Origin of the sequence: Klebsiella terrigena, from assembly GCF_006539725.1 — a bacterium.
GTDB classification, from domain to species: Bacteria; Pseudomonadota; Gammaproteobacteria; order Enterobacterales; family Enterobacteriaceae; genus Klebsiella; species Klebsiella terrigena.
The window spans coordinates 1-55,935 of sequence record NZ_BJNO01000023.1; the positions used below are offsets into that span (position 1 = coordinate 1).

The following is a 55,935-nucleotide window of genomic DNA, read 5'->3' on the forward strand; positions in this document are numbered from 1 at the left end:
GTTCTGCGAAATCATCGCCAGCACCATCTTCTCCAAAATAACAGCGATACAGTAACTTCACGGTCTGTGAAATAGCCCCGCGTTCGCAAACCTTGTCGCCAAATTTCCCCGTCAGGCACCGTTGTTTTGCCATTTCCGTACGCTCTTCTGTACTTTTTATATTGGCAAGTTGCTCTTTCCACTATAATTTACCCCTGTATATCGACCTGATTCGGGTGAGATGAGTGCAAGGAGAGAAATCCATGAAATGGTTCAAAGCAATACCTGCCTTTTGCGCGACGCTTCTGGTAGCCGTATCTCTGGCTGGCTGTGCCGGATCGTCCACTAAGGAAAGTACCGGTGGCTATATCGACGACACCGTCGTGACCACCAAAGTCAAAACCGCGCTGTTTAACGAAAAAGAGATTAAATCCTCTGAAATTAGCGTGCAGACCTTCAAAGGACGCGTTCAGCTGAGCGGCTTTGTTTCGTCGCAGACCGATGCGAATCGCGCCGTAGAGGTGACCCGCAGAGTGCAGGGCGTTCGTTTGGTTGAGAATGATTTGAAAATCAAATAAGCCGGTGCACCGCTATGATAAAGGCGCCCTGTGGCGCCTTTGCTGCTTCTGCCCCCGCCTCCGCCCGCGACAATATGCGCCTTTTGCGATAAAGTAATCGTTCCTTAACCGGTTTGTGAGAACACGATGTACGAACGTTACGCAGGACTTATCTTTGATATGGATGGCACAATCCTTGATACCGAGCCGACGCATCGTAAGGCCTGGCGCGAGGTTCTGGGTCGTTACGGAATGCGTTTCGACGAGCAGGCGATGGTCGCACTCAACGGTTCTCCGACCTGGCGTATTGCCCAGGTCATTATCGAGCTGAACAAGGCGGATGTCGATCCCCATCGCCTGGCTTTGGAAAAAACCAACGCCGTCAAGGCGATGCTGCTGGATAGCGTGCGTCCCTTACCGCTGATTGAGGTGGTCAAAGAGTGGCACGGCCGCCGCCCGATGTCGGTTGGCACCGGCAGCGAAAGCGCCGTTGCGGAGGCTCTGCTGGCCCATCTCGGCCTGCGTCACTACTTCTCAGCGGTGATTGCCGCCGATCACGTCACCAACCACAAGCCTGCTCCTGATACCTTCCTGCTGTGCGCCGAGCGCATGGGTGTTGCGCCGGAAAAATGCGTGGTGTTTGAAGACGCGGACTTCGGTCTGCAGGCCGCACGGCGCGCGGGGATGGATGCTGTCGACGTTCGGCTGCTGTGAGCGACGCGCTATCGCTGATATCGCTGTTTGCCAGTAGCTTTCTCAGCGCCACGCTGCTTCCCGGTAACTCGGAAGTTGTGCTGGTTGCTATGCTACTAACGGGAGCGAGTCAACCGTGGGCGCTGGTATTAATAGCAACAATCGGCAATAGCCTTGGAGGGGTAACTAACGTTATTCTGGGGCGCCTGTTTCCGCTGCGCAAAACGTCGCGCTGGCAGGAGAGGGCATCCGGCTGGCTAAAGCGCTACGGCGCGGTCACATTATTATTAAGCTGGACGCCGGTGATCGGCGATTTGCTGTGTTTACTGGCGGGATGGATGCGCATTTCCTGGGGACCAGTGCTCTTTTTTTTATGCCTTGGTAAAGCGCTACGCTATATCGTCATTGCGCTGGTCACGCTTCAGGGCATGACATGGTGGCACTAATTGTGGAGCTGAGGCACTCCCGGCAGGCGGTAACAATAACCTTTGCTGGAATAACCTGGATGGTCACCATTACAATTATGCTTATTCAAATGATTTCGACAGGCGGGAGGTCAAATTGATCCCGGACGTATCACAGGCGCTGGCCTGGCTGGAAAAAAATCCGCAGGCGCTAAAGGGCATTCATCGCGGCCTTGAGCGCGAAACGCTGCGCGTTAACGCCGACGGCTCGCTGGCCACTACCGGCCATCCTCAGGCATTGGGTTCGGCGCTGACCCACAAATGGATTACCACCGATTTTGCCGAAGCTTTGCTGGAGTTTATTACGCCGGTTGATGGCGATATTCAGCACATGCTCACCTTTATGCGCGATGTTCATCGCTATACCGCCCGCCATCTCGGCGATGAGCGGATGTGGCCGCTGAGCATGCCTTGCTATATTGCCCCGGGCCAGGATATCGAGCTGGCGCAGTACGGCACCTCGAACATCGGCCGTCTGAAAACGCTGTATCGCGAAGGGCTGAAAAACCGCTATGGCGCCCTGATGCAAACCATCTCCGGCGTGCACTACAACTTCTCCCTGCCGATGGCGTTCTGGCAGGCGAAGTGCGGCGTTGAGGATGAAGAGAGTGGGAAAGAGGCGATTTCGGCGGGCTATTTCCGCTCGATCCGCAACTATTATCGCTTTGGCTGGGTGATCCCGTACCTGTTCGGCGCATCTCCGGCAATCTGCTCCTCTTTCCTGCAGGGGAAACCGACCACGCTGCCGTTTGAGAAAGCGGAAAACGGCATGTACTACCTGCCGTACGCGACCTCCCTGCGTCTGAGCGACCTCGGCTATACCAATAAGTCGCAAAGCAATCTCGGAATTACGTTTAACGATCTGCAGGAGTATGTGGCAGGATTGAAGCGGGCGATTAAAACGCCGTCGCAAGAGTATGCGGAAATTGGCCTCGAGAAAGACGGTAAGCACCTGCAAATTAACAGCAACATCCTGCAGATTGAAAACGAACTCTATGCGCCCATTCGCCCGAAACGCGTGACCCGCAGCGGCGAGACGCCGTCTGACGCGCTGCTGCGCGGCGGTATCGAATATATCGAAGTGCGTTCACTGGATATCAACCCGTTCTCGCCGATTGGCGTTGACGAGCAGCAGGTGCGCTTCCTCGATCTGTTTATGGTCTGGTGCGTGCTGGCCGATGCGCCGGAAATGAGCAGCGACGAGCTGCTGTGTACGCGCACAAACTGGAACCGGGTGATCCTTGAAGGGCGTAAGCCGGGCCTGACGCTGGGAATTGGCTGCGAAAGCGCGCAGTTCCCGCTGGCTAAGGTGGGTAAAGACCTGTTCCGCGATTTGCGCCGCGTTGCGCAGATTCTGGACGGCATTCACGGCGGCGACGCCTATCAGCAGGTGTGCGACGAGCTGGTTGCCAGCTTCGACAATCCGGAATTAACTTTCTCAGCGCGCATTCTGCGTTCTATGCTTGAAGAAGGGATTGGCGGCACCGGTAGGGAGCTGGCCGATCGATATCGTACGATGCTGCGCGAAGAGCCGCTGGAGATTTTACGCGAAGAGGATTTCATTACCGAGCGTGAAGCGTCAGTCGTGCGTCAGCAGAAGATAGAAGCGGAAGATAGCGAACCGTTTGCCGCTCTGTTAGCGAGACATGCGTAGCTAAAAGCGGTACAAAAGAAAAAGGCCACATCAATGTGGCCAAACTTTCATCTCTGATTCAGGGATGATGATGATAATAAATGCGCGTCTTTCACATACTCAGACTAGCGGGTGTAAAAAGAGTTCATTTTATTTTAAAAAAAATCACTATCGGAGGTGAAGAATGCCGTTGTTAGATAGTTTCACAGTCGACCATACCCGAATGGAAGCCCCTGCGGTGCGCGTCGCGAAGAAAATGAACACGCCGCACGGCGACGAAATTACCGTTTTCGATCTGCGTTTTTGCATACCGAATCAGGAAGTGATGCCGGAAAGAGGCATTCACACGCTTGAGCACCTGTTCGCCGGTTTTATGCGCGACCACCTCAACGGTAAGGGTGTGGAAATTATCGACATCTCTCCGATGGGCTGCCGCACGGGCTTCTATATGAGCCTGATCGGTACGCCGGACGAGCAGCGCGTAGCGGATGCCTGGAAAGCGGCGATGGCCGACGTGCTGAAGGTCAAAGAGCAGAACCAGATCCCCGAGCTCAACGTTTACCAGTGCGGCACCTACACCATGCACTCGCTGGAAGAAGCTCAGGACATCGCGCGTCATATCCTTGAGCGCGACGTGCGCATCAACAGCAATGACGAGCTGGCGCTGCCGAAAGAAACGCTGCAAGAACTGCACATCTAGTGCTTCTGCCACGGCCCGGCGCTTGCGTCGGGCCGATATCCTCACGCCGCGATGACGACGACCTCCCGCTTCTCCTTTCAGCATCGTTCCCTGGTGCCCTTTGCCCATGATTACGCCCATGGCGATAGCGAGCCGTGGCATCAGCACGACTGCGTCCAGCTGCTGCATATCCTGAGCGGCGTGGTGCGGGTAGAGACGCCGGTGGGCTACTGGGTGGTCCCGCCGGGGCGCGGGGTGTGGCTGCCAGCGGGGACGCCCCACGCGCTGCGAATCACCGGCAAAGTCGCGGCGCGCACGCTGTTTATCGATCCTCTTGCCCGCGCCGATCTGCCGTCATCGTGCCAGATCGTGCAGATCTCCCCGCTGCTGCGCGAACTGATCGTCACCTCGCTGACGCTGGCGGAACGCTACGATCCCGGCAGCCGCGACGAGCGCGTCTATGAATTAATTCTTGATGAGATCCGCGGCATGACCGTACTGCCGTTTGGCCTGATCGAACCGCAAAGCGAGGCGCTGCGCCGGCTGTGCCAAAAGGTTCGCGAAACGCCGGGCGACGCCTGGAGCAGCCTCCAGGCGGCAAAAGAGAGCAATATGAGCGAGCGGACGCTCAGCCGCCACTTCCAGCAGCAAACCACGCTGACCTGGAGCGAATGGGTGCGCCGGGCGAAGCTGATGGAAGCGCTGGTGCGCCTGGCGCAGGGACAGTCGGTCCTGCGGGTGGCGCTGGACCTTGGCTACGGCAGCCACAGCGCCTTCAGCGCCATGTTCCGCCGGGTGATGGGGATGGCTCCCAGCGATTACTTCCGCTCGCCGGAGTGATGGCCGCCGCTGAGCGCATTGCACAGCGCCTGCAGCGAGGCGCGGGCGACATCGTTATCGACTCCGACCCCCCAGCGGCTGTCGCCATTCGGGAAGACGCAGCGGATATAGGCCACCGAACGGCTGTCGCTGCGCTCGCCGAGGGTATGCTCGTGATAATCTTTAATCACAAACTGTTGCTTAAGCAGCGCGCTCAGCCCGTTTGCCGCGGCAGAGAGCAGCCCGTTGCCGTGCCCCTGCAGCCTGCGGGTCTCACCGTAGGCCCTGAGCGTCGCCTGCAGCGAGAGCTGGCCGTCCTGCTGGCTGTCGCTTTTATAATCCAGCAGCGTCAGCGGCGGTACCGCCACCAGGCCGTAGCGCTCGCGGAACAGCTGCCACAGGGCGTTTTGCGTCATCTCCTTGCCGTGACTATCGGTTTCGCGCTGCACGTGCAGGCTGAAATCCTGCTGCAGCATGCGCGGCAGCTTTAAGCCGTGATTCTGCTCAATCAACCACGCGCTGCCGCTCTTACCCGACTGACTGTTGACGCGAATAACCGCCTCATAGCTGCAGCCGATATCCTGCGGGTCGACGGGCAGGTAGGGCATCTGCCAAACTTCGCCGGGCCGACGCGCGTCGAAGCCTTTCTTAATCGCATCCTGATGCGAGCCGGAAAAGGCGGTGTAGGCGAGGCTTCCGGCCCACGGATGACGCGGGTGAACCGGCAGCTGGTTGCAGTTCTCGACGATCTCAACGACCCGCTTCATCTCCGGGAAGGTGAGCTGAGGGTCGACGCCCTGGCTGTAGAGATTCATGGCGAGGGTGACCAGACAGACGTTGCCGGTGCGTTCGCCGTTACCAAACAGGCAGCCTTCAACGCGATCGGCGCCGGCCATCACCGCCAGCTCGGCGCTGGCAACGCCGGTCCCGCGGTCATTATGCGGGTGGACGCTGATGCAGACGTCGGCGCGTCGTGAGAAGTGACGGCAAAAATACTCGATTTGATCGGCATAGACGTTGGGGGTGTTGACCTCCACGGTAGCGGGCAGGTTGATAATCATCGGGCGTTCGGCGCAGGGCTGCCAGATTTCCGCCACCGCTTCGCAGATCTCCAGCGCAAACTCCGGTTCGGTAAAGCAGAAGGTTTCCGGCGAGTACTCGTACTGCCAGCGCGTTTGCGGCTGCCGTTCGCACTGCTCGCGGATCAGCCGGGTGGCGCGGGTCGCCAGCTCAACCACCTGCGCTTTTTCCATGCCGAAGACCAGCCGGCGGAAAAGCGGCGCGGTGGCGTTATACAGGTGCACGGTGGCGCTGTGGGCGTCGCGCAGCGCTTCGAAGGTGCGCAGAATTAAATCCTCCCGCGCCTGGGTCAGCACCTGAATGGTGACGTCCTCGGGGATACGCTGCTCCTCAATCAGCTGGCGAACGAAGTTGAAATCGGTCTGCGATGCGGACGGAAACGCGACTTCAATCTCTTTGAATCCGCACTCCAGCAGCAGGTTCCAGAACTGCAGCTTGCGCGCGCCGTCCATCGGCTCCGCCAGCGCCTGGTTGCCGTCGCGCAGGTCGGTAGAGAGCCAGCGCGGCGCGTGGGCGATCTGCCGGTCCGGCCAGCGGCGGTCGGGCAGGGATATGACCGGCGAGGGGCGATACTTTTGGTGAGGATTTTTCAGCATGATGAGCTCCTTGGGTTGGATCTTTATCCTGCACGACAAGGGGAGCGGGGCGCTTTAGCGAAGTGGACAGAAACTAGCGCAAAGTGGACAGGCGGGCGTATTTCTCCGCCAATAAAAAAGGGATCCGCAGATCCCTTAGTATTAACGCTAGTGAGCCCCACCGCCGCCGCCGCCCGCGCTGAACGGAGGTTTGGCAAACCACACCAGGCTTAGCAGAAGGATAAAGATACCCGCCGAGACCCAGAATATTTCGTTGGCGGAAATAATCAGCCCCTGGTTGGTTATCTGCTGGGCTATCCAGCCGGACGCCTGCTGCTGGGTCATCCCCAGGCCCTGCAGCTGGTCATACATCTGCTGAGCGTTAGGGTTGTAGGGCGTGACCGACTCGGTGAGCTGCGCATGGTGCAGCGCCTCGCGGTTGGTCCACATGGTGGTGGTTATCGAGGTACCGATAGAGCCCGCCAGCGTACGGGTAAAGTTCGACAGGCTCGAAGCCGCCGCCAGCCTGTCCGGCGACAGGCCGGAAAGGGTGATGGTGGTCAGCGGCATAAAGAAGCAGGCCACCGCGAAGCCCTGGATAAACTGCGGCCAGGCCGAGGCGCCGAAGTCCATCCCCGGTTCGAAGGTCCATGCGCGCCAGTAGAAGCACACCGCATACATAATGAAGCTGAAGGTCACCAGCCGACGCATATCGAGCTTATGGGCAAAGCGGCCGATAATTGGCGAGAGGATAACCGGGATCACCCCCACCGGCGCCGACGCCAGACCCGCCCAGGTCGCGGTGTAGCCGTAGACCTCCTGCAGCAGCTGCGGCAGCAGAACGATAGCGCCGAAGTAGAGCATATAGGCGAGGCTGATGCACAGACAGCCGATGGTGAAGTTTCGCGACTTAAATAGCGAAAGGTCGACTATCGGGTTGTCATCGGTAAGCTCCCAGACGATAAGGAAGCTGATGGCCACCACCGCTACCACCGTCAGGACGACAATCTCCGTGGAGGCGAACCAGTCCAGCTCCTTGCCGCGATCGAGCATCACCTGCAGGCTGCCGATACCAATCACCAGCAGCGCCAGCCCGACGCCGTCAATGCGCCGCTGCTCGGTGCGGGTTTCCCGACTGCGCAGGGTTTGCAGCGTCATGACCACCACGGCAATACCGATCGGGACGTTGATAAAGAATATCCAGCCCCAGTGGTAGTTGTCGCTGATATAGCCGCCGAGGATCGGCCCGCAGATTGGCGCCACGATAACCGTCATCGACCACAGCGCCAGGGCGATGGAGCGTTTTGCCGGCGGGTAGTTGCTGAGCAGCAGGCTCTGCGATAGCGGGATCAGCGGACCGGCGACGATCCCCTGAATCACGCGGAAGAAAATCAGCATCGTCAGGCTGTTGGACATGCCGCAGGCCCAGGAGGCGATAGCAAACGCCACCGTCGACCACAGGAACAGCTTCACTTCCCCCACGCGTTTTGCCAGCCAACCGGTTATCGGAATGGAGATGGCGTTGGCCACCCCAAACGAGGTAATCACCCAGGTGCCCTGGCTCAGGGATGAGCCAAGGTTACCGGCGATGGTTGGGATAGCCACGTTGGCGATAGTGGAGTCCAGCACCTGCATGAAGGTCGCAAGCGACAGCGCGATGGTCATGATGACCAGCTGCGCGCCCTCCAGCGGTTTTTGCTGTTGCATTACGCTCACCCCGAATTATCCGGCGTTAGCCTGGATGATGCCGTTGATCAGTTTGTTTACCGGGTCGAGCGCGATTTCACGGGCATTGCTTTCATACACCGGAGACTTGCGCGTCTCGTTCGCCAGCATCTCACCGTCGCGGTTGGTGGTATCCACCTCAACCAGCGTAGAGAGGCCAATACGCAGCGGGTGCGCCGCCAGCTGCTTCTCATCGAGCTCGATACGTACCGGCAGACGCTGGACGACTTTAATCCAGTTCCCGGTGGCGTTCTGCGCCGGCAGCAGGGAGAAGGCGCTGCCGGTCCCCATATCCAGCCCCACGACCTTACCGGTGTATTTCACCTCGTCGCCGTAAATATCGCTGATGACGGTAGCCGGCTGGCCGATGCGCATATGCGCCAGCTGGGTCTCTTTAAAGTTGGCGTCGACCCACAGATTAGTTGCTGGCACGACCGCCATCAGCGGAGTGGTCTGGCTTATCTGCGCGCCGGGCTGCACCGAACGGCGGGAAACGTAGCCGCTAATCGGGCTGACGATCTGCGTACGCTGCAGGGCCAGCCAGGCGTTACGGACGTCGGTGGCCGCCTGCAGAACGGCAGGCTGCTGCTCGAGAGGTGTCCCCAGAACGATGGCCTGGTTAGCGTTAAACTGCTGCACCGCCACGTCGAGCTCGGCCTGGGCGCTGGCGACGGTATCGCGAGCGTGCTGGAGCTCCTCGCGGCCAATCAGGTTAGCGGCGCCCAGAGGGATACGGCGGTTGAGGTCGGTTTGCGCCTGCGAGAGCGCAGTTTTTTTGACGTCGATGTTGGCCTGCAGCTGCTTACTGTTGATCATCGACTGGCGGGTTTGCCGCACGCTGGCGGCCAGCTGGGTTTGCGCTTTCTCAAACGCCTGCTGGGCATCGGTCTGATCGAGGGTAACTAGCGTATCGCCTTGCTGCACAAAATCGGTGTTGTCGGCCCAGACTTTCGTCACGCTGCCGGACACCTGGGCCATAATCTGCACCTGATTCCCTGCCACATACGCGTCATCGGTCTCTTCATAATGACGCAGTACCAAAAACCAATAAATCCCATATGCCACGGCAACAATAATAAAGAGCAATGTCAGCAGCAGAAGGGCGCCCTTGCGCTTCCCTTTCTTGCTGCCCGGTTGCTGCGGGATTTGGCTCTCCGCATTTGCGCTCATGTTATTCTCCACGATCTTATTATTTTACATCGGCTGGGCCGACCTGTTTATCAGAAAGGCCAGCAGAAGATCTGCTGGCCTGGTCTGTTTTTCCTTGTCAATTCAGAAAGATTTCGAGCGGTTCCGCGCCTAGCGCAGTGACTCCGCAAGCACACCGTCTTCTTCCATCTGGTCAAGACGACCAAGCAGTTTACGGGTGATGTGCTCGAGCTGATCTTTTTCGCTGGTGCTTAAAGAAGACCAGAGCTGATGCAGGCAGTTGTGCTGCGGAGGCAGAACCTCGCGCAAAAACTGATGACCTTTGTCGGTAAGCTGCAGATGCAGACAGCGGCGATCGTTATCGCTTTCACGGCGTTCAATCCAGCCGCGTTTTTCCAGCTCGTCGGCAATGCGCGTGGCGTTGGTGCGTGATGACCCCAGGGCGCAGCTCAGCTCAGAGGGCTGAATGCTGTGGTTTTCCTGAGATTCCAGGGTTATCAACGCCATAAATAATGTCTCGTTAATTCCCTGCGCTTTCAGCATTTTATTGCGATTTTCCAGTAGCTTACCTTGCATGTGCATGCAGAGGCGAGTTAACAGAATCTCCTGGAAAGGGAAATCTTCGTGACGGCTGGCGCGGAATTTGAGCATTTGCTCAATGGGAGTAAACGAACTATCCATTTGGGTATGACCTCATTAATTACAGCCGATATAATAACTATTGTGACAAATAAATCAAATGAATTATTGACTAAAATTGATACGTTAAACCTATAGCCAGAAGAGAAATCTCTTTGCCCGTTCGTAGGTTAGCGCACATGGGTGACGGGAGATAGGGAGTCGGCGGGAGCGAAGAAGATTTGCTGGAACAACAACACAGGAGGCGGTACCCGGGCAGGGCGCAGAAGGCACAACCCGGGAACCTCCGGCGGCATGATGCGCGCCGGAGCTGCATGGCAATATGACGAGGGCAGATTATTTCTGCGCCGCCAGCGCCTCTTTCAGCCAGCCGTCAAACTGCTGCTGGTGGGCTTTGATCCAGCCGTCAACGTGGCCCTGGATATCCGCTTCTGAAGCGTGACCTTCGTGCATCATCGCGTTCTCGGCGTTAATGTCGGCAATCGGCAGCTTCATGATGCTGAACAGCTTCGCCGCCGCCGGGTTTTTCTCGGCCCAGGCTTTGTTCGCCACAATGTGCATGGTGCTCACCGGGAAGCCGTAGTTGGCGCCGTTAGCCAGTTTGGTATCGATGTTCTTCTGCACGCCCGGCAGGGAGGAGAACGGCACCTGCAGCCAGACCACATCTTTACCCGGCTTCAGCACGTCGCTGACCCAGTACGGCGTCCAGGTGTAATAAATCACCGGCTTGCCTTCTTTATAGCGGGCGATGGTATCGGCCATCATCGCGGCATAGTTACCCTGGTTGTGCACCACGGTGTTGCTCAGGCCATAGGCATCAATCTGATGGTTAATCACCGCTTCACAGCCCCAGCCCGGCGTACAGCCGGTGAGATCGGCCTTGCCATCGCCGTTGGTATCAAACAGTTTGGCGATTTTCGGGTCTTTCAGCTGATCGATGGATTTAATGTGATACTGCTCGGCGGTTTTCTTATCAATCAGGTAGCCCTGCGCCGCGCCGTTCACAAAAACGCCTTCGCGGTAGAAGCTCTTGTCACCGCCTGCCGCGGCGTACATATCGTCATGCAGCGGCTGCCAGTTAACGGCGGTAAAGGTGGCGTCGCCGGAGGCGAGCGAGGTGTAGCCGACGTTATAGTCAACTTCGCTCGGCTTATCGACGGTGTAGCCCAGCTTCTCCAGCGCGCGGCTGACCAGCAGGGTCTGGAAAGTCTCTTCGGTGATGGTGCTCTGAATCGGTTTGACGGTGATGCCTTTACCCGGCAGGTCGGCGGCAACGGCGCCGGTAGAAATGAGAGCGGTGAACGCTGTGGCAAGAATCGCTGTATGTCGCATCGTTGTTCCTCATAAATAAGAAAGGATGACTGCTGGCCCGGCAGGCGCAATGCCGCCGGGCAATGAGATGATTATTTACTGAAGGGACGGGTGATTAGCCCCAGCGGGCCGGTGGTGTACCAGCGGCGGCTGCCGCGGCTGCGCGAGTCGCGCCCAACGGCCTGGGTCAGGCGGTCAAGAATGATGGCGAGGATAACAATCCCGACGCCGCCCACGCTTGCGAGGCCCATATCAAGGCGGCCGATCCCGCGCAGTACCATCTGGCCGAGACCGCCGACGGCGATCATCGAGGCGATTACCACCATCGACAGCGCCAGCATCAGCGTCTGGTTGACCCCGGCCATAATGGTCGGCATCGCCAGCGGCAGCTGAACTTTAAACAGCAGCTGGCGCGGGCTGGCGCCGAAGGAGCGCGAGGCTTCAATCAGATCCGCCGGCACCTGGTTAATCCCCAGAATGGTCAGACGCACGATGGGCGGCAGGGCAAAGATAATGGTCACCACCACGCCTGGAACGTTACCGATCCCGAACAGCATAACGATGGGCACCAGGTAGACGAACGCCGGCGTGGTCTGCATGGCATCAAGCAGCGGACGAATAATTTTGGCCGCGCGCGGGCTCCGCGCCAGCCAGATCCCAAGCGGCAGGCCGATCAGCATACAGAACAGCAGGGCGGTCAGCACCAGCGCCAGGGTGACCATCGCCTGCGACCAGGCGCCGATAGCGCCGATAGCCACCAGCGAGATCAGCGTGGCGACGCCCATGCCGACGCTGGAGATCTGCCAGGCGATCAGGGCGAATATCACAATCGCCACCGGCGCGGGCATCCCTAACAGCAGCTGCTGGAAGGCGCTGAGTATATAGTCAACCGGCACGCGGATCCCCTGGAACAGCGGACGGAAGTGCATCACTATCCAGTCGATACCGTGCGTCACCCAGCTGTCCAGCGGGATCAGCGTTTTATGGAACGGGTCCATAATGTTGAAATGTTCCGGCTGCGGCGCCGGGGCGCTGGTCAGCCAGTCTGCACCGCCGCCGTCGGCAGGTGCGGCGGCCGGAGTGCCCCAGGCATCGGCAGATTGTGCGGCGCTATCCGCCGCCGGTGCGGTATCCCACGGGTTAGATTGATCAGCCATTGTTTGCCCCCTCGCGATCTAAAGCCTGCAGCAGCATTCGTTTAGAAATGATGCCGATATACTGTTGCCCTTCATCCACAACCGGCACCGCGCACGGTGCCTGGCCTACGTGGGAGAGCAGGTCGCTAAGCGACGTTTGCGCATCCACCGCCAGCGGGGAGTCGAGTAACGCCGCGTCAATTCCCTGACCTTCGCTCAGCGCGGATTTCAGCGAATCAATGGAGACAATGCCGACAAACTTATTACCGCGCTCAATTACATAACCATATTCGCGGTCTTCATCCTGGAGTAATTTCAGCGCCGAACGGGGGCCAAAGCCCGGCGTTTTACGAATTAAGCCAACCGGGCTACGGCGGGCAATATCTTTGGCGCTGAATACCTGGCTAATATCGACGCCGCGGAAGAAGGTTTTCACATAATCATTGGCCGGATTATTGAGGATTTCATCGGGAGTCCCGACCTGAATAACCTCGCCATTTTGCATGATGGCAATCCGGTCGCCGATGCGCATAGCTTCATCAAGATCGTGGGAAATAAAGACCACGGTGCGCTGATGTTTGGCCTGTAATTTGGTCAGCTCATCCTGCATTTCGGTGCGAATTAAGGGATCGAGGGCCGAGAAGGCTTCATCCATTAACAGGATATCGGGGTTAATCGCCAGCGCGCGGGCAAGCCCGACGCGTTGACGCATCCCGCCGGAGAGTTCATCCGGATAAGCGTGTGCGTAGTTTTCCAGACCGACCTGGCGCAGCGCCTCCAGCGCTTTCTCCTGGCGCTGCTGGGTGGAAAGACCCGCCAGCTCCATGCCAAAGGCGGCATTGTCCAGCACGGTCATGTGCGGCATGAGCGCAAACGATTGAAAAACCATTGCGATCTTTTTTCTGCGCACCTCGCGCAGCTCGGATTCTGAGATTTTGGCGATATCCACGCCGTCAATCAGCACCTGTCCGCGGGTGGGTTCAATCAGGCGATTGAGAAGGCGAACCATGGTGGATTTTCCCGAACCGGAAAGCCCCATGATGACGAATATCTCGCCTTCTTCAATGGTCAGACTGGCATCTTTGACGCCAAGTGAAAGCCCCGTTTTTTCCAGCAGTTGTTCTTTGGTAAATCCTTTTTCAATATATTTGAACGCTCGCTGTGGATGCTCGCCAAATATCTTATAGAGATTCTTAATTTCTAATTTAATTGCCATGCAATAGAAAGTTTCCCGTTATTTGTATTATGTCGATATGGTACCTGGTGGAGATAATTACCTTTTTACACCCTAACATACTCAGATTCTGTGACAACCCTCAATGTCCACGAATGGCCGATATGGCGCGGGGCCAATGCCGGCGCACTCCCCGTGATATAAGGGCTGAGCGTTGATTGCGCAGCGGTAATATTTTTAACATTCACCGGGTAATTATTGCCAAAACTGTGGGGTTTGGGATGAATATGACAGGCAGATTTCGCGAGAATAGCAGAACGGATAATGGTGTGATGAATAGAAATAATGTGAAATAGATCACCAGGAATTGAGTGAATATATTCCTGGTGAAAGTAAGGTTAAAAGTCCCAGTCGGCGTCGGCGGTCTCTTCCGTTTTACCCATCACGTAGGACGATCCTGAGCCGGAGAAAAAGTCGTGGTTTTCATCGGCGTTCGGCGAGAGCGCGGCGAGGATCGCCGGATTGACCGCGGCCATGTCCGCCGGGAACAGCGCCTCATAGCCCAGGTTCATCAGCGCCTTGTTGGCGTTGTAGCACAGGAAGGCCGTGACCTCCTCAGCCCAGCCGCTGTCGGCGTACAGCTGCTGGGTATAGGCCAGCTCGTTATCGTAGAGATCCATCAGCAGGTCGAGGGCGAAATTCTTCAGCTCCTCCCGCTTTTCGGCGCTGACTTTTTCCAGCCCCTTTTGATATTTGTAGCCGATGTAATAGCCGTGCACCGCCTCGTCGCGGATGATCAGGCGAATCAGGTCGGCGGTGTTGGTCAGCTTGCCGCGGCTGGAGAAGTACATCGGCAGCCAGAATCCGGAATAGAAGAGGAAGGATTCGAGGAAGACGCTGGCGATTTTCTTCTTCAGCGGCTCGTCCGCCCGGTAATACTCCAGCATCAGCTTGGCTTTGCGCTGAAGCGGGGCGTTCTCTTCACTCCAGGCGTAGGCGGCGTCGACGTCTTTGGTCTGGCACAGGGTGGAGAAAATCGAGCTGTAGGAGCGGGCGTGCACCGCCTCCATAAAGCTGATATTCGACATCACCGCCTCCTCATGCGGGGTGAGGGCGTCGTTCATCAGCGCCGGCGCGCCGGCGGTGTTCTGAATGGTATCGAGCAGCGTCAGGCCGGTGAAAACGCGGATGGTCAGCTGCTGCTCCATCGGGCTGAGGGCCTGCCACGCGGGGATATCGTTGGACAGCGGCACCTTCTCCGGCAGCCAGAAGTTGCTGGTCAGGCGGTTCCACACCTCCAGGTCCTTGTCGTCCTGAATCTTATTCCAGTTAATGGCGCTAATGCGCGATAGATGGGTCATCGGGTTCTCCTTACAGCGCGCAGGACACGCAGCCCTCAATTTCGGTACCTTCCAGCGCCAGCTGGCGCAGGCGGATGTAGTAGAGCGTCTTAATGCCTTTTTTCCACGCGTAAATCTGCGCCCGGTTGATATCGCGGGTGGTGGCGGTATCGGGGAAAAAGAGCGTTAAAGAGAGCCCCTGATCGACATGTCGTGTGGCCTCGGCGTAGGTGTCGATAATTTTTTGTGGGCCAATCTCATAGGCGTCCTGGTACAGGGCCAGGTTGTCGTTGGTCATAAACGGCGCCGGATAGTAAACCCGCCCGGTCTTGCCCTCTTTGCGGATCTCTATCTTCGAGACGATCGGATGGATGCTCGACGTCGCGTGGTTGATATAGGAGATCGAGCCGGTGGGCGGCACCGCCTGCAGGTTGCGGTTATAGATCCCGTAACGCATCACGTCCTCGCGCAGCTGCTGCCACATTTGGCGGTCGGGCAGGGCGATACCGGCGCGGGCGAACAGCTCGCGGACCTTCGCCGTTTTCGGCTGCCAGTCGCCCTGCAGATACTGCTGGAAATAGTCGCCGCTGGCGTAGCGCGAGCGGGAGAAGCCGGCGAAACGCTCGCCGCGCTCGCGCGCCATCAGCATCGAGGTGTGCAGCGCATGCCAGGTCACGGTGTAAAAATAGAGGTTGGTGAAATCCAGCCCCTCCGGGCTGCCGTAGGCGATGCCCTCCCGCGCCAGATAGCCGTGCAGATTCATCTGCCCCAGCCCGATGGCGTGAGAAGCCGCGTTACCCGCCGCCACCGAAGGCACCGAGCGAATGTCGCTCATATCGGACACCGCCGTCAGGCCGCGAATGGCGACTTCAACCGTGCGCGCAAAGTCGGGCGAATCCATGGTATGGGCAATATTTAACGAGCCGAGATTGCAGGAGATATCCTGGCCGACGCTGGCGTAATCGAGGTTTTCGTCAAAGGTCGAGGGGGTGTTGACCTGCAAAATTTCCGAGCACAGGTTGCTCATGTTGACCCGCCCGGCAATCGGGTTGGCGCGGTTGACGGTGTCTTCAAACATGATGTACGGGTAGCCGGATTCAAACTGAATCTCCGCCAGCCGCTGGAACAGATCGCGGGCGCGGATCCAGCGCTTGCTGACCCGCTCGTCGGCGACCAGCTGCGGGTACATCTCGCTGACGGCGATATCGCCAAACGCCTTACCGTACAGTCGCTCGACGTCGTAGGGCGAGAACAGCGCCATCTGCGCGTCGTCTTTCGCCAGCTGGAAGGTGACGTCCGGGATAACGACGCCGAGCGACAGGGTTTTGATGCGGATTTTCTCATCGGCGTTTTCGCGCTTGGTGTCGAGGAAGCGCAGGATATCCGGATGATGCGCGTGCAGATAGACCGCCCCGGCTCCCTGGCGTGCGCCGAGCTGGTTGGCGTAGGAGAAGGCGTCTTCCAGCATTTTCATCACCGGGATCACCCCCGAGGACTGGTTCTCGATGCGCTTAATCGGCGCGCCGGCCTCGCGAAGGTTCGACAGCAGGAACGCCACGCCGCCGCCGCGTTTGGAGAGCTGCAGCGCCGAGTTAACCGCCCGGCCAATCGACTCCATGTTGTCTTCGATGCGCAGCAGGAAGCAGGAAACCAGCTCCCCGCGCTGCTGCTTGCCGGCGTTAAGGAAGGTCGGGGTCGCTGGCTGAAAGCGTCCGCTCAGGATCTCATCGGCCAGCTGGCGGGCCAGGGTTTCGTCGCCCTGCGCCAGGCTTAGGGCCACCATGCAGGTACGATCGGCGAAGTGCTCAAGGTAGCGTTTGCCGTCAAAGGTTTTCAGCGCATAGCTGGTGTAGAACTTCCAGGCGCCGAGAAAGGTCTGGAAGCGGAAACGGTAGCCGTGGGCCTGCTCAAACAGCGCGAGGACGAAACGGTGGTCGTAGCGGGCCAGCACGTCGGCGTCGTAATAGCCTTCGGCAACCAGCCACGCCAGCCTGTCGCTCTGCGTGGCGAAGCCGACGGTGTTGGCCTCGACGTGGGTCGCCATAAAGGCGTCCACCGCCTGGCGGTCCTTTTCAAACGGGATCCGCCCGCTGCTGTCGTACAGATTCAGCATGGCGTTGAGGGCGTGGAAATCCGGCGCCTCTGCGGTTAGACGTTCTGCGGTTGTTGTTGCCAAAATTCGCTTACTCCTTTGCGTACGTTAGCGACATCGTGTGGGGTACCCATCAGCTCAAAGCGATAGAGGTACGGCACGCTGCATTTCTGCGCGACAACGTCGCCGGCCCGGCCGTAGGCGTCACCGAAGTTGCGGTTGCCTGCGGCGATGACGCCACGAATGAACTGACGATTGTGGGGATCGTTTAAAAAGCGGATCGCCTGGCGCGGCACGGCGCCTGCGGTACCGCCGCCGCCGTAGCTGGGGACGATGAGAATATAGGGTTCGTCTACCTGGATCCGCTCCCGCTCGTTAAGCGGAATGCGCACCGCGGGCAGCCCCAGACGCTGGACGAACCGATGCGTATTTTCGGAGCTGCTGGAGAAGTAGACGATGAGGCTCATGCGCTGGCCGCCGCGACGGGACGCAGGCGATTAATCATATCCGGACGGAAGCCGGACCAGCGGGTCTCGCCGGCAATCACCACCGGCAGCTGGCGAAATCCCTGCTCGCGCAGCATCTCTGCGGCGTCGGGATGCTGCTCGATGTTGACCATCTCGAAGGCAAACCCGCGGCTCTCCATGGCGCGCTTTGTCGCATGGCACTGAACGCAGTCATTTTTAGTGTAAATAGTAATGCGCATGATTCGTATTTCCATTTAAGATAACAGAACGGCGCCAAAAAGCGCAGCGGTTGGTATCGGTTAACTGTTCAGGAAATACTAGATGTAGTTGTCAAAAAGTTCAACCACGCAATATATAGCGTTTTTAAATAAGGATGACCCCCGCGGAGCGATCCTGCGAGGGCGGGGGAGGGCGGGCGTAAACCTACAGGCGCATGCTGACGGCAAGACGGTTAAAGGCGTTCATCAGGCTGATGGCGAAGGTTAAATCGCTTATCTGACGCGGGCTAAAATGATCCAGCAGCGGCAGATAAACGTCATCTTCAGCATGGCTGCTGGCGATGTGGGTTACCGACTCCGCCCACGCCAGCGCCGCGCGCTCTGCGGCATCAAAGTGGGCGCTTACCCGCCAGCCGGCCAGCGCGTCGAGGCGGCCCTGGGCGACGCCGGATTTTCTCAGCGCTTTACTGTGCATCTCGAGGCAGAAGGCGCAGCCGTTAATCTGCGAAACGCGAAGGTAAACCAGCTCCAGCAGCGTGCCGTCGAGCTCGCTTTTTTCCAGCGCAACTTTCGCCTGTACCAGCGCGTTATAGACTTCCGGACTCAGTTCGTTATAGGGCTGACGCAGTGTGTTCATTTTTCTCTCCACATGAAGAGCTATCCCTTAGGCTGCACGGGGTCCCGGGCGGACGTCAACGGCGACGTCGGGTGAGATAGTCTCTAAGACGGCAGCCAAAATAGCACTATAATGGACTGCAAAAGATAGCCATATTTTAATGGAAAAAGCAGACCATGATGGAAGCCAAAAAAGCGCCGCACTATCAGCGTATCGCCCGGCAGCTGAAATCCGCCATTGAGCGCGGCGAGCTGCCTCCAGGCAGCCGCCTGCCCGCCAGCCGGGTCTACGCTCAGGAGCTCGGCGTATCGCGGGCGACGGTGGAAAACGCCTGGGGTGAGCTGGTGGCTCAGGGATGGCTTGAGCGGCGCGGCCAGGCGGGAACCTTCGTCAGCGAGCGTCTCAGCCCGCAGCAGGCGGCGCCGACGCGCCTGGCGGCCGGCAGCGAGCCGGCCGTGCCCCTGCCGTTTAAAATGGGCCTGCCGGCGCTGGATCTTTTCCCGCGCGGCCTGTGGGCGCGGGTGATGGGCCGACGCCTGCGCACGCAAACCCGTTTCGATCTGGCGCCGGGAGAGCCCTGCGGTGAACCGATCCTTCGCCGGGCGATTGTCGATTATCTCCGCCTCTCGCGCAGCATTGAGTGCCAGCCGGAGCAGGTGCTGGTAACCGGCAGCTATGCCGCATCGATGACGCTGATCCTGCGCACTCTGGCACGGCCCGGGCAGACCATGTGGATGGAAGACCCCGGCTTTCCGCTGATCCGTCCGGTGGTCACAGGGCAAGGCGTGGCCATTAATCCGGTCCCGGTCGATGATGAAGGAATGGATGTGGTGCACGCGCTGCGCTGCTTTCCAAAGGCGCACTTCGCGCTGCTGACGCCCGCTCACCAAAGCCCGACCGGCGTTGCGCTCTCGCTTGAGAGGCGCAGGCAGCTGCTGGCCTGGGCGGCGCAAAACGACGGCTGGATTATCGAAGATGATTACGATAGCGAATTTCGCTATCGGGGCAAGCCGCTGCCGCCGCTGAAAAGCCTCGATGCCCCGCAGCGCGTGATCTACTGCGGAACGTTCAGCAAATCACTCTTTCCCGCGCTGCGCGCCGCCTGGCTGGTGGTTCCCCCGCCGCAGGTTGACGCATTTCGTCGCCAGGCGGAGCTGATGAGCTGCAGCGTTCCGACGCTGTGGCAGCAGACGCTGGCCGATTTTATTCAGGAAGGTCATTTCTGGCGCCATCTGAAAAAAATGCGCGCCAGCTACGCCCTGCGCCGTCAGTGGCTGGAGTCGGCGCTGGCGGCCGCCGGCTTTGCGGTGGTTCCGCAGCTGGGCGGCATTCAGCTGGTTATTGCGACGCGCGATGACGACCGGCTGCTGGCGCGGCGGGCAAGAGAGGCGGGGCTGGACGTTCAGGCGCTGAGCGACTGGCGGATGCAGAGCCGCGGTGAGGGAGGGTTGTTGGTGAGTTTTACCAATCTGACCTCCCCGGAGATGGCCGCTGACCTCGTGCGTCAGCTCAGGCAGGCTATCGGCGGGAAATAAAAAACCCCTGCATACCGACGGCATACAGGGGTTGACGCGTATTTGTTATCTTCGTCTTACGTTTATATTATCGACGTAAATTCAGCAATACGCCAATAAATAGCCCAACGGCGGCGGCGGCGCCGACGCTCTGCCAGGGTTTGTCACGCACGTAGGTATCGGCGCAGCCGGCGGCGTCACGGGCGGCCTGCTGTACGCGGTTGTTACCGTTAATGCGCGCGCGGGTCTCTTTCAGCAATGCCTGCGCCTTTTTGCGCGCAGCGTCCGCTTCGTCTTTTGCATCGCTGCCCCACGATTTCAGCACTTCTTCCAGCGTATCCGCTAATTGGCTGACATCGTTATGAATATCCTCAGCGCTTTCATCTACATTGTTGCGATTCACACGGTTGGCCATTGATTTCTCCCTTAATATCATCGATACCCGCCATACTTAAGGTTGTGCCTACGCTGCTGTCGTATTGCAACCAGAATTATTTAGGGTAGAGCCATTAAGTGTAGGACAAGATTTTGAATTATGCTTTAAATCGTGGTTTCTGGAATTTTCCGAAAGCCCTGCCAATCAAGAATAAGGTAAGGTAAATGTGCGGTAAAAGATAACGAGGAATGAGTATGTATTTAAGACCCGATGAGGTGGCGCGTGTTCTTGAAAAAGCCGGCTTCACCATGGATGTTGTGACGCAAAAAGCGTACGGCTATCGCCGTGGCGATAATTATGTTTATGTGAACCGCGAAGCGCGCATGGGGCGTACCGCTTTAATTATTCATCCGGCGCTGAAAGAGCGCAGCAATACGCTGGCGGACCCCGCTTCGGATATCAAGACCTGCGATCATTACGAGCAGTTCCCGCTCTATTTAGCCGGTGATGCGCAGCAGCATTATGGTATTCCACACGGATTCAGCTCTCGTATTGCGCTTGAGCGCTTTCTGAGTGGCTTATTTGGCGAAGCGCAGCCGACGATGTCCCATAGTTAACCGGCGGATTTCCGCATTAACGTGCGGGCAAATTACCGCTGAGAGATGATAACAAGGAAGTGGATACAGTGAGCGACTGGCGCGGGCCAGTCGCTGGTTGGTCACCGGCTCAGGCCTTGGCCTGGCGGTAGGCGCTGACGCGGAACAGACGGCGGCAGTAATCAAGAAAGTAGCCATACGCCGCACCCATCAGCATTGAAACGACGATATTCGAACTCACCGCCGCGGCAATCTGATGCCAGTCGGCACCCACGACAAACAGAATCGCGACGTACACCGGCGACTGGAAGGTCACATAGGCGACAACGTCGGCAACATTCTTCATCCAGCCTGAAGGGCTGATATGGCGCGCCAGGCGCATCGCGCGGTCGCGGTAAAAACCGTAGGGCACCGCAATAATAATGTTTACCGGAATCGCCACCAGACGTGAAGATAACGACTGCTCAAAAGTCATTCCGGAGAGGAAAATCTCGATCATCATGTTTACGACGGTGCAGTACACGACCATCGCAAAGGTGTCTGCTACCGCATGACGCAAGCGGGACTGCGCAGAGAACATCGGTACGCTCCTCGAAAATAAAGTCTGTTACGCCAAAAAATGCGCGCTGTTATAGCGTTTTTGGGCTGCCTGTAATGATGCGAGTAGGTTATATCTCTGGCTTGAAGGTGGCAACTAGCTGCAAATTTTTATTTAATGGCTTTTTGTCTATAAAATACTCTGTGGAAGGCTGTTCGCTGAGCGTTTCGTTAGTTTTATGCTGGTCATCGTTTTTATTGTTAATTATCAATAGGTTAATATTGTTATGGTTGTGTTGCGAAAAAGATAATGCCGATGGGGTAGCCCTTAGTTAGCGCGATCTTCGCAGAGAAGCGTGATGCTCATCACTTTTAGATTTATTTGGCTATTTCTGACGCGTAACTCAGCATAAGATGCTGTTATGGACGTTTTTTTTCATTCGTCATTAATGAATGCTTATGCAGGCCCCGGCCGACGTCGCGCGCTTCGCCCATGGCGATATTATGCTAAGGCTTTGCGCATCCCCACTATATACGCATGACGGAGCAGGCGCGCGGCTCAGGGATATTCCTGTTGCGCATCGCCGCACCCTGAAGAGTAATTTCTGCGGGCGGTTTGCCGTTACGCTAATCTGAATAACTCGCAGCGGCTGGTGCTATATTGAACCCAGCCCGTAAAAGCCTGCCGCCTGGGTCGTGTATAAATGAATTCACAACGGGATTATCTTTCTATATTTATACGGGGATATTAAAGGTGGTAATAAATAATCTCAGCTATTAAGATGGTCACGTAATTTTGTTTTATTTGTTATCCGGAGTTTTTTGAAAATTTATGTCTTTAATGTTACAGAAACTGAATAATATCCGCTCGTTGCGGACCATCACGCGTGAATTCTCCATTGACGCTCTTGACGATATGCTGGAAAAACTCAGGATCGTCACTGAAGAAAAACGTACCCAGCAGCAGGCTGAGCATGCGCAGAAAGCTGAATATCAGGAAAAAATTAGCACCTGGCTGGAGCTGATGATGGCCGATGGCATTACGCCTGATGAGCTGCTGGGCCAGAAGACATCGCCGGGAACGAAAGCGCGGCGGCCGCGTCCGGCAAAATATCGTTTTATCGATTTTAACGGTCTGGAAAAAACCTGGACGGGCCAGGGCCGCATGCCGAAGCCGATCGCCCGGGCCCTCTCTGCGGGTAAAACCCTCGAGAGCTTCCTGATTTAATATTTATCCCCGCAGCGACAGGCTCTCTGCGCCAGGGGAAATAACGGTGGGGTGACCCACCGTAAATATCAGCAAACGCCGAAATCGCCGTCTTCGGTATAGGGCGTAACGTCGATCGCTTTGAGGGTAAATTTCTCGCCCTGCTCGTTGCTGGCCTGCACGGCGACAATTTGATCGTCGTTGACGGCCACCACTTTAAGCTTTGGACCGCCCGTTCGCGGCTGTACCAGATCGCCAGGTGAATACATTATCTCTCTCCTCTGCATGAATAATCCGACGCCTCATCCTGCTACCTGCCGTGACCCTGCGTCGCGATTGCGGATATTAACCATAGCTCAGCCGAACGGCAGGAGACAACTGACCTGAGGGAGTAGATATCAGCGTCGGTTCCACGGCATCACCGCCAGCAGCCGCGCCATACCGCAAAAGCCGGTGATCCCGGCGAAGGTCAGCCCGGCACCGACCAACGCGCTCAGCAGGAAAAAGCCGCTGCTGAAGCCGTATCCCAGCACCACGCCGAGAAGTATTAGCCCGCCGGCTGCGATCTGCACCTGACGCATCAGCGGCAGCGGCTGCGATTTATCTTCTGTGACCGGCAGGCCCGCCGCTTTCCAGGCCTGAATGCCGCCGGCCAGCAGCCTGACCTGCGCCGGAGCGGCCGCCGCCAGCAGGCGAATGGCGTTGTTTTGCGTCCGCGAGCCGGCCTGGCAGTGGAAAATAATCGTCTCATCGGCGGTGGTGTGCAGCGTCGCGCCGCCGTTCAGGGCGCTGAGCGGGACCAGCTCGGCGTTGGCAATGTGCTCGCGGGCATACTCATCGGCGTCGCGGATATCAATTAATCTGGCGCCCCGGGCGATTTGCGTCCGGGCTTCTTCGGGAGAAAGGGCGGTGATAGTCATGACGGCTCCTTAAGGGCAATAGATGGCCTTCAGCGTGGCGATAATCTGCTGGACGGCGGGATCGGTGATGAAGTAATGGATGCGCTGCGCCTCGCGCCTGCTGTCGATGAGGCCTTCGTCGCGCATACGCGCCAGATGCTGTGAGGTGGCGGAGGGGCTCAGGCCGGTGATCCGCGCCAGCTCGCCGGCGCTGGCGTGCGGTGCGTCGCAAAGCATGCACAGAATCATCAGCCTGTTGGGGTTGCTCATTGCTTTTAACAGGGCCGCGGCTTCCCCGGCGCTGACCTGCAGCTGCTGTGGTGTGTTCATCTCTTTACTTTAGCATATTCTAAGTTTAGGTAATGCTAAAGTATATGCCCGCGATGCGCCAGCAAAATCAGAATAATTTCCCGACGGTGGTTAAGCGTAACTTAAGCCCCGGTGGTGATAATGACGACAATATTACCGTGATGAGCTATCCCCATGAACTTTTTGGAAATCGTAAACCAGCGTATCTTTTTAGCGCTCAATGCTGCGCCGGGAACCTCGGCCAGCATTTTGTCGCTGGCAGACTTCTTAGCCAACGGGGTTATTTTTGTCGTCCCGGTCATTCTGCTGTGTCAGTGGTTTCTCGGTGGCCGCGGCGGCGGCCACAGGCAGGCGCTGTTTTGCACGCTGAGCATTGTGGCAGCGCTGACGATCGGCGCGCTCTGCGGCTCGCTGTGGTTCCACCCGCGACCGTTTATGATCCCGCTTGGCCATACCTGGATCGATCATCCGGCGGATAACTCCTTCCCAAGCGATCACGGCAGCGTGATGTTCAGCGCGGCGTTTGCGCTGCTCTCGCTGCGCTTACGGGCGCTCGGGTTGGCCGTCCTGCTGATGGCGCTGTCCGTCGCCTGGGCGCGGATTTTTCTCGGCGTGCACTTTCCGCTGGATATGGTGGGCTCCGTGCTGGTCTCCGCCGCGGGCGTTTGCGTGGCGAGAGCGGTCTGGCAGGTCTGCGGTTTGCGGCTGGTGCAGATTTGTGAGGCCGTCGATCGCAAAGTATTCTGCTGGCTGCCGGCACGCTTCAGGTCGTAGCGGCGGCGGGGCGCGAGGCCCCGCAGAGGATTAATTTCGTCCCGATCGCGCGGCCCGGCGATAGAGCGTGCTGCGCGCCACGCCCAGCGCCTGCGCCGCCTTACTGACGTTACCGTTGTAGGTGGTCAGGGTATCGGCAATCAGCTGGCTATCGTGCTGCTGCAGCCCGCGCGGCGCGGCAGGTGCCGGCGCTGCCCGGTACTCTGCGGGCAAATCGTCAACCTCGAGGCGGGCGCCGTCGTCGGCCAGCGCCAGCAGGACCTTCATCAGGCTTTGCAGCTGGCGCACGTTGCCCGGCCAGGGCTGGCGGGCGAGGTTGTCCAGCAGGTCCGGCGACAGCTGCACCCGACGCTGCCCCGCGCCGAGCGCCTGCCATAGCCGCTGGATAAACGCCGGCAGCGCCGGCCAGCCGCGCAGCGGCGGAATGGCCAGGGCAAATTCCCGCAGGCGATAGAACAGATCCTCGCGAAACTCGCCGTCGGCGACGCGCTGGGCCAGGTTACGGTGGGTTGCGCAGATCACCGCGAAGTTGACCGGGGTACTTTGGCTGGCGCCGAGCGGAGTGACCTCTTTTTCCTGCAGCACCCGCAGCAGCCGCGTCTGCAGCAGCATCGGCATATCGCCAATCTCATCCAGGAACAGCACGCCGCCATCGGCCTCGCGGATTTTACCGATATAGCCGTTTTTACTGGCGCCGGTGAAGGCCCCCGGCTGATAGCCAAAGAGCTCTGACTCAATCAGCGATTCGGGAATGGCGGCGCAGTTGATGGCAACAAACTTACCGCTGCGCCAGCGGCTATGCTGGTGCAGCGTACGGCTGACGTACTCTTTCCCACACCCCGTTTCTCCTTCAATGCACAGCGCGATGCCGGCGTTGAGCAGGCGCACCATTTTTTCCCCTTCGCGCGGTCCGGCGAAGGGAAGGTCGACGGTGGGCGGGGCCGACACCGCCACGGCGCTGCGGGTGGGGGCGCGTAGCCGATAGTAGTAGCTTTGTCGGCGAACGGTGAGCGGCAGCGGAACGGTGACCGCGGTTTGCGTCAGCAGCGGAAAGAGCTGCTGGAAGGTGATGTGGCCCAGTTGCTCGCTGCCGAGCCCCAGCTCGCGCATCGCCAGCCGGTTGCCGGCGGTGAGAACGTTATCGGAAAAGACCAGCAGCAGCTCCTCAACGCTGTCGAGCTTTTGCGGCTGCGAGTGCAGGCTCATCAGCCACTGCTGCGGGTGCAGGCTCTGTTTTACCCATAAATACTCGATCTGTTTAGCCGCCTCTTTCACCCATCCCAGGGTATGCGGGTGGGGGAAATGCGCCGGCCCGGAAATATCCAGCACGCCGGCAATTTGCCCGTCAGGGCTCTGAATGGGGATGGCCGCGCAGTAGAGATCCTGGTTGCTGGTGAGAAAATGCTGGCGGCCGTCAATTTCGCAGCTGTCGTCAATCGCCAGCGCGGTGCCGATGGCGTTAGTCCCGCGGCCGCTCTCGCTCCATAAATTTCCCGGCGCGAGGGCAAAGCTCTGCGCCTTCTGCATGGCGTGCATGTTGCCGAAGGTTTGCAGTACCAGGCCGCTGGCATCGGAGAGGATCACCACCGACTGCAGGTCGGCGACTTTTCGCGACAGGGCGCCAACCACCGGCTGCGTGAGCTGCTGCAGCCCGCTATGGCTGGCCAGCAGATCCGCCAGCTCGCCGGAGCGCAGGCGCGGGAACTCATCCGTCGTCGGCTGCAGGCCATACAGCTGGCTGCGAAACCACGAATCGCTGAGCAACGGATTAGCTGTTTCCTCCGGGGCGAGGGTAAACGGGTTTCCTTGCACGGAGCACCTCATGGTCGGTTGAGTTATGTTGCAACATTGTAGCTTTACGGTTTCTTATGTGTTGCGATTTGCGACACAGAAGCAAACATCGCTGACGCAGAAGGAGACACGTCGACGAAGGTTAAGGGTTAATAAACTGATTTTATTATTTATTTTAAAGTGCGATAAAACTGGCATAACCCCTGCAATAGCCTTGTTGCAGCAGGCAAGAGCAAAAAACCAATACGCCGCTGCGCCTCAACCCTACAAGAAGGAGATTGCAATGCGTTATGCTCATCCTGGCACCCCGGGCGCGTTAGTGACGCTCAAATCCGCCTACGGCAACTATATTGACGGCAAGTTTGTCGAGCCGCTCGGCGGCGAATTCTTTATGAATACCTCCCCCGTGGACGGAAGCGATATTGCGCAATTTCCCCGCTCCGATGCCAAAGATATCGATTTTGCCCTCGATGCCGCGCACCGCGCCGCAGAGGCATGGGGAAAAACGTCGGTGCAGCAGCGCTCCAACCTGCTGCTGGAGGTTGCCGATCGCATCCAGAAAAACCTCGAGTACCTGGCGGTAGCGGAGAGCTGGGATAACGGCAAGCCGATTCGCGAAACCCTCAACGCCGATCTGCCGCTGGCGGTCGATCACTTCCGCTATTTTGCCGGCTGCCTGCGCGCGCAGGAGGGCAGCACCGCCGAGATCGACGAAACCACCGTGGCCTATCACTTCCACGAGCCGCTGGGCGTGGTGGGGCAGATCATCCCGTGGAACTTCCCGCTGCTGATGGCGGCGTGGAAGCTGGCGCCGGCGCTGGCGGCAGGCAACTGCGTGGTGCTCAAGCCGGCAGAGCAGACGCCGCTCAGCATTACGCTGCTGCTGGAGATTATCGGCGATATCTTCCCGCCGGGCGTGCTGAACGTGGTGCAGGGATTCGGCAAGGAGGCCGGCGAAGCGCTGGCGACCAGCAAGCGGATCGCGAAAATTGCCTTCACCGGCTCCACGCCGGTAGGCCGGCATATTATGGCCTGCGCCGCGGAGAATATTATTCCCTGCACCGTTGAGCTCGGCGGCAAGTCGCCAAATATCTACTTTGCCGACGTGATGGACGGTGAAGACGAATTTATTGAGAAGGCGGTGGAGGGGCTGGTGCTGGGCTTCTTCAACCAGGGTGAAGTCTGCACCTGCCCATCGCGGGCGCTTATTCATGAATCGATCTACGAGCCGTTTATGGAGCGGGTGATGGCGAAAGTGGCGCAAATTCGCCGCGGCGACCCGTTTGATACCGATACGATGATCGGCGCCCAGGCCTCGCGCCAGCAGTTCGACAAGATCCTGTCGTACATTAAGATTGCCCGCGACGAAGGCGGCCAGATCCTCACCGGCGGCGAGCGCGCCAGCATCACCGCGGAGCTGGATAACGGTTACTATATTCAGCCCACCCTGATCAAGGGGCGCAACGATATGCGCAGCTTCCAGGAGGAGATTTTTGGCCCGGTCATTGGCATCACCACCTTTAAAGATGAAGCGGAAGCGCTGGCGATCGCCAATGAGACCCAGTTTGGCCTCGGGGCCGGCGTCTGGACGCGCGATACTAACCTGGCCTATCGCATGGGGCGCGGGATTAAAGCCGGCCGCGTGTGGACAAACTGCTACCACGTCTACCCGGCCCACGCGGCGTTTGGCGGCTATAAGCAGTCCGGCGTCGGGCGCGAAACCCACAAAATGGCGCTGAACGCCTACCAGCAGACGAAAAACCTGCTGGTGAGCTACGGTACCGCGCCGTTAGGACTGTTTTAACTGAGCGACTAAGCCCACGCTGATTTATATTTGCTAAAAACCGCGCCTGCTTTTGAGGCGCGGTTTTTTTTATTAAATCGTTTACCCACGTTATTAGTGTGTGTTTGCCGCGAAGGCGCGGGATTTAATGCACCGCAGCGAGCGGGATGGCAACATGAAAGATATTCACGGGCAGGCTTTCATTTGAAATATATTCCGCTACAGGAACAGTAATTGTTATTTATTAGCATGGTTATGATTTATGTGGTGACAAAAAAATGAAGGAAATGGTTACTAAGATAATTCTTAATTTAGTCCGATACCCCTTGTGCCGGTATGGAAAAAGCAGGGGGGGAGATAGGGTTATTTGATTAAATTTGTTAATTAATTCCCGCTCTTGTTGTGATTTATTGACGCGGCAGCGGATTTTTTGCGTGAAAAATTAACAAGAGAAATAATATCTTTAATCTTTATTTTATGTGTAAAGTAAAATGCCATTTCATTAACATAACAAGATATTGCGTTTTGTTTTTTGGCAGAATATGATTTAGTGCATGTTAAATACACATTTATAAATTTTACTTAATGGCTTTTCTTTTTTGAGTAAATCAGCTGAGGTGGAATTCTTCTTTGTATATTTGATAACCTGCGGATGGAACGAACGCATTATTAACAAGGAGACCCGGTAAACAGATTTTCACAGGCCAGACTGGTGCTGTGCTTTATCTGTATTAAATCTATATTAGCAATGAGATAAATAATGAAAACCCAAGCACGCATTATGGCAATTCTTGTCGGTACTCTGGTGTCCGGCGCAGTATTCGCAAGCCCTTCTCAGCCTTCCAGCTCCGCAATCACCGTCAACCCCGGCGCTGGCGCCGGCACGCAGAACACCGGCGGTCAGGTTGAGTTCACCGGTGAAATTACCGATACCTCCTGCAATGTTGATAGCACCAGCGCTAATCAGGTCGTCGATCTGGGTAAATGGGCAAGCAGCTATTTCACCGGCGCGGGCTCAGAGACCACCAAAACCGGCTTCCATATCAAAGTGAAAGATTGCCCTGCTTCGGTAACCACCGTGGCGGTGATATTTGACGGCACTCGTGATACCAACAACAGCAACCTGCTGGCGGTAAACGGCGGCGCTCAGGGCGTGGCGATTAAGCTGTATGAAGATGATAAATCGACGGCCATCAACCTCGGCTCGGTCTCGCACCAGCAGGCGGTGACTGCCGGCACTTCCGGGGCCGCCTCCGGGACCGCCGATCTGCAATTCTTCGCCGACTATATTTCGACCAGCGCCGTGTCCGTCGGCCCGGCAAATGGTACGGCCAACTTCAATATGGTTTACAACTAATACGCTCATGAGCAGGCAACGGGCCTGCTCATTCCCTCCGGCATTCCGACTTTGGTTTAATGGTTATCAATATGAAGCAGTTTATCACTGCGGTTGCGGCCGCCTTTTTCCTGTTCTCCGCCGTGGCTCAGGCCGGCATTGTTATGGGCGGCACCCGGGTTATTTATCATGAAGGGAAGCGCGAAGCCTCCATTTCTGTGACCAACGCTGATAACCATTCTCCCTATCTGGTGCAGTCGTGGGTGGAGAATTATGCCGAAGCGGATAAAGGCCCGGTGCCATTTATTGTTACGCCACCGCTTTTTCGCCTCGACCCGGAGCAGGAAAACGTATTGCGTATTAATTTCATTGGCTCACCGCTGCCCTGCGATCGCGAGTCGGTATATTGGCTGAACGTGAAAAGTATTTCCCCGACGCAAAAAGGGGAGGCCAATAAATTACAGGTCAATATTAAATCCAAATTTAAGATTTTCTATCGGCCAAACGGTTTGCACGGCGATCCGGAGAGCGCATGGCAGCAGCTGAAATTTAAACAGGCCGCTCATCGCTTAACCGTTCACAACCCGACGCCCTATTTTGTTTCATTTTTCACGGTTGCCGTTGGCGGCAAAGAAATTACAGAACCCGGAATGGTGGGGCCTTTCGCCGATAAAACGTGGCCGGCCGAAGGTAGCGGAACGGTTAAATGGCGTGCCATTAACGATTTTGGCGGTATTACCGATTACGCCCAGCAGTAGCCCATCACGCTTAATAGATCGCCTGGTCAGGATATTGTGAAAAAGAAGCTCCCGATTATCCCTCATGCTCGTAGCGTGATGAAGGCCCCCAGCGGGGGGATGTTAGCGTTGGCAACCGTTCCGACGCTGCTTTTTACCCTCTGTCAAAGCGGCGCGGCGCGGGCGGACGACTACTTCGACCCGGCTGCCTTAGAGTTTGCCAATCCGCAGCAAAAGACCGCAGACCTGCGCTATTTTGCCAAATCCGGCGGCCAGCAGCCCGGCACCTACCCGGTGAGCATCTGGCTCAACGACCAGCAGGTAGGCCAGGCGCCGGTGGAGTTTGTCGAAGATAGCGGGACGCTACGCCCGGTATTAACCGCCGCGCAGCTGGCGGAGTTCGGGGTCAACGTCAGCGCTTTTTCATCCTTCAACACCCTGCGGGACGGGGAGACCTTTACCCGGATTGAGCGCTATATTCCCGACGCCAGCAGCCGCTTTGACTTTGCCAGCCAGCGCCTGAACCTGGGCATTCCGCAGGCGGCAATGAACGCGCAGAGCCGCGGCTACGTTGACCCGGCGCGCTGGGATGACGGTATTGCGGCGGCGTTTGTTAACTACAACCTGACGGGGGCGCAAACGCAGCAGTCTGAGGACCGCAGCCGCTCAAGCTATTTGAATTTACGCAGCGGCGTTAACCTTGGCGCCTGGCGCCTGCGTAATATCTCGGCGATGCAGTATGACCAGCACTATCGCTGGAGTAGCCAAAGCACCTATTTGCAGCGCGATGTAAAATCCCTCAAAAGCCTGCTGCGAATTGGCGATACCTTCACCACCGGCGAGGTCTTCGATAGCGTGCAGTTTCGCGGCGTTCAGCTGATGTCCGACGATGAAATGCTGCCGGACAGCATGCGCGGCTTTGCTCCGACGATCCGCGGTATGGCGCACAGCAACGCCAGGGTGACCATTTCACAGCATGGCTACGTTATCTACGAAACCTTCGTTGCTCCCGGGGCCTTTGCGATTAAGGATCTCTATCCCACGGCGCAAAGCGGCGATCTTGAGGTGCAGGTAAAGGAGAGCGACGGGTCGGTGCGCACCTTCACCCAGCCCTACTCCGCGGTGCCTTTTATGCTGCGCGAAGGGCGGAGCAAATTTAGCCTCAGCGGCGGGCGCTATCACGCGGGCACGAATTCGGCCCAGTCGCCGGAGTTTTTACAGGGCACCCTGTTTTACGGTCTTCCCGCCCAGTTCACCCTCTACGGCGGCAGCCAGCTGGCGCAGAAGTATCAGGCGTGGGCGCTGGGCGTGGGGCGCGGGTTCGGCGAGCTGGGATCGCTGGGGGCCGACGTCACCTGGGCCACTACCGCCACCGTCGGCGATAAACGCTACGTGGGGCACTCGATTCGCGCGCAGTACCAGAAGGATTTTACCCTCACCGGCACCTCCTTTAACCTCGCCAGCTACCGCTACTCCTCGAGCGGATACTATGACTTCAGCGAAGCCAACGCCCTCGACGACCCGAGCGAGCGGGTGGACAACAAGCGCAGCCGCGAAGAGCTGTCGATTTCTCAATCCGTTGGCGCGGCGAGCAGCCTGGCGATATCCGCCTGGTCGCAGGAGTACTGGCACAGTAAAAGCAGCGATAAGACGGTCCACGTTGGTTTTTACAGCGCGTGGAAGGGCATCTCCTGGGGCGTGGGCTACTACTACACCCGCTCGTCCGACGACGAAAAGGCGGACCGCTCCTGGTCGCTGAACCTCAACGTTCCGCTGGGCGGCTGGCTGAAGGAGAGCGCGGTGAGCTACAGCACTACCACCGACAGCAACGGCCGCTCCTCGCAGCAGGTCGCGATGTACGGTGCGCTGCCGCAGCGGCCCAATCTCTACTACTCGCTGCAGCAGGGCTATGCGAACGGCGGACAGGGCAGCAACAGCAGCGCCGGGCTGGATTATCACGGCGGCTACGGCAGCGCCCAGCTGGGCTATCGGCACGACAGCGCCAGCAACCAGCTGACGTGGGGAGCGTCAGGTTCGGTGGTTGCGCACCCGCATGGCGTTACTCTCGGGCAAACCGTGGGCGACAGTTTTGCCATCGTGCGGGCGCCGGGCGCGGCGGACGTGGCGATCCAGAACGGCACCAACGTGCATACCGACGGGCGTGGATACGCGGTTGTGCCGACGCTCACGGTCTATCGCAAAAACGTAATTACCCTTGATACCGCCTCGATGGCCAACGATACCGACGTGGAGCTGCAGGGACAAACCGTGATCCCCGGCGGCGGCTCCGTGGTGCTGGCTAACTATCAAACCCATATTGGCAACCGCGTGCTGTTCATCCTACGCGATAGCCGCGGGCCGATCCCCTTTGGCGCCAGCGCGCATCTTCGCCAGCAAGAAGAGGCGGAGGGCGCCGCGCCGACAGGAATGGTCGCCGACGGCGGGCAGGCCTATCTGAGCGGGATCCCGGATGACGGCACGCTTGACGTCAGCTGGGACGACCGTAATACCTCGCGAAAATGCGCGCTGCATTTTCATCTGGCTGACCACCAGGCACGGCAAAGCGCGGTAAAAACCGTCAGCGGCCTGTGCCGATAAACCGAAGAGAGATCGCCATGTATAGCGGCTATCGTACGCTGCAGTTTTTGTTCCTGCTGGCTACGGGAATTTACACGCATTACGGATGGGCCGAGAGCTGTGGCGGCAGCGTCGGTCAGATGACCATTAACGTGCAGAATATTAAGTATCTGCCCACGCTGCCGGCCAACACGCAAATGACCAGCGCCATGGCGGACAACGGCGGCGGGATCCACTTTGTCTGCGATCTGCAGCTGCCGACGGCGAGCATGAAGCGCATTATCTATAAACAGCGCAATACCGCCGGCTCGCCGCGGGTGATTAACGGCCAGCACGTCTATGACTCGGCGCTGAGCGGCATGGGCTATTCGCTGGGCTTTCAGTGCGAAGGCGGCGCGATTCGCTACATCGATGGCGGCAGCGCGCCGGCAGGAGGCGAGTCGATGACGGTTTGCGATAGCGCGCAGATGTCGACGCTGCTCGCCCAGCGCGAGACGGTGGTCAAAGCCTATATCACCTTTTATAAAACCGGCGATATTCCGCTGGTCAGCGGCAACCACACCAGCGTTGCCGCCCAGCCGCAGGTGGGTAATTTATATATTGAGAAGCAGGATAGCGGGAGCGCGGGCCACACGCAGAGCTCGCCGGTCAGCATCGACCTCTCCGCCCTTAACGTGGATATTGGCGCCAACGGCAGCTGCCAGGTGACCCGCTCCTCGATTGGCGTCAATCTGGGCACGGTCAATAAGGCGGAGTTCAAAGGCAAAACGACCGTCGCCGGCGCGGCGCAGACGTTTAGCATTCCGGTATTTTGCAGCACCCCGGCCGATATCAGGATTGGCTTTTTCGGCGTCACCGCCGATCCCGGCATCGGCGACGCTTTAGCCCTCGCCCAGGTCGTCGGCGCGGCGAGCGGCGTCGGAATCAAGCTGAGCTACGGCAATAACTCCGCTCCGGCTCCCTCTGCCGGAACCCCGATAAAGATTAACGAGGCCAGCAATCTGCCGGTGCTGAAACATATCACGGCGAGCAGCGCCGCCACCGCGGAGAATATCAACTTCAGCGCCCGCTACGTGCAGACGGGAGACCGGGTGACGCCAGGGCGGGCCAATGGCCTGGCGACCTTTGCCCTGGAATATAACTAAGGGAGGGTCGTGCGCCCGGCTACTGAAAGGTGACGGTAATGGTAGCCGTCGCCGAAAATGCGCCAGTTTTGGGGGCGGTAGTGGTCCACAGTACCCCGGCGAAGTAGGGCTGGGTCAGAGGAACACCGACTTTTATCGGGATTTTTTCCGGGGCGTTCATTTCAATGCGCGGCGTCATAGTGGTGCTTTTGGACAAGATAATGCCAAAACCGCTGTCGCTTTCGGGAAGAACGATCGCCGCATCCTGAATTTTGTTCACCGAGCTGAAGGTGGCAAACAGGTCTTCCGTACCGCAGGCGATACCTGAACCCTTCTGGCTCAGGCCATAGGTCACGGTAAAGGATCTGACTTTCTCCATCTGGCCCGGTCGGGCGTTGCCGGTGGAAAGCGTGCCAAAATCTATTTCGCTTGGGGAGATGGCTACCGTCGGCACGCAGGCCATGGCGTTAATCTGGTTAAGGCCGGTAATCAACAGGTTATAGTTATCCCCGACCCTGCCATTGCGTAACCCCCCTTCGCCGTCTACCTGGAACAGCGAGAGCTTCAGATCTTTGGCGATAACGCCGCTGTTGGTTATCGCGCTGCCCGTCGCGATGATATAAACCTGATAGTTCAAATCGAAGGTCACCGGGATCGCGGTCTGCGTGCAGTCTCCCCGGCAAATTGTCGCCGGACCGATTTCAACCTTTTGCCCGTTTCGCAGCAAATAGTCGGCGCCGTTATAGGTGATACCAATTTTGATAAAGGCGGGCAGGGTGCCGGCCTTGTTGCCCGGATCCAGCCAAAAATAGGCGCTCTCCCCCTTCGGGTGCTTGTCGGTATCGCTGCAGGTAAAGCGGGCGCTTATCGTCGGCGAGACCCATATTTTTTGCCCCGCGATCAGCTCGCTGCTCGACACCTTAATAATATTGCCGATATCAACGGTTTCGCTGATGGTCGAGGTTGTCGTGGCGCAGGTAAGCGCCCGCGCGGGGAGCGCGCTCAGGCCCAGGACTGCGGCCGCGAAGATGAAAAGTAGATGGCGGATGAAATGCTGCATTATGGCCTCGGTAGGTTATCTGCGCAGACTAAGGTTAATTCGCGATAGGCGGTCGGGGTCGGCTCATCGGGCCCGGCCGCCGGCAGCGTGATGGTGCAGCTCTCCTCCGGCAGTTCGCCCCACTTAACCCGCAGGATATCGCCCGGATTGACGCCAGAGACAAACATCTCCCCGCCGGGGCCGACCAGCCCGTTGTTACGGCCGTCGGCGGTATAGAGCAGCGCGCCCGGCGGCGGATAGTCGCCATTGGCTCGCGAACCGTGGATCAGCACGCTCTGGCCGCGGTAGGTCTCAAACTTCACGAGGGCGATAGCCCCGCGAGTCGGAACCGTGCTGCTGACGGCGTTCGGGACGTCGAGCCATTCATCGAAGTCCTGGGTATTGAGCTCAACGGCGTTTGGCCGCCAGGGCAGGGTTTGCGGGACCACCGCGTAGCCGTAGCGATTAATTTTGACGCCGGTCTGGTTGCTGATGCCCACGCCCTCTGCGCCCCTGGCCTCTACCAGGCTAAAGGTGGTGCCCAGCGGCTGGCTGAGGGTAATGCCGCCGCGATGGGCAACCATGCCGCCGGCCAGGTTGGCGCTGACCTGCCTGCCGGCGTTGTTATAGGCGTAGCCGGCGTAAACATTGCCATACTGTCCCTGATAGCCCAGGCTGGCGCTGTTGGTTGATTTTGTCGCCTGGTCATAGGCGGTGGATAAGGCGTAGCTCAGGCGGCCGTCGTCGAGGAGTGAACCGTTGAGCCCGGCCTGCTCGGTCGTCCCCGCGGATTTGCTATGGCTGAGGCTCATCGAGGCGGTGATGCTGTTGCTATCGGCGAAATTAAACGGCACGGAGAGCCTGAGGTTGAGGCTGTTGTCATTCCGGGTGTAGTGATTACGGCTGTTTTGGTAATAGATACCGTAATTTATTTTGCCGATGCTGGAGCTAAACCCGCTCTGCAAGGAGAGATCGCTGCTGGTGCTGTTCCAGTACTTTTGCTGGCTGAAGTTAAGATAGAACGAGCTGTGCTTACCGATTTTCTGGCTGGCCGAGATATCCAGACGATTCTTTTTGTTATACAGCGACGTGCTGTAGTAGGTGTCGGGGCGGTCGTTTTGCCACCGGTAGGGGTCATCGTCGGCAGGCCAGCGATAGTTCGTATAGCTGCCATCGTGCCATCTGCGTCTTTCGATAACGGCATCGGAAAAGCTGTAGTAGCCGGCGGTTGAGTAGCGGTAGCCCGCAACCTGGAAATCGGTGCTGGTGGCGAGAAAGGATTTGGCATACAGAAAACGGATGCTCCCTCCGTCCCGACGGCGGCCGTCCGCCAGCAGCGTAGAGGCGAAGGTGTAGTCCGCCGAAACTGCGCCCGCGTTCCCCATATTGATACCGACGCCCGCAGCGCCCGCGCGATAGTTTTCTGCCGCCAGCCCGCCGCCGTACAGCGTAAAAGCGTTGTTGAGCCCAAAGGAGAGGGTGCTTTGCATAAAGTCCGGGGCGTAGCCGTCTACGCCGTCGTGGTAGCGGCCGGCGGAGATCTGATAGTTCCACATCCCGGATCGCACCAGCTTTGGCAGCGTGGTATAGGCGACGGTAAATGTATTGTGGCTACCGTCCGCTTCGATAACCGTGACGGTGAAGTCGCCGCTGCGATTGACGGCGCTGATGTCGCTAATCTCAAAGGGCCCCGGCGGAACGTTCTCGGAGAAGATGACGTACTTGTTCTGGCGGACTTCGACCCGGGCGTTGCTATTGGCTACGCCCCTGATGACCGGCGCGTAGCCGGTCTGGCTGCCGGGCAGCATTTCGCTATCGCTACCGAGCTGCGCGCCGCGAAACTGGATGCTGTCAAAGACGCTCGCGTCGGTGCTGGTCTGGCCGATTTCCAGGCGGCTGCGCCACGCAATAATGCTGGTTTCGAGGGTGCTGGAAAGACTTTTCCAGCGATCGGTCTGGTCGCTGGTTTTATTCCAGTAGGCGCTGTTGCGCAGGCGCCAGGCGCCAAGATTGAGCCCGCTGTTTAGCGACAGGTACTGATATCTATCGCTTCCCCAATCGCCGTGAGTCTCATCGTGGGTATAGTTATAGTTAATAAAAGCGGCGTTAATTCCGTCATCAAACAGCGCTGGCGACACGTAATCATACGGGCGGGTGAGGACAAACTGCTGCGGGAGGGTGATTGCCAGGCGGTGGCTGGCGATATCGACCTCCAGCCGAGCCTGCGTCAGGTTGTCGACGAGCGGATAGCAGCGTTGGCTATCATCATTAATTTTTACGCCGTAGCGAATATATTCCTCGGCGCTGATACAGGGCGCCAGGCGGCCATTTATCGCGTCCGCCGAGAAGGTTATCTCCCTGCTGTCGACGAGCTTTTCGTTAATATAAACATTAACGTAATAGCGTCCCGGTAGGACGTCGCTTTCGCTGGCGGCAAAATCACGCAGCGCATTCTGATCTATTCCGTTAAGAAAGCGGGCATTATAACGTTCGGCACTCTCAGCGGCGGCGGTGATGGTCATCAGGAGGGCGCTAAACAGATAGCGTAATTTCACTATATCCATCACTCTATCATCCTTAAAGTGAGCGAGACGTTTTAACGCTTAACCGGAATAGCTATTGAAGCGCCGTGGTCATTAATATATTTCATGCTTTTAAGGTGCGCGCCGGCGGGTAGCGTGAGCGACTGGTGGCTATAGGGAGAGAGCATGATGCCGTTAATCGGCACCGTTTTTCCTTTATTATCCGCCAGCTCCATTTTGCTGAGAGTAATATGCAGCGGGCCGTTATTGTTAAAGGTCAGCGTCGTTGCAGAGGATGTCCACTGCATTTTTCGCACTTCATCAGCCAGCGTGGTTTTTATCTCCTGCGGTCGGTAAAAAAGCTTTAGCCGGGTGCGGATTGCGATTTGCAGGACGTTCTCCCCGGCCGCGCTCGGGGGAACTTCCTGAACGTTGACCCAGTACAGGGTCTCGCGGTCGGTCGGCAGCCCGCTGCCTGAGTAAATAAATCTCAGCAGCGCCGACTGCTCGGGGCGCAGTTTGACCAGAGGCGGCGTGACGATAATTGGACGACTCCCGTTGGGGCTCTCTGTTCCGTTATCCAGCCAGGTCTGGACGATATAGTTCCTGCTGCTGGGGTTATTTATTTTCAGGCTTGCCGAACGCTCTTTTCCGGAGTAGATGACTCGCGAAGCTTCCACCTGAATAGCACCCTGGGCCTGAAATACAAAGGTGGCGAATAGTACTGGCAGCAGAATTTTCATCGTTTTCCCTTTTGAATATGCCGTCCCTGGCCGGTGAATATTATTGCTGAATAACGGTAAATCTCGCAGTGGCGTCAGCGATGCCCGACTTAATGTTTGCAGCCTGACCCCAGGCGTAATATGACGCTTTCAGATAAAAGGTACCGCCGCCGTTAGCCGAGGTAACGTGGACTACCGGGTCATTATCTTTATTGAGCGGCTGGTCCAGGGTGACCGGGTTATCATTACGGTCGGTCAGAATAATGCCGACATTCTGCGCGGTGCCTGGGGCGTCGGCATCATCTAAGGCCAGGACGTTAACTTTATTGGCTTCCGTGGCTGAGGTACCGTCAAGCACCAGGTAATAATCCCCCTCCTCGCAGCCGGTAATGGTAATGGTGACCCCCACTTCCGGCCCCTTGAAATCCTGGGTCAGCTTGCTGAGAGGAATTTTCCCCATCGCGACGTCAAGCTCCTGGTTATTCATGCCGTTTACCGTGCAGCTGGAGTTAACCACTTCGCCTTTGAACTTCAGCGTGCCGTCGGCCGCGTTAACGTACTGGCAGGTCGCGCCAATCAGCGCCATTGCGAGGCACAGAGATTTCATTTTCATATACAATTCCTTATGTTATATCGACATGCGTGAAGAACGGTTGTTAGCGATAGCCGGGGGCAGCGCTGCCGGTACGCTATTTTTTATGCTGATGCTGCGTTGTTTATTTCAGTTATAAAGAGTGCAGATAGTTATACAGCCCGGTAATATTTCTGACCTTGAGCTTTTGATAAATATTTCGTCGGTAGTGGCTGATTGTCATATTACTGATATCGGTTGCCTGAGCGATTCTTTTATTGTTAAGCCCACAGATAATATAGGGCAGCAGCGTATCCTCCTGACGACTCAGCTTTAAATGAATATTGCGATCGACGGACCTAATGGTTTGTTTAAACGTATGGCTGACGGTATGCGGGTAAGTATGCCTGAAATAAGCGCGCAGGCGCTGCGTGGCGCTGGCATACTCCAATGCCAGGCTTGAGAGAGCGTTAATAACAATATTCTCAATGGGATCGAGAAGTAAATCCTCTTTGACGACAAAAATAATATCCCCGGTAATATATTTATTCTTTTGCGCAAGCAGGGATGCAAGATGCTGAATGTTGGGATAACTGTAATCAATAACGATCGTTTTGGCCGAATGCAGGTAGTCCTCAGCGGTGGCGCCGAGGTCAGGGAAAACCGCAACGGCGGTGGCGCCGGAATACGCTGATGCAGCGGAGAGTGCCGCAAGGGAGGTAATTCCGCTGGCGAAGTAACTGTTGGCTGTAATAATAACGATCATAATGTATATCCTTATACATCCTGGCTGGTAAAGAGTATGGCGATTTTCATCCGGGGTTGTAAATAGGATGATGAGCGTGATTGTAAGAATAATCTCAATGGGCGTTGTGGTGTTTTGTGCCTTATGACAGGAAGACTTCGTGCGGGCAGAGAAATAAATAAAGATACAGGCGAGGATGTATCTTATTTATTATTCACGCTGTTTATATTGTGGTGGTTATTATAGATAAACCGCATCCTTTCACCGGGAAAACAGCGCTGTGAAAGAATGCGGCATCATCGATGCGGCTATAAGAACCGCTGCGATCTGCGGGCGATATCCGCGTTCAGCTCATCACCGCCGTGACGGCAAGGCTTTCCGCCTTCCAGCAGCGGGCGGCGCTGCCGTTGGCCAGCGGGCGCAGGGGCTGCGGTTGTTCACAGCCGGCGCTGGCGAAGGGGCAGCGCTCGCGAAAATAACAGCCCTCCGGCAGATGCCGGTTGCCGGGCAGCTCGGTGTTGCGCGGGGCGTCGCCCAGCGGCGCGCCAATCCGCGGCACCGAATCCATCAGCAGACGGGTATAGGGATGAGACGGCGCGTCGAGGACCCGGCGCGCTTCGCCCATCTCGACGATTTGCCCGAGATACATCACCGCCACGCGGTCGCTCATATGACGCACCACCGAGACGTTATGCGAGATCAGCACGAAGGTCAGGTTCTGCTGTTTTTGCAGCTCAACCAGCAGATTGAGGATCTGCGCCTGCACTGAAATATCCAGCGCCGAGGTGGGCTCATCCAGCACGATAATATCCGGCTTCGCCGACAGCGCGCGGGCGATCGCAATGCGCTGGCGCTGGCCGCCGGAAAAGGCGTGCGGCAGGCGGTCGAGATACTCTGGACGCAGCCCAACCTGCAGCGCCAGCCGCTCGGCGAGCGCGCGCCGCGCCTTCTCGCCGGGCCGGGACTGGATCCACACCGGCTCGGTGATGGTCCGCCAGACGGGCAGGCGCGGGTCCAGCGAGGAGAGCGGGTCCTGGAAGACCATCTGCATGCTGCCGGCGTCGCGCCCGGCCGCGGAGTCCCCGCCGCGATCGAAGCGGCCGGACGAAGGTTTGAGCATGCCCATCAGCAGCCTGGCGAGGGTGCTTTTTCCGCAGCCGGATTCGCCAACGATACCCAGGGTTTCGCCGCGATAGGCCGTCATATCCAGGCCGTTTAGCGCATAGACGCGCTCGACGACCTTACCGCGCCAGTTCTTGCGCGCCGGGAAGTTAAGATGAACATCGCTCAGCGTTAATAATCTGTCAGACATGGGCGTTCTCCCGTTGCGGATACCAGCAGGCCGCCTGCTGTTCGGTGTGTTCTATCGGCCGCAGCAGCGGGACCGTCCCGCAGCCCTCGCCGGCGGCGAAGCAGCGTTCGCGAAAGGCGCAGCCGCCGGGCAGGCGCGCGAGGTTGGGCACCGTGCCGGGAATCGATTGCAGCGGCGATCGCGGCTCGCCGTTATCCGGGGCGCTGTTCAGCAGGCCAACGGAGTAGGGATGCAGCGGATGATGCAGCACCTGCGGGGTCGAACCGCTTTCGATTACCGCCCCGGCGTACATGACGTACAGCCGATCGCAAACCTGGGAAACGACCGCCATATCGTGGCTGATAAACAGCACCGCGGTTCCCGTGGCCTGCGCCTTCTGTTTTAGCAGGCGCAGAACCTGGCGCTGGACGGTAACGTCCAGGGCGGTGGTGGGCTCATCGGCAATCAGCAGGTCAGGCTCGCAGGAGAAGGCGATGGCGATCATCACCCGCTGGCGCATTCCGCCGGAGAGCTCAAACGGGTAGCGATCCATCACCCGCTGCGGGTCGGCTATCTGCATATCTGCCAGCAGCGCCACCGCCCTGGCGCGGGCCTCGCGGGCGGAGAGCGGACGGTGCTGGCGGATAACGTCCACCATCTGTTTGCCAATCCGCCGCGTCGGGTTCAGGGCGGTCATCGGCTCCTGGAAAATCATCGCCACCCTGCGGCCGCGAATAGCGCGCATCTCTTTTTCCGTTGCGCCGAGGATATCGTTGCCCATCAGGGTCACCTGGCCGCTGTGGATCTGATAGCTCTCCGGCGGCAGCAGGCGCATCGCCAGCATTGCGGTGACGGATTTCCCCGAACCCGACTCGCCCACCACGCCAACAATTTCGCCGCGGTCGATATGCATGGAAACGGCGTTCAGGACGTGCACCGCGCCCTGGTATACGGGGAAGCTTAAGCGGACGTTATCGATAGTTAAAACCCGGTTATTCATTAGCTGCGTCCTCCGGACTTCGGATCCAGTAAGTCCTGAATCCCGTCACCAAACAGATTAAAACCGACGGCGGTGATCAGGATGGCGGCGCCGGGGAAGGCGCAGTACCACCACTGGTCGAGAACATAGTTACGGCCATTGGCCACCATCGCTCCCCATTCGGCGGTCGGCTGCTGGGCGCCGAGGCCGATAAAGCCTAACGTCGCCGCCATCAGAATGGCGCTGCCGATATCGAGCGAAGCCTGCACCACCAGCGGCGGCAGCGCATTGCGCAGAATATGCCAGCTGATCAGATGCCAGCGGGAGGCGCCGAAGGTGACGGAGGCCTCAACGAAGCTGTGCTGGCGCACGATCAGCGTTTGTCCGCGCGCCAGGCGCACGTAAAAGGGGATCCGCACGATAGCGATCGCCAGCATGGCGTTGAACAGGCTGGGGCCTAACGCGGCGGCCAGCGCCATCGTCAGCACCAGCGAGGGGATCGACAGCATGATATCCATCAGCCGCATGATCAGCGCGTCGCTGCGCCCGCCGAGGACGCCGGAGAGGCAGCCGAGCAGCGAGCCGCCGATCCCGGCGATCAGCACCACCGCCAGCCCGGCGGCGATCGACTGCTGGCTGCCGATCAGCACCCGGCTAAACAGATCCCGGCCCACTTCGTCGGTGCCAAACCAGTGGATCGCCGACGGCGCCTGCAGGCGGGCGGTGAGATCGATGGCGTTAGGATCGTGCGGCACCAGCCACGGAGAGAAGATCATCAGGAACAGCATGATCAGCATAATGCCGCCGCCGATCAGCGTCAGCGGGCTTTTACGTATCAGCCACAGGCGGCGTTTCCACGCGTGGCTGCGGCTGATTTTCACGCCGACGGCGGGGCTTTCCTGGGTCATCATCACTTAGCTTTCTCCCCGACCCATACGCGGGTCTATCCACAAATAGAGCAGGTCAACGAGCAGGTTGACCAGCACGTAGGCAAACGACACCACCACGGCGAACCCCATTACCGCCGGGAAATCGAGCGCCTGAATGGAGGAGACCACATAGGCACCCATCCCGGGCCAGGCGAAGACGGTTTCTGTCAGCACCGCGCCGTACAGCAGGTCCCCCAGCGCGAGGCCGAGCACGGTGACCGAGGGGATCAGCGCGTTGGGCAGGGCGTAGCGCATCACGATGGTCCACTTCGGCAGCCCGCTGGCCAGCGCGGTGCGGATATAATCTTCGCTAAGCTGCTCCAGCATCGCCGAGCGAATCTGCCGGGCGACGATCCCCAGGTGGACGAAGGCCAGGGTGGTGGCCGGTAAAATCAGGTGCTGAAGGGCGTTAAAGAACACCTCGAGGTTGCCTTCCAGCAGCGAGTCGATCAGGTAGAAACCGGTCACGTGGGTTGGCGGGTCAAACCAGTCGTCAAGTCGTCCGCTGCCCGGCAGCCAGTTCAGCTTGCCGTAGAACAGAACGATCGCCCCCAGCCCCAGCCAGAACGCCGGGGTAGAAATGCCGGTCAGCGCCATCAGGCGCACCAGATGATCGGTCCAGCGGTTGCGGTACACCGCCGAGAGCACGCCGAGCGGAATGCCGACCACCAGCGCGATGAACAGCGCGCATATCGCCAGCTCCAGCGTTGCGGGGAAAAAGGTTTTAAGATCCTCCAGCACCGGGCGTCCGGTACGGATAGAAGTGCCGAGATCGCCGTGCAGCAGGGCGTTGACGTAGTGTAAAAACTGCTGCCAGAGGGGGAGATCCAGCCCCAGCTGCTGGCGAATATGGCGCACGATCTCATCGCTCGCGCGATCGCCCGCCAGCAGCCGCGCGGGGTCGCCGGGAATGAGGTGCGAAATAATAAAGGTGATTGCGCATACGCCGGCGACGACGAGGATCAGTCCCCAGCTGCGTTGTCGTAGTAAACCCCAGAAACTCATCATGACGTCCTCTGCCGGGCCGATGGCTGCCCGGCATCACAAGGTTAAGGTGCGGCCCGCTATTTGTGCATCTCGGCAATATTGAAGATCTGCTCGAGCATCGGGTTAAAGACGAAGCCTTTGACCTCTTTGTTCATCGCCACCTGATAGTTCTTCTGGAACAGATAGACGTAGGCGGCCTCATCGATAACCGTTTTCTGCGCCGCCTGATAATCCGCGGTTCGCTGCCCCTGATCGGCGGTGGAGACCGCCTTCTTGAGCAGGGCGTCAACCTGCGGGTTCTCGTAGAATGAACGGTTGCCCGGCAGCCCTTTCTTATCCGATTCAAACCAGTAGTTCATGAACATATAGGGGTCGGCGAAATCCGGGCTCCAGTTGCCGATGGCGATGTCGTAATCCCCTTTGCCAATCCGCTCGCGCATGGTGGCGTTAGCCAGCTTTTCGAGCTTCACCGGGATGCCCAGCGCCTGCAGGTTCGCCTGGGTGGAGAGGGCGATAGGCTCCCAGTTAGGGTCATTATCGGAGTAGAGGAACGACAGGGTTTTGGGCTTATCCGCCACTTTTTCCAGCGCGGCTTTGGCTTTGTCCATATCGAGGGAGTACTGCATGGCGCTGGCGTCATAGCCCCACATGCCGTCCGGGATCGGGCCGCGCATCTGCTTGCCGTTGCCGCCGAGGATGCCGTTGACCATCCCTTTATAGTCGGTGGCCCAGGAGACGGCGCGGCGGAGATCGACCTGATTCATCGGCGCCTTGCTGTTGTTGAGGTACAGGTAGGTCACCCGCAGCGCCGGATAGTCATACACCGTGACGCGATCCTCTTTCTTCAGCGCCGCAAACTGGTCTACCGGCAGCGCATCGGCAATATCCAGATCGCCCTTGGTCAGCTGCAGGCGGCGGGCGGAGCTTTCGCCGATAATCTTCACCGTGACCCGCTTAAAGACCGGCTTAATGCCGCTGTAGTGCGGGTTAGGCACCAGCACCAGCTGCTGGCCTTTCTGCCAGCGCTGCAGCATATAGGCGCCGGAGCCGGCAGTATGTTCCGCCAGCCAGCCGCGGGCGTCGTCGGCGGCGTTGGCCTTCAGCACCGCCGGGTTGACGATCGACGCGCCGTCGTTGGCGAGAGTGTGCAGGAACGGGGCGAAAGGCTCCGGCAGGGTGAAGCGGACCGTGGTGGGATCGACGGCATCAATTTTCAGCCCGGTCGGGAAGGCTTCCGAAGGACCTTGCTTAATGCGCATCAGGCGTTCGAAAGAGAGCTTGACCGCCTCGGCCGTCACCGGCGAGCCGTCGGCAAACTGCATGCTTTTGTGCAGCGTAAAGGTCCAGGTTTTACCGTCATCGGAGACCTGCCAGCTCTCCGCCAGCTCGCCCTCGACGTCCGTTGAGCCTTTCCCGTCATCGGTTTTATATTTCACCAGCCGCTGATAGGCCGGGTAGGTGACCGTCCAGTCGTTGTTATCGATGGTCACGGCCGGATCGAGGGTCTGCGGGTCGGCGGCTTTACCGATCACCAGCATATCTTTGGGGACCGCGGCATAGGCCGGCGCAACGGCGGCGGCCAGCGCGACGGCCAGCAGCAGCGGACGAAAACCGGTTAAGGGGGTACGAATCATTTTCATGGAATTACTCCGTCAGTCTTAGCGGGAGCCAGGCAGGCAAAAACATCATCAAGGAGCGGATAACCGGCCGCGTCCGGTAGTTCGAAGTGCCACCATTCCGTGGAAATACCCTTAAAGCCGCCGCCAAACATCACGGCGTTCAGCAGCAGGCGATGACGCTGAGCGGCGGGGGGAACCGCCGGGTGGTAAGGGTGAGAGAGATCGTCCATCTCATCGAAGGCGGTGCCCATATCCAGCGGCTGGCCGCTTTCGTCGAGCAGCGTCACGTCGATAGCGGTGCCGCGGCTGTGGTTCGACCCCAGCGCAATCGGCACCACGTAATCCTGATTCGGACAGGCGTTCCACAGCAGCTGCTGAGCCTGCTGCGGACGATAGGCATCGAGAACCTGCAGATGCAGGCCTGCCAGCCGGGCGATGCGCAGAGACTTCTCCAGCGCCGCCGCCGCGTCCGGGTGCAGCAGGCAGCGGGCTTCGGCATAGATCGGCTGGCCGGTAATGTTATCGGCGCTGGCGTACTTGAGATCGATAGCCAGCGCCGGAAACCGCGCGCGGATATCGACCAGGGTGACTTGCTGATTCATCTGTTATTTCCTGTCCTGAAGCCTGGCGAGCAGGCGCTTATTCACGTTCAAATTGACCAAACTCCTGCTGCAGCGCCCGGTTCTCGGCCAGCCGCTGCGACAGCGACGGGCCGAGTCGCTCGACGACCGCCGAGAGCAGCAGGTTGAAAAGGCAGCCGATCGGTGCGAGCGAATCCCAAAAGTGGCCGGTATCGGTTTTAACCTGCAGCAGATCGAGGGGATAGTCGCGGGCCCACGGGCACCAGATATCGGTGACCAGCGCGGTGGCGATGCGCCGCTCGGCGGCCACCCGGCAGAACTGCCTGGCGGTGCTGGAGTAGGCGCGGGTATCGGTGATCACCACGTAGGGATGTTCATATTCAGAGTTCAGCGCCTCCAGCCAGCTGCCGGAACTGCCGTCGGCGTAGGTCACCCGCGGACGCAGATATTCGAGGTGGCTAAAAAAGGCGTTGGCAAGACCGCGCGTGGACTGGATGCCGATCACAATCACCGCGTCGGCTCGCGCAATCCGCTCGCTGATGCGGGCGAAGGTCTCCTCCTGCGCCAGCTGGTAGACGTAGCGGATAGCGTCGAGCTCCATCTGCAGCGACAGGCTGGCGCGGTCGGGCTGCGCCTGCTGCTGCGCCCAGGAGTCGAGGCGATCGATGACGCCCCAGTGTCTATAGGGCACCGGCGCGCGATCCTTCAGGCTGTTTTTAACATCATCGAGGTTGCGGTAGCCCAGCTTGCGCAGATAGCGTCCGACGGTGATCCCGCTGGTGCCGGTTGCCTGAGCAATGCTGTCCGCGGTCTCAAAGGGGATATGCTGGCGATGGCTCAGCAGCCAGCTGCCGATGCGCTTTTCGCTAGGCGTAAGCTGGCTAAAGGTCGCCTCAATGGTGCGAAACAGCTCGTCGCTACTCTCGTTCATCCTGACCCCCGTTGATATTTGGCTCTCATAAACCATTCCGCTGTTACTCAGCTAACAAAGCACGATGCATGCCATCTATTACGGAACACCGTCGTTCCGCGGTATGACGGGGAAAAGGCTGGAGGCAGGCGAACTATGAGCGTAGATTTTCGCCAAAACATGCACAAAGAAGGTGCAACGTTTCCTGGTTGTGCATCACAAAAATAAAACATATGGTTAACAAAGTTGTCATTAATGCAGGCGACCGAAAAGAGAAAAACGGCGGGCATCGGGCGCGCACAATTAACATAACTGACTAATTAATAAGGATGAGGGTATGAAGGTTAAGGTTTGTATTGCTCTGGCGCTGGCGAGCATTGCCTGCAGCAGCCTGGCACGTGATATGCAAACAATTCAGCACAGCGGCGAACTGAAGGTCGGCGTGCCGGGAGATTACGCCCCGCTGGCGTTTCATAATGGCGTCGGCGAGCTGCTCGGCTATGACGTTGATATGGCAAAGGATCTTGGCGAGAAGCTGGGGCTGAAGGTGACGTTTGTGCAGACCAGCTGGCCGACGCTGTCGGGCGATCTGCAGGCCGATAAGTTTGATATCGCCATGGGCGGCGTCACCGAGACGCCGGAGCGGGCGAAAGATTTCGCCCTCAGCCATCCGGTGGTTGCCAACGGCAAAATTGCCCTCGCCAGCTGCATGGCGGCGCCGGCGCTGGGGAGCCTTGAAAAAATCGATCGCCCGAACGTGAAGGTGATCGTCAATCCAGGCGGCACCAACCAAAGCTACGTCGATGCGCATATTAAACATGCGCAGATCATCCGGGTGAAAAACAACGTCGATAACCTCGAAGCGCTGCGGCAGAAAACCGCCGACATGATGGTGACCGACCTGATTGAGGGCATCTATTACCAGAACAAAGAGCCCGGGGTCTTTTGCGTCGCCAACGAGCAGCCTTTCCCGGGAACCGCCAGCTTTAAGGTCTACATGATGAAAAAGGATAATCAGCCGCTGCTGGAGAAGGTCAACCGCTGGCTGGATAGCCAGGATAAAAATGTGCTCAAGCAGAAGTGGAAAATTCACGAATAGGCGGTGGCGATTGTCTCGTTGCCGGGTAAAGTGGTTGTTTACACGCCGCGCAGGCGCGCAGCGAAACCGGATAACGAGAATTGATGAACGCTGAGATAACCCTGCCTGTCAGGCAACAGAACAACAATATTATCCGCCTGGCGACCGCCCAGGCGCTGGCGGGGGCCAATTCGGTGGTCTTTTACGCCACCGGGGCGATTGTCGGCAACGCCATTGCCCCGGATCGCGCCCTTGCCACGCTGCCGATCGCCATTTTCGTCCTCGGCATGGCGGCCTGTATTTTACCCTTTGGCGCCCTGGCCAGAAGGCGCGGGCGCCGGGCGGTATTTATGCTGGGCACCGGCGCCGGCGTTCTCACCGGCCTGCTGGCCGCTCTGGCGGTGGTGACCGGCTCCTTCTGGCTCTTCTGCGTGGCGGCATTTTTGGGCGGTGCCTACGCGGCGGTGGCGGTCTCGTTTCGCTTTGCCGCCACGGACGGCGTTGGCGCCGAGCGTCGCGCCCGGGCGCTGTCGCTGGTGATGGGCGGCGGCGTGGCCGCCGGGGTGATTGGCCCGATGCTGGTGACCGGGACGATGAACCTGTGGCCGGCGCATACCTTCGCCATGACCTTTCTTGCCCAGGGCGCGGTGGCGGCGGTTTCGGCGCTGGTGCTGCTGGGGGTCACGTCCGCAGAGCCGGTAGCCCAGGCGAGGAGCGGCGGCCGTCCGCTCGGGGAGATCGTGCGCCAGCCGGGTTTTGCCCGCACGGTATTCAGCGGGGCGGTGGCCTATATGGTGATGAACTTCCTGATGACCGCCGCGCCGCTCTCCATGCATCTGCACGGTATTTCTCAGCAGGCGTCGAACCTTGGCATTCAGTGGCACGTGGTGGCGATGTACGGCCCCGGCTTTTTTACCGGCAGGCTTATCACCCGCTTCGGCGCCAGGCGTATTAACGCGGCGGGGCTGGCGCTTCTCGCGCTGTCGGTACTGGTTGGGCTGGCCGGCACCGAGGTGATGCACTACTGGGTATCGCTCATTCTGCTGGGCATCGGCTGGAACTTCGGCTTCACCGGCGCTTCGACGCAGATTATGGATTTCCACCGTCCGGAAGAGAAAACCCAGGTGCAGTCGCTGAACGACTTTATCGTCTTCGGCGTGATGATGGTGGGGGCGTTCGCCTCCGGCGCGCTGATGAACCTCTTCGGCTGGAACGCCGTGCTCTGGGGCTCGCTGGTGCCGGTGATGATCGCCCTGGCGGCACTATTGTTCGGCGCGCGCGCTCGGCGCCAACGCTAAAGCGGGGCGGCCAGGGCGATGCGCCCCGGCTCCAGCTTGATAATGCGGTCGGCGAGATGGCAGTTGCGATCGTCGTGGGTGAGGGCGACGATGGTTTTGCCCTCGGCCTTCAGCATCGGCAGGCGTTCAAGATAAAACAGCGCCAACAATAGCGGGCGATCGCCCTTCTGCCGATCGGCGGAAGGGCGTCGCGCTATCAGACGATATCGTCCACCACGCCGCCGTCAACGCGCAGCGCCGCACCCGAGGTCGCCGAGGCCTGGGTCGAGCAAACGTACACCACCATATTCGCCACCTCTTCCACCGACGCCGCGCGCTGAATCACCGACGCGGGGCGGTGGGCCATGACAAACTCTTTCGCCAGCTGCTCCAGCGGTTTTCCGGTCCTGGCGACCTCGTCCTTCATCATTTCGGCAAAGCCGTCGGACAGGGTGGGGCCCGGCAGCACGCTGTTGACGGTGACGCCGCTGCCGGCGACGTATTTCGCCAGCCCGCGCGCCAGCGACAGCTGGGCGGTTTTGGTCACCCCGTAGTGGATCATGTCCGCCGGCACGTTGCGCGCCGATTCGGAAGAGATAAACACCACCCGACCCCAGCCTTTTTGCACCATCCCCGGCAGCAGCGCCCGCGATAAGCGCACGCCGGACATCACGTTGGTCTGCCAGTAGTTTTCCCAGGTTTCGTCATCGGTTTCATAGAAATCCTGCGGGCCATAGATGCCGGCGTTGTTGACCAGAATATCGATGCCGACCAGCGCCTGCAGCAGCTGATTCACGCCCTGGGCGCCGCTCAGGTCGGCGACCGCCGGACGCGCGCTGGCGCCCGGGACTTCATTTTGCAACCGGGCAATGGCCTCGTTAACGCTGCGCTCGCTGCGTCCGTTAATCACCACCTCCGCACCGCTCTCCGCCAGCCCTTTGGCGATGGCAAAGCCGATCCCCGCGGTTGATGCGGTCACCAGCGCGACCTTCCCCGATAAATCAATCTTCATAACCCTGGCCTTAATGTGTAAACAACAGACCATTAAGCGTAGCAGCTGACGCCGGCGCAGGGCGGGGAGAGAGGTTGCAAGGTGTTAATAGCCCATCTGCTTATCGACCAGATTTTTCAGCGGCAGCGCCTGCTGCTGGCGCTGAATATTTTCCAGCAGCTGGCGGGCAATCACCTGCGCCGGGGCGATGGAGGCGATATGCGGAGTGATGACCACCCGCGGATGCGACCACAGCGGGTCGGCGTCCGGCAGCGGTTCGACCGGGAAGACGTCCAGCAGCGCGCCCGCCAGCCGGCCGCTGTCCAGCGCCTGCAGCACGTCGTGATTCACCATATGCTCGCCGCGCCCGCAGTTGATCAGCACCGCGCCTTCCGGGAGCTGGTCGAGCAGGGGCCGCGCGAGGATGCCGCGAGTCTGCTCGGTAAGCGGCAGGACGTTGATCAGCGCGTCCAGCTCGCCGAGGAAGCCGGCGGCCTGCGCATCGCCGTGGTAGCAATGCACGCCCGCCAGGCGCTTTTCGCTCCGCGCCCAGCCGGAGACGCGGTACCCCAGCCCGGCAAGGCGGGTAGCGATGTAGCCGCCGATTTCACCGAGCCCCATCACCCCGACGCGAAAATCGGCGGCGGCCCGCTGCGGGTAGGCCTGCCACACCCGCTCGCGCTGATGCGCCAGCGCGCGGTCAAAGTGGCGCTGAAACCACAGCACGCCCCACAGCGCGTATTCGAACATCCCGTGACGAAAATCTTCATCCACCACCCGGCATAGCGGCACCTGGCTGGCGAACACTGATTCTGGAAGGTGGTCAACCCCGGCCGAGGCGGCCTGGATAAGCTTTAGCCCCGGCGAGCGGGCCAGCAGCTGAGGGTCGGGAAACCAGCAGCTGGCATACTCCGCGCGCCCTGCCGCCGGATGGTCGGGCAGGACCGCCGTGACGTGGGGAAAAAGGCGCAGCGCGTCGCAAATCTCGCGGGCGTAGTTTGGGTCATTGCAGTCGACAACGATAGTCAGGTTAGGCATAGGCATTACTCTTGATAAGCAGTGTCGAGGCGGTTAAGGCGGCGCAGCCACGCCTGCCAGACCTGCTGACGCTCGTGCTCCACGCCCATCAGCTGTTCGCAGGCGTGCTGGCTCAGGTGCGCCGGGATGTGGTGAATCGGGCTGAGCGGGGCGAGCTGGGCGGTCGCCATCTGAATTTCGCAGGCGCGGTTGAGGTAGTACATGATGTAAAACGCATCGGCGACGGTGCGCCCGACCGACAGCAGGCCGTGGCTCTGCAAAATCATGGCGATATTATCCCCCAGCGAGCGCTGAATGCGCGCGCGTTCGTCGAGGTCAAACGCCACCCCTTCATACGGGTGATAGCCGACGCGCTGATAAAACTCGGTGCTGATCTGGTTGAGCTGCAGCAGGCCGTCCTGGCAGGCGGCGACCGCCATGCCAGGCAGCGTATGGGTGTGGATCACGCAGTGGGCATCCTCCCGCGCCATATGCACCGCGCTGTGGATGGTAAAACCGGCCGAGTTTGCCGGGGCGGAGCCTTCCACCACCTTGCCCTGCATATCGACGACAATCAGATTGCTGGCGGTCACCTCGTCGAACATCATGCCGAACGGGTTAATCAGAAAGCGCGGCTCGCCGTCGCCGGGCAGGCGCACGGAAAAGTGGGTATAGAGGGTATCTTCCCAGCCAAACAGCGCCGCCAGGCGGTAGGCGGCGGCCAGATCCTGGCGCAGTTCACGTTCAGTAGCCATTTATTGTACTCCCATAAATTCACGGATGCGGGTCAGCCCCGGATCGCTGGCGCCGTCACGGATGCGCGGTGGCGGCACGTCGCTCACCACCACGCCGTTCTCCATCATCACCACCCGATCGGAAATGGATAACGCGAAGTCCATCTCATGGGTGACGATCAGCATCGTCATCCCTTCGCGGGCGAGAGACTGAATCACCTTCAGCACCTCGCCGACCAGCTCAGGGTCCAGCGCCGAGGTGGGCTCGTCAAACAGCATGATGTCCGGTTTTAAGGCCAGCGCCCTGGCGATGGCAACGCGCTGCTGCTGTCCGCCGGAGAGCTGCCAGGGGTATTTTTCGCCATGGGCCAGCAGCCCGACGCGGTCCAGCAGATAGAGGGCCTGCTCTTTTGCCACGCGGCGATCGACCAGCTTGTGATACAGCGGGGCGAGCATCACGTTGTCGAGCACCGTGCGGTGGGGAAAGAGGTTGAAGCTCTGGAAAACCATGCCGATACGGCGCACGCCGGCGCGCATCTGCGGCTTATCGACGATCGCCGCGCCTTTCAGGTAATCCTCGCCGTAGAGAATAATCTCCCCGCCATCGAGACTTTCCAGGGCGTTGATGGTGCGGATAAGGGTGGTTTTGCCCGACCCGGATGGCCCGATGATGCTGATGACCTCGCCGTTATCGACCTTCAAATCGATGCCTTTCAGCACCTGATGCTGGCCCCAGGATTTTTCGATCGCCCGCAGATCGAGAGCCGGTGGGCTGCCGCTGGTGGGTTCGGCCTTCGCCGCCTGCGGCGGCGCTTTCAGGCTCTGGCGCAGGGCCTCGCATTCGGCGTCGTTGAAGGTTTGCGGGCGCTTTTGCTGAATATCGAGCCGGTTTTCCAGCGCCCGGAACAGCCAGGTAAACAGCGTTACCACCATCACGTAGTAGACCGCCACCGCCAGCAGGGTCTCCATCACGAGGAAGTTCTGCGCGTACAGGCGCTGGCCGGTAAGCAGCAGCTCCGGTAGCGAGATCACCGACAAAATCGAGCTGAGCTTAATGATGGTGATGTATTCATTAATCAGCGTGGGCAGCGAAATACGGAACGCCTGCGGGATAATAATCAGGCGCTGAATGCCGATAAAGCTGAAGCTTAAGGCGTGGCCGGCTTCGCTCTGTCCCTTCGCCACTGAGATTAATCCGCCGCGATGAATCTCCGCCATATAGGCCGCCTCGGTGACGGTCATCGAGACCAGGCCGGCAATAAACGGCACCCCGAGCAGCGGCTGGGTCAGCGGGAAGAGCTGCGGCAGGTTATAGACAAACACCAGCAGCACCATCAGCGGCACGCTGCGGAAAAACCAAATATAGAGTTCGACGGGAACCTTCAGCCAGCGCGGGCCGGAGAGCTTCGCGCAGGCTAAAAGAAAACCTAATACCAGGCCAATAAACCATGACAATGAACTGACGACGATGACGGTAACGCACGCCTGCCAGAATGCCCCAATGCTAAATAACGAGAAAAAGTATCCCCAATCGAACTCCATACCGACTCCTGTTGCGCATTGGCTTAAGCGTATTTAATCGATGCGTTCTAAGTTGTATTTCTTGATGATGGCGTCATATTTGCCGTTGGCTTTTAAGGTGGCTAACGTCGATTTAATCGCCTCCACCAGTTCGCTATTACCTTTACTGACGTAAATCCCCAGCGGCAGGGGGTAGACCAGGCGGGTGGAGCTAATCGCCAGCCGTCCGCGGCTCTTGTCGACAAGAATTTGCGCCGCCGGAGCGATCTCTAACTGCGCGCTAATATTTTTCGATATCAGGGCCTGGGAGACTTCCGGGGCGGTCGGGAACTCCTGAATGCTAATCGCCGGCTTGCCGTTTTTCAGGCAGTATTCGTCGGAGTGATTCTTCAGGCTGGCGACCCAGCTGGTGCCCTGCTGCAGCCCCACCTTGACGCCGCACAGCTCGTCTTCCGTTTTCGGCTGAATCTCGCCGCTCTTCAGGGCGATAATTGACGCGCCGGAGAGGGCGTAAGGCACCGCGTCGGCCTGCTTAAGGCGCTCCGGCGTGATGTACATCCCGGAGATCACCGCGTCATATTTCTTGCCAATCCCTAAGATCAGGCTGGTGAATTTGGTATCGATCAGCTGCGGTTTAGCCTTCAGGTGCTCGGCAATCAGCGCGGCGAACTCCGGGTCGAGGCCGACGATATTGTTATTGCTGTCGTAAGATTCAAACGGCGGATAGGTCACCTCCATCCCGACTTTAAATACGCCGTCCGTCAGCAGCTCTGCGGCCTGGGTCAGCGGAGAGAAGCAGGCGGCGATGGCGATGCCCACCGCCACGCGGCGCGAGAGCTTATGGATCGTTTTTTTCATCATGTATCCTCACGGGTTAGTAACGGTTTTTTGCTGGGCTTGTTTTTTCAGATGACCAAAGGTGTTGGTGCCTCGGGCGCGTTCCGGGAGCTGCAGCTCGCCTTTGTTGACCTTCTCGCGCAGATAGCGATAGGTCTGCAGCGCCTGGCTCCACATATGCTCGCCAATGCTCAGCTCCTGGTAGTCGCTGGCCTCTCCGGCGGTTAAAAAGTTGGGCAGCGGGCGGATCAGGGTGTGGTAATCGCAGGCGAAGAACAGCGGGAAGGAGTAGCGCTCCTGCGGCACCTTGCGGACACGGTGGGCTGTAGCAACAAATGTGCCAGCGCTCAACACTTCCAGCATGTCGCCGATATTGATAACGAAAGCCTCTTCTCCGGCGGCGCTCTTCGCCGGCGGCGCGTCGATCCAGGCGCTATCTTCATTCAGCACCTCAAGACCCGGCTGGTCGGCGAGCAGCAGGGTGAAGCACTCGTAATCGGTGTGTGCACCAATACCGGGAACGTCTTCGGCGCTGGCGTCAAAGGGGTAGTGGATCAGGCGCAGCTTCGACGGCGGGCAGGTCACCATCGCCTTGAAATAGCCTTCCGGCAGGCCAAGGGCGAGGGCGAAGGCGTCAAACAGGCGATGGCCGAGGGCAAATACCGCTTCATAGTAGGCCAGCACCCGGGACTGAAACTCGGGCAGCTGCGGCCACTCGTTGGCGCCAATCAGCGGCGTTCCGGCCAGCACGAACGGGTGGTCATCCGCGGCCTGAAAGCCAATATCAAACGCTTCTTTGTGGTCCGGCTTGCCGGAGCCGTAGATCTCTTCCCCTTCCGGGACGTAGCCTTTGTGGCTGCGGGAGTGGCCGATGTAGTACTGCATCTTTTGTTCCATCGGCAGGGCGAAGAGCCGTTTGGCCGCCGTGCGGATCCCGGCGATCAGCTCAGGGGCAATGCCGTGGCCAGTGATGTAGAAAAAGCCGACTTCCCGCGCCGCTTTGCCGATGGTGTCGGCGACGGCCTGGCGCTTCGCCAGACTGTCGCTGGCCAGGTCGCTGATATCGATGGTCGGTAACTCGGTGAAAGAACTTTTTGCGACGTTCATGGCTGCGGATCCTTTTCGGTTAGCGATAAAAACTCGGCAAAATGCTGCTGTTCATGTTCCGCCATCCACGCATTCAGCGACCACAGATCGGCCACCGGAATGTTGGTAAACGGCAGGTGGTGCAGATAGCCGTCGGGGCCAAACTCGGGGGTCAGCGTGGTCTGCTGATATCCGCGCCGGCGCTGCGACTGCCAGATCTGCTGCCAGAAGCGCTGCTGAAACTGCAGCGCGGCCTGATATTCCGGCGCCGCCGGATGCGGCACCTGCGGCCCCTGGTCGTAGCCGGCGCGGGCCTGAACGTGGTGCACGCGGTCAATAAAGGCGCTGAAATCATCGCAGGGGTCATCCAGCAGACGCTCGCTTACCACAATCCAGTGGCTGATATCGGCGGTAAAGCGCAGCTGCGGCAGCTGCTGGATAATCTCGAGGGTCAGCCACGGGCTATACAGCGAGGTGGCGCGATGGGTTTCAAAGCTGCAGGTCACCTCACAGGCGGCGGCCAGCTCGTGGGCCCGGCCGAGAAAATCCACCTGCTGCGCCAGCGGCCAGCGGTCGTTGCCGGCCAGCAGATT

General features: G+C 58.8%; 55 protein-coding genes (1 of these 55 only partly in view). 17 read left to right on the top strand and 38 right to left on the bottom strand.

Going from position 1 to position 55,935, the window contains the following annotated elements; genetic code table 11:
* Positions 1 to 242: 242 nt before the first annotated feature.
* The 6 genes from RTE01_RS21020 (at position 243) to RTE01_RS21045 (ending at position 4,845) form a co-directional block, all read left to right on the top strand.
* On the top strand, positions 243 to 557 hold the full coding sequence (locus RTE01_RS21020) for a BON domain-containing protein (RefSeq protein WP_041146864.1): 315 nt from the start codon (positions 243 to 245) through the stop codon (positions 555 to 557).
* Positions 558 to 683: 126 nt separating this feature from the next.
* Positions 684 to 1,250 carry a fructose-1-phosphate/6-phosphogluconate phosphatase gene (yqaB, locus tag RTE01_RS21025; protein ID WP_134527360.1) on the top strand — a complete coding sequence of 189 codons (567 nt, stop codon included), beginning with the start codon at positions 684 to 686 and terminating at the stop codon, positions 1,248 to 1,250.
* Positions 1,247 to 1,675: a YqaA family protein gene (locus RTE01_RS21030; protein ID WP_041146862.1), complete on the top strand. Its 429-nt coding sequence runs from the start codon at positions 1,247 to 1,249 to the stop codon at positions 1,673 to 1,675. Before yqaB ends, RTE01_RS21030 begins: the two co-directional genes overlap by 4 nt.
* A 115-nt stretch (positions 1,676 to 1,790) precedes the next feature.
* The gene (gene gshA / locus RTE01_RS21035; RefSeq protein WP_115192067.1) at positions 1,791 to 3,347 is read left to right on the top strand and encodes a glutamate--cysteine ligase; all 1,557 of its coding nucleotides are present in this window, start codon (positions 1,791 to 1,793) and stop codon (positions 3,345 to 3,347) included.
* A 163-nt stretch (positions 3,348 to 3,510) separates the two neighbouring features.
* Positions 3,511 to 4,026 (top strand): S-ribosylhomocysteine lyase, encoded by a 516-nt coding sequence (gene luxS, locus RTE01_RS21040; RefSeq protein ID WP_071844968.1) that lies wholly within the window; start codon positions 3,511 to 3,513, stop codon positions 4,024 to 4,026.
* A 51-nt stretch (positions 4,027 to 4,077) separates the two neighbouring features.
* Complete coding sequence (locus RTE01_RS21045) at positions 4,078 to 4,845, top strand: AraC family transcriptional regulator (protein WP_041146859.1); 768 nt, start codon at positions 4,078 to 4,080, stop codon at positions 4,843 to 4,845.
* Here RTE01_RS21045 and leuA read toward each other — a convergent pair.
* The 12 genes from leuA to RTE01_RS21105 form a co-directional block, all read right to left on the bottom strand.
* Positions 4,824 to 6,500, bottom strand: a complete 1,677-nt coding sequence (gene leuA / locus RTE01_RS21050; protein ID WP_134527357.1) for a 2-isopropylmalate synthase — start codon at positions 6,498 to 6,500, stop codon at positions 4,824 to 4,826. The two genes, RTE01_RS21045 and leuA, sit on opposite strands and share 22 nt — an antisense overlap.
* Before the next feature lie 147 nt (positions 6,501 to 6,647).
* A complete protein-coding gene (emrB, locus tag RTE01_RS21055) occupies positions 6,648 to 8,186 on the bottom strand; it encodes a multidrug efflux MFS transporter permease subunit EmrB (protein WP_041146857.1) in 1,539 nt (512 codons plus the stop codon).
* 15 nt (positions 8,187 to 8,201) lie between these two features.
* Entirely contained in the window at positions 8,202 to 9,374 is a 1,173-nt protein-coding gene (gene emrA / locus RTE01_RS21060) for a multidrug efflux MFS transporter periplasmic adaptor subunit EmrA (RefSeq protein WP_041146856.1), read from the bottom strand.
* A gap of 129 nt (positions 9,375 to 9,503) precedes the next feature.
* A complete protein-coding gene (gene mprA, locus RTE01_RS21065; RefSeq protein WP_041146855.1) occupies positions 9,504 to 10,034 on the bottom strand; it encodes a transcriptional repressor MprA in 531 nt (176 codons plus the stop codon).
* A gap of 294 nt (positions 10,035 to 10,328) precedes the next feature.
* Positions 10,329 to 11,324 carry a glycine betaine/L-proline ABC transporter substrate-binding protein ProX gene (gene proX, locus RTE01_RS21070; RefSeq protein WP_041146854.1) on the bottom strand — a complete coding sequence of 332 codons (996 nt, stop codon included), beginning with the start codon at positions 11,322 to 11,324 and terminating at the stop codon, positions 10,329 to 10,331.
* 71 nt (positions 11,325 to 11,395) lie between these two features.
* Complete coding sequence (gene proW / locus RTE01_RS21075) at positions 11,396 to 12,460, bottom strand: glycine betaine/L-proline ABC transporter permease ProW (RefSeq protein ID WP_076946065.1); 1,065 nt, start codon at positions 12,458 to 12,460, stop codon at positions 11,396 to 11,398.
* Positions 12,453 to 13,655 carry a glycine betaine/L-proline ABC transporter ATP-binding protein ProV gene (proV, locus tag RTE01_RS21080; protein ID WP_041146852.1) on the bottom strand — a complete coding sequence of 401 codons (1,203 nt, stop codon included), beginning with the start codon at positions 13,653 to 13,655 and terminating at the stop codon, positions 12,453 to 12,455. Before proV ends, proW begins: the two co-directional genes overlap by 8 nt.
* A gap of 356 nt (positions 13,656 to 14,011) precedes the next feature.
* Positions 14,012 to 14,974 carry a class 1b ribonucleoside-diphosphate reductase subunit beta gene (gene nrdF, locus RTE01_RS21085; protein ID WP_134527354.1) on the bottom strand — a complete coding sequence of 321 codons (963 nt, stop codon included), beginning with the start codon at positions 14,972 to 14,974 and terminating at the stop codon, positions 14,012 to 14,014.
* A gap of 10 nt (positions 14,975 to 14,984) precedes the next feature.
* A complete protein-coding gene (nrdE, locus tag RTE01_RS21090) occupies positions 14,985 to 17,129 on the bottom strand; it encodes a class 1b ribonucleoside-diphosphate reductase subunit alpha (protein ID WP_141335336.1) in 2,145 nt (714 codons plus the stop codon).
* Positions 17,102 to 17,512, bottom strand: a complete 411-nt coding sequence (gene nrdI, locus RTE01_RS21095) for a class Ib ribonucleoside-diphosphate reductase assembly flavoprotein NrdI (protein ID WP_041146849.1) — start codon at positions 17,510 to 17,512, stop codon at positions 17,102 to 17,104. Before nrdI ends, nrdE begins: the two co-directional genes overlap by 28 nt.
* Positions 17,509 to 17,751 (bottom strand): glutaredoxin-like protein NrdH, encoded by a 243-nt coding sequence (gene nrdH / locus RTE01_RS21100; protein WP_041146848.1) that lies wholly within the window; start codon positions 17,749 to 17,751, stop codon positions 17,509 to 17,511. Before nrdH ends, nrdI begins: the two co-directional genes overlap by 4 nt.
* A gap of 184 nt (positions 17,752 to 17,935) precedes the next feature.
* Positions 17,936 to 18,367 (bottom strand): carboxymuconolactone decarboxylase family protein, encoded by a 432-nt coding sequence (locus RTE01_RS21105; protein WP_041146847.1) that lies wholly within the window; start codon positions 18,365 to 18,367, stop codon positions 17,936 to 17,938.
* A 158-nt stretch (positions 18,368 to 18,525) separates the two neighbouring features.
* Here RTE01_RS21105 and pdxR point away from each other — a divergent pair, with 158 nt between their 5' ends.
* Complete coding sequence (gene pdxR / locus RTE01_RS21110; RefSeq protein ID WP_134528617.1) at positions 18,526 to 19,881, top strand: MocR-like pyridoxine biosynthesis transcription factor PdxR; 1,356 nt, start codon at positions 18,526 to 18,528, stop codon at positions 19,879 to 19,881.
* Positions 19,882 to 19,948: 67 nt separating this feature from the next.
* Here the strand turns inward: pdxR and RTE01_RS21115 are convergent, their stop codons facing one another.
* Complete coding sequence (locus RTE01_RS21115) at positions 19,949 to 20,275, bottom strand: DUF883 family protein (protein ID WP_041146846.1); 327 nt, start codon at positions 20,273 to 20,275, stop codon at positions 19,949 to 19,951.
* A gap of 215 nt (positions 20,276 to 20,490) precedes the next feature.
* On the opposite strand from RTE01_RS21115, the gene RTE01_RS21120 reads away from it, so the two are divergent.
* Complete coding sequence (locus RTE01_RS21120) at positions 20,491 to 20,853, top strand: DUF2002 family protein (RefSeq protein ID WP_041146845.1); 363 nt, start codon at positions 20,491 to 20,493, stop codon at positions 20,851 to 20,853.
* A gap of 109 nt (positions 20,854 to 20,962) precedes the next feature.
* Here RTE01_RS21120 and alaE read toward each other — a convergent pair whose 3' ends face one another.
* Positions 20,963 to 21,412 carry an L-alanine exporter AlaE gene (gene alaE, locus RTE01_RS21125; protein WP_041146844.1) on the bottom strand — a complete coding sequence of 150 codons (450 nt, stop codon included), beginning with the start codon at positions 21,410 to 21,412 and terminating at the stop codon, positions 20,963 to 20,965.
* A gap of 789 nt (positions 21,413 to 22,201) precedes the next feature.
* Here alaE and stpA point away from each other — a divergent pair.
* Positions 22,202 to 22,597: a DNA-binding protein StpA gene (gene stpA, locus RTE01_RS21135; protein ID WP_041146843.1), complete on the top strand. Its 396-nt coding sequence runs from the start codon at positions 22,202 to 22,204 to the stop codon at positions 22,595 to 22,597.
* A gap of 68 nt (positions 22,598 to 22,665) precedes the next feature.
* Here stpA and RTE01_RS21140 read toward each other — a convergent pair whose 3' ends face one another.
* From RTE01_RS21140 to RTE01_RS21150, 3 genes are all read right to left on the bottom strand, one after another.
* Positions 22,666 to 22,845, bottom strand: coding sequence for a hypothetical protein (locus tag RTE01_RS21140; protein ID WP_041146842.1), 180 nt, complete (start codon positions 22,843 to 22,845; stop codon positions 22,666 to 22,668).
* A gap of 129 nt (positions 22,846 to 22,974) precedes the next feature.
* Positions 22,975 to 23,496: a rhodanese family protein gene (locus tag RTE01_RS21145; protein ID WP_115192073.1), complete on the bottom strand. Its 522-nt coding sequence runs from the start codon at positions 23,494 to 23,496 to the stop codon at positions 22,975 to 22,977.
* 9 nt (positions 23,497 to 23,505) lie between these two features.
* Entirely contained in the window at positions 23,506 to 23,805 is a 300-nt protein-coding gene (locus RTE01_RS21150; protein ID WP_041146840.1) for an ArsR/SmtB family transcription factor, read from the bottom strand.
* A gap of 153 nt (positions 23,806 to 23,958) precedes the next feature.
* Between RTE01_RS21150 and RTE01_RS21155 the strand changes: the two genes are divergently transcribed.
* Positions 23,959 to 24,558: an undecaprenyl-diphosphatase gene (locus RTE01_RS21155; protein WP_041146839.1), complete on the top strand. Its 600-nt coding sequence runs from the start codon at positions 23,959 to 23,961 to the stop codon at positions 24,556 to 24,558.
* 30 nt (positions 24,559 to 24,588) lie between these two features.
* Here RTE01_RS21155 and RTE01_RS21160 read toward each other — a convergent pair whose 3' ends face one another.
* Positions 24,589 to 26,370 carry a sigma-54-dependent Fis family transcriptional regulator gene (locus RTE01_RS21160; protein ID WP_041146838.1) on the bottom strand — a complete coding sequence of 594 codons (1,782 nt, stop codon included), beginning with the start codon at positions 26,368 to 26,370 and terminating at the stop codon, positions 24,589 to 24,591.
* Between the two features lie 262 nt (positions 26,371 to 26,632).
* Between RTE01_RS21160 and exaC the strand changes: the two genes are divergently transcribed.
* The 5 genes from exaC to RTE01_RS21185 all read left to right on the top strand — a co-directional run bounded on the left by exaC (position 26,633) and on the right by RTE01_RS21185 (position 33,927).
* The gene (gene exaC, locus RTE01_RS21165) at positions 26,633 to 28,153 is read left to right on the top strand and encodes an acetaldehyde dehydrogenase ExaC (protein ID WP_045857758.1); all 1,521 of its coding nucleotides are present in this window, start codon (positions 26,633 to 26,635) and stop codon (positions 28,151 to 28,153) included.
* A 739-nt stretch (positions 28,154 to 28,892) separates the two neighbouring features.
* Positions 28,893 to 29,489, top strand: coding sequence for a fimbrial protein (locus tag RTE01_RS21170; protein ID WP_134527351.1), 597 nt, complete (start codon positions 28,893 to 28,895; stop codon positions 29,487 to 29,489).
* Between the two features lie 71 nt (positions 29,490 to 29,560).
* Positions 29,561 to 30,226, top strand: a complete 666-nt coding sequence (locus RTE01_RS21175) for a fimbrial biogenesis chaperone (protein ID WP_134527348.1) — start codon at positions 29,561 to 29,563, stop codon at positions 30,224 to 30,226.
* Between the two features lie 78 nt (positions 30,227 to 30,304).
* On the top strand, positions 30,305 to 32,803 hold the full coding sequence (locus RTE01_RS21180) for a fimbria/pilus outer membrane usher protein (RefSeq protein ID WP_134528614.1): 2,499 nt from the start codon (positions 30,305 to 30,307) through the stop codon (positions 32,801 to 32,803).
* 17 nt (positions 32,804 to 32,820) lie between these two features.
* A complete protein-coding gene (locus RTE01_RS21185) occupies positions 32,821 to 33,927 on the top strand; it encodes a fimbrial protein (RefSeq protein ID WP_115192075.1) in 1,107 nt (368 codons plus the stop codon).
* A 19-nt stretch (positions 33,928 to 33,946) separates the two neighbouring features.
* Here RTE01_RS21185 and RTE01_RS21190 read toward each other — a convergent pair whose 3' ends face one another.
* The 12 genes from RTE01_RS21190 to RTE01_RS21245 form a co-directional block, all read right to left on the bottom strand.
* Complete coding sequence (locus RTE01_RS21190; protein ID WP_134527345.1) at positions 33,947 to 34,966, bottom strand: fimbrial protein; 1,020 nt, start codon at positions 34,964 to 34,966, stop codon at positions 33,947 to 33,949.
* Positions 34,966 to 37,509, bottom strand: a complete 2,544-nt coding sequence (locus RTE01_RS21195) for a fimbria/pilus outer membrane usher protein (RefSeq protein ID WP_141335344.1) — start codon at positions 37,507 to 37,509, stop codon at positions 34,966 to 34,968. The genes RTE01_RS21190 and RTE01_RS21195 overlap by 1 nt, the downstream gene beginning before the upstream one ends.
* A 32-nt stretch (positions 37,510 to 37,541) precedes the next feature.
* Positions 37,542 to 38,210, bottom strand: coding sequence for a fimbrial biogenesis chaperone (locus RTE01_RS21200; RefSeq protein ID WP_041146832.1), 669 nt, complete (start codon positions 38,208 to 38,210; stop codon positions 37,542 to 37,544).
* A gap of 40 nt (positions 38,211 to 38,250) precedes the next feature.
* Complete coding sequence (locus RTE01_RS21205) at positions 38,251 to 38,802, bottom strand: fimbrial protein (protein WP_134527342.1); 552 nt, start codon at positions 38,800 to 38,802, stop codon at positions 38,251 to 38,253.
* Positions 38,803 to 38,914: 112 nt separating this feature from the next.
* On the bottom strand, positions 38,915 to 39,526 hold the full coding sequence (locus tag RTE01_RS21210) for a LuxR C-terminal-related transcriptional regulator (protein WP_134527339.1): 612 nt from the start codon (positions 39,524 to 39,526) through the stop codon (positions 38,915 to 38,917).
* A 325-nt stretch (positions 39,527 to 39,851) separates the two neighbouring features.
* Complete coding sequence (locus RTE01_RS21215; RefSeq protein WP_123552131.1) at positions 39,852 to 40,817, bottom strand: oligopeptide/dipeptide ABC transporter ATP-binding protein; 966 nt, start codon at positions 40,815 to 40,817, stop codon at positions 39,852 to 39,854.
* The gene (locus RTE01_RS21220; protein WP_041146828.1) at positions 40,810 to 41,796 is read right to left on the bottom strand and encodes an ABC transporter ATP-binding protein; all 987 of its coding nucleotides are present in this window, start codon (positions 41,794 to 41,796) and stop codon (positions 40,810 to 40,812) included. The genes RTE01_RS21215 and RTE01_RS21220 overlap by 8 nt, the downstream gene beginning before the upstream one ends.
* A complete protein-coding gene (gene ddpC / locus RTE01_RS21225) occupies positions 41,796 to 42,689 on the bottom strand; it encodes a D,D-dipeptide ABC transporter permease (protein ID WP_134527336.1) in 894 nt (297 codons plus the stop codon). Before ddpC ends, RTE01_RS21220 begins: the two co-directional genes overlap by 1 nt.
* Entirely contained in the window at positions 42,690 to 43,709 is a 1,020-nt protein-coding gene (locus tag RTE01_RS21230; RefSeq protein ID WP_041146826.1) for an ABC transporter permease, read from the bottom strand.
* A 59-nt stretch (positions 43,710 to 43,768) separates the two neighbouring features.
* On the bottom strand, positions 43,769 to 45,325 hold the full coding sequence (locus tag RTE01_RS21235) for an ABC transporter substrate-binding protein (RefSeq protein WP_041147723.1): 1,557 nt from the start codon (positions 45,323 to 45,325) through the stop codon (positions 43,769 to 43,771).
* A gap of 2 nt (positions 45,326 to 45,327) precedes the next feature.
* Entirely contained in the window at positions 45,328 to 45,912 is a 585-nt protein-coding gene (gene ddpX / locus RTE01_RS21240) for a D-alanyl-D-alanine dipeptidase (RefSeq protein ID WP_041146825.1), read from the bottom strand.
* 37 nt (positions 45,913 to 45,949) lie between these two features.
* Positions 45,950 to 46,822, bottom strand: coding sequence for a MurR/RpiR family transcriptional regulator (locus RTE01_RS21245; RefSeq protein WP_041146824.1), 873 nt, complete (start codon positions 46,820 to 46,822; stop codon positions 45,950 to 45,952).
* A gap of 316 nt (positions 46,823 to 47,138) precedes the next feature.
* On the opposite strand from RTE01_RS21245, the gene RTE01_RS21250 reads away from it, so the two are divergent.
* Positions 47,139 to 47,900 carry a transporter substrate-binding domain-containing protein gene (locus tag RTE01_RS21250; protein WP_041146823.1) on the top strand — a complete coding sequence of 254 codons (762 nt, stop codon included), beginning with the start codon at positions 47,139 to 47,141 and terminating at the stop codon, positions 47,898 to 47,900.
* Positions 47,901 to 47,983: 83 nt separating this feature from the next.
* Entirely contained in the window at positions 47,984 to 49,177 is a 1,194-nt protein-coding gene (locus RTE01_RS21255; protein WP_141335338.1) for an MFS transporter, read from the top strand.
* Here the strand turns inward: RTE01_RS21255 and RTE01_RS26215 are convergent.
* The 8 genes from RTE01_RS26215 to RTE01_RS21290 form a co-directional block, all read right to left on the bottom strand.
* Entirely contained in the window at positions 49,174 to 49,326 is a 153-nt protein-coding gene (locus tag RTE01_RS26215; protein ID WP_166793700.1) for a hypothetical protein, read from the bottom strand. The genes RTE01_RS21255 and RTE01_RS26215 overlap by 4 nt on opposite strands.
* A gap of 47 nt (positions 49,327 to 49,373) precedes the next feature.
* Positions 49,374 to 50,168: an SDR family NAD(P)-dependent oxidoreductase gene (locus RTE01_RS21260; RefSeq protein ID WP_041146821.1), complete on the bottom strand. Its 795-nt coding sequence runs from the start codon at positions 50,166 to 50,168 to the stop codon at positions 49,374 to 49,376.
* An 84-nt stretch (positions 50,169 to 50,252) separates the two neighbouring features.
* Positions 50,253 to 51,185, bottom strand: coding sequence for a 2-hydroxyacid dehydrogenase (locus RTE01_RS21265; RefSeq protein ID WP_134527334.1), 933 nt, complete (start codon positions 51,183 to 51,185; stop codon positions 50,253 to 50,255).
* 5 nt (positions 51,186 to 51,190) lie between these two features.
* Positions 51,191 to 51,919 carry a class II aldolase/adducin family protein gene (locus RTE01_RS21270; protein ID WP_041146819.1) on the bottom strand — a complete coding sequence of 243 codons (729 nt, stop codon included), beginning with the start codon at positions 51,917 to 51,919 and terminating at the stop codon, positions 51,191 to 51,193.
* Positions 51,920 to 53,440, bottom strand: a complete 1,521-nt coding sequence (locus tag RTE01_RS21275) for an amino acid ABC transporter permease/ATP-binding protein (RefSeq protein WP_141335340.1) — start codon at positions 53,438 to 53,440, stop codon at positions 51,920 to 51,922.
* A 33-nt stretch (positions 53,441 to 53,473) separates the two neighbouring features.
* Positions 53,474 to 54,277 (bottom strand): ABC transporter substrate-binding protein, encoded by an 804-nt coding sequence (locus RTE01_RS21280; RefSeq protein ID WP_041146817.1) that lies wholly within the window; start codon positions 54,275 to 54,277, stop codon positions 53,474 to 53,476.
* Positions 54,278 to 54,286: 9 nt separating this feature from the next.
* A complete protein-coding gene (locus tag RTE01_RS21285) occupies positions 54,287 to 55,363 on the bottom strand; it encodes an isopenicillin N synthase family dioxygenase (protein WP_134527331.1) in 1,077 nt (358 codons plus the stop codon).
* Positions 55,360 to 55,935, bottom strand: partial view of a sugar phosphate isomerase/epimerase family protein gene (locus RTE01_RS21290; protein WP_134528611.1) — the 3' portion only. Its footprint extends 288 nt past the window's final position; only the last 576 of its 864 coding nucleotides appear in the window; its start codon lies off the right edge, out of view — the gene reads right to left on this strand; its stop codon occupies positions 55,360 to 55,362. Before RTE01_RS21290 ends, RTE01_RS21285 begins: the two co-directional genes overlap by 4 nt.

Excerpts from the sequence above, each read along its gene's own strand:
- RTE01_RS21265 (WP_134527334.1), bottom strand. The coding sequence starts at position 51,185 with ATGCCTAACCTGACTATCGTTGTCGACTGCAATGACCCAAACTACGCC.
- RTE01_RS21145 (WP_115192073.1), bottom strand. The coding sequence starts at position 23,496 with ATGACTATCACCGCCCTTTCTCCCGAAGAAGCCCGGACGCAAATCGCC.
- emrB (WP_041146857.1), bottom strand. The coding sequence starts at position 8,186 with ATGCAACAGCAAAAACCGCTGGAGGGCGCGCAGCTGGTCATCATGACC.
- RTE01_RS21115 (WP_041146846.1), bottom strand. The coding sequence starts at position 20,275 with ATGGCCAACCGTGTGAATCGCAACAATGTAGATGAAAGCGCTGAGGAT.
- RTE01_RS21210 (WP_134527339.1), bottom strand. The coding sequence starts at position 39,526 with ATGATCGTTATTATTACAGCCAACAGTTACTTCGCCAGCGGAATTACC.
- RTE01_RS21190 (WP_134527345.1), bottom strand. The coding sequence starts at position 34,966 with ATGCAGCATTTCATCCGCCATCTACTTTTCATCTTCGCGGCCGCAGTC.
- exaC (WP_045857758.1), top strand. The coding sequence starts at position 26,633 with ATGCGTTATGCTCATCCTGGCACCCCGGGCGCGTTAGTGACGCTCAAA.
- RTE01_RS21140 (WP_041146842.1), bottom strand. The coding sequence starts at position 22,845 with ATGTATTCACCTGGCGATCTGGTACAGCCGCGAACGGGCGGTCCAAAG.
- RTE01_RS21275 (WP_141335340.1), bottom strand. The coding sequence starts at position 53,440 with ATGGAGTTCGATTGGGGATACTTTTTCTCGTTATTTAGCATTGGGGCA.
- RTE01_RS21120 (WP_041146845.1), top strand. The coding sequence starts at position 20,491 with ATGTATTTAAGACCCGATGAGGTGGCGCGTGTTCTTGAAAAAGCCGGC.
- nrdI (WP_041146849.1), bottom strand. The coding sequence starts at position 17,512 with ATGAGCCTCATCGTCTACTTCTCCAGCAGCTCCGAAAATACGCATCGG.
- ddpX (WP_041146825.1), bottom strand. The coding sequence starts at position 45,912 with ATGAATCAGCAAGTCACCCTGGTCGATATCCGCGCGCGGTTTCCGGCG.
- RTE01_RS21280 (WP_041146817.1), bottom strand. The coding sequence starts at position 54,277 with ATGAAAAAAACGATCCATAAGCTCTCGCGCCGCGTGGCGGTGGGCATC.
- RTE01_RS21180 (WP_134528614.1), top strand. The coding sequence starts at position 30,305 with ATGAAGGCCCCCAGCGGGGGGATGTTAGCGTTGGCAACCGTTCCGACG.
- proW (WP_076946065.1), bottom strand. The coding sequence starts at position 12,460 with ATGGCTGATCAATCTAACCCGTGGGATACCGCACCGGCGGCGGATAGC.
- RTE01_RS21185 (WP_115192075.1), top strand. The coding sequence starts at position 32,821 with ATGTATAGCGGCTATCGTACGCTGCAGTTTTTGTTCCTGCTGGCTACG.
- emrA (WP_041146856.1), bottom strand. The coding sequence starts at position 9,374 with ATGAGCGCAAATGCGGAGAGCCAAATCCCGCAGCAACCGGGCAGCAAG.
- nrdF (WP_134527354.1), bottom strand. The coding sequence starts at position 14,974 with ATGACCCATCTATCGCGCATTAGCGCCATTAACTGGAATAAGATTCAG.
- RTE01_RS21045 (WP_041146859.1), top strand. The coding sequence starts at position 4,078 with ATGACGACGACCTCCCGCTTCTCCTTTCAGCATCGTTCCCTGGTGCCC.
- RTE01_RS21270 (WP_041146819.1), bottom strand. The coding sequence starts at position 51,919 with ATGGCTACTGAACGTGAACTGCGCCAGGATCTGGCCGCCGCCTACCGC.
- RTE01_RS21020 (WP_041146864.1), top strand. The coding sequence starts at position 243 with ATGAAATGGTTCAAAGCAATACCTGCCTTTTGCGCGACGCTTCTGGTA.
- RTE01_RS21250 (WP_041146823.1), top strand. The coding sequence starts at position 47,139 with ATGAAGGTTAAGGTTTGTATTGCTCTGGCGCTGGCGAGCATTGCCTGC.
- RTE01_RS21285 (WP_134527331.1), bottom strand. The coding sequence starts at position 55,363 with ATGAACGTCGCAAAAAGTTCTTTCACCGAGTTACCGACCATCGATATC.
- luxS (WP_071844968.1), top strand. The coding sequence starts at position 3,511 with ATGCCGTTGTTAGATAGTTTCACAGTCGACCATACCCGAATGGAAGCC.
- pdxR (WP_134528617.1), top strand. The coding sequence starts at position 18,526 with ATGGAAGCCAAAAAAGCGCCGCACTATCAGCGTATCGCCCGGCAGCTG.
- proX (WP_041146854.1), bottom strand. The coding sequence starts at position 11,324 with ATGCGACATACAGCGATTCTTGCCACAGCGTTCACCGCTCTCATTTCT.
- RTE01_RS21230 (WP_041146826.1), bottom strand. The coding sequence starts at position 43,709 with ATGAGTTTCTGGGGTTTACTACGACAACGCAGCTGGGGACTGATCCTC.
- leuA (WP_134527357.1), bottom strand. The coding sequence starts at position 6,500 with ATGCTGAAAAATCCTCACCAAAAGTATCGCCCCTCGCCGGTCATATCC.
- RTE01_RS21255 (WP_141335338.1), top strand. The coding sequence starts at position 47,984 with ATGAACGCTGAGATAACCCTGCCTGTCAGGCAACAGAACAACAATATT.
- stpA (WP_041146843.1), top strand. The coding sequence starts at position 22,202 with ATGTCTTTAATGTTACAGAAACTGAATAATATCCGCTCGTTGCGGACC.
- mprA (WP_041146855.1), bottom strand. The coding sequence starts at position 10,034 with ATGGATAGTTCGTTTACTCCCATTGAGCAAATGCTCAAATTCCGCGCC.
- RTE01_RS21105 (WP_041146847.1), bottom strand. The coding sequence starts at position 18,367 with ATGAACACACTGCGTCAGCCCTATAACGAACTGAGTCCGGAAGTCTAT.
- RTE01_RS21220 (WP_041146828.1), bottom strand. The coding sequence starts at position 41,796 with ATGAATAACCGGGTTTTAACTATCGATAACGTCCGCTTAAGCTTCCCC.
- proV (WP_041146852.1), bottom strand. The coding sequence starts at position 13,655 with ATGGCAATTAAATTAGAAATTAAGAATCTCTATAAGATATTTGGCGAG.
- RTE01_RS21175 (WP_134527348.1), top strand. The coding sequence starts at position 29,561 with ATGAAGCAGTTTATCACTGCGGTTGCGGCCGCCTTTTTCCTGTTCTCC.
- RTE01_RS21195 (WP_141335344.1), bottom strand. The coding sequence starts at position 37,509 with ATGGATATAGTGAAATTACGCTATCTGTTTAGCGCCCTCCTGATGACC.
- yqaB (WP_134527360.1), top strand. The coding sequence starts at position 684 with ATGTACGAACGTTACGCAGGACTTATCTTTGATATGGATGGCACAATC.
- RTE01_RS21150 (WP_041146840.1), bottom strand. The coding sequence starts at position 23,805 with ATGAACACACCACAGCAGCTGCAGGTCAGCGCCGGGGAAGCCGCGGCC.
- RTE01_RS21205 (WP_134527342.1), bottom strand. The coding sequence starts at position 38,802 with ATGAAAATGAAATCTCTGTGCCTCGCAATGGCGCTGATTGGCGCGACC.
- alaE (WP_041146844.1), bottom strand. The coding sequence starts at position 21,412 with ATGTTCTCTGCGCAGTCCCGCTTGCGTCATGCGGTAGCAGACACCTTT.
- RTE01_RS21245 (WP_041146824.1), bottom strand. The coding sequence starts at position 46,822 with ATGAACGAGAGTAGCGACGAGCTGTTTCGCACCATTGAGGCGACCTTT.
- RTE01_RS21200 (WP_041146832.1), bottom strand. The coding sequence starts at position 38,210 with ATGAAAATTCTGCTGCCAGTACTATTCGCCACCTTTGTATTTCAGGCC.
- RTE01_RS21215 (WP_123552131.1), bottom strand. The coding sequence starts at position 40,817 with ATGTCTGACAGATTATTAACGCTGAGCGATGTTCATCTTAACTTCCCG.
- RTE01_RS21235 (WP_041147723.1), bottom strand. The coding sequence starts at position 45,325 with ATGATTCGTACCCCCTTAACCGGTTTTCGTCCGCTGCTGCTGGCCGTC.
- RTE01_RS21260 (WP_041146821.1), bottom strand. The coding sequence starts at position 50,168 with ATGAAGATTGATTTATCGGGGAAGGTCGCGCTGGTGACCGCATCAACC.
- RTE01_RS21170 (WP_134527351.1), top strand. The coding sequence starts at position 28,893 with ATGAAAACCCAAGCACGCATTATGGCAATTCTTGTCGGTACTCTGGTG.
- nrdH (WP_041146848.1), bottom strand. The coding sequence starts at position 17,751 with ATGCGCATTACTATTTACACTAAAAATGACTGCGTTCAGTGCCATGCG.
- RTE01_RS21155 (WP_041146839.1), top strand. The coding sequence starts at position 23,959 with ATGAACTTTTTGGAAATCGTAAACCAGCGTATCTTTTTAGCGCTCAAT.